Origin of the sequence: Patulibacter defluvii (assembly GCF_034096925.1) — a bacterium.
Taxonomy (GTDB): Bacteria; Actinomycetota; Thermoleophilia; order Solirubrobacterales; family Solirubrobacteraceae; genus Patulibacter; species Patulibacter defluvii.
On record NZ_JAWZSQ010000003.1, the window covers coordinates 227,869 to 284,804 of the forward strand.

Below are 56,936 nucleotides of genomic sequence, written 5' to 3' on the forward strand. Positions count from 1 at the left end.
TCCTCCACGTGCGGGCGCAGTTCCTGCTGTCGTTCGCGCTCGACCCGCGGGTCGAGATGTCGTGGCGGTTCGATCGCGCCGTCGCCGGTGCCGGAGCGCTCGGCGACCTCGGTTCGCACCACGTCGACGTGGCCCGCTTCGTGCTCGGGGAGGAGGTCGCGGCCGTGACCGGGCGCGTGTCCACCTCGATCGACGAGCGTCCCGGCGGACGGGTGACCAACGACGACGCCTTCGCCGCGATCGTCGAGCTGGAGGGCGGCGCGACCGCGGTCCTCGAGGGCTCGCGGGTGGCCGGCAACCACGGGCTCACCAGCCGCGTCGAGATCGACGGCACCCGTGGCTCGCTCCGCTTCGACTTCGAGCGGCTCAACGAGCTGACGGTCTCGCTGCGCGGCCAGCCGGGGGCGCGGACGTACCTCGTCAGCCAGGCCGAGCATCCGTACAGCGACTTCTGGCTGCCGGTCGGGATCCAGGGCCAGCACCCGATCGGCTGGGCCGACTGCTTCGCGCACCAGGCGCACGCGATGGTGACCGCGATCGCGGCCGGGACGGCGCTCCCGGACGGCGTTCCCACGTTCCGCGACGGCTACCGCGTGGCCCAGGTGGTCGAGACGATCGAGCGGGCCGCGGCCGAGCGGACCTGGCTGCCGGTCGCGTACGAGGACGCGACGCCGGCCGCGGTCGCCCCGGTGCCGGCCGGGGCCTGACGCCCGGGCCCCGGCCGGCTGGCTGGCTCAACGGCCGGGGCCGTCGGCCTCGGCCGGTCGCGGAACGGCGCGCCAGCCGCGGGTCGCGGCGGCGTCGAGGATCGCGTCGGTCGCCTCGGCGACGTGCAGGGCGTCGCCGAACGTCGGGTAGCGGGCGTGCTCCCCGGCGACGAGCATCAGCAGCTGTCGCGCCTGGACCGCGAAGAGGTCGTCGAGGGCGTAGCCGAGCCCGTCGAGCGGGGCGATCGGGAACGGTGACGTGCGGGGTCCCATCGGGATCTGGTGGACGCCACCGGCGACGCGGTGGACGGCGACGACGTCCCGCGTCCGCCACCCGATCGTCAGGCCGCCGTGCTCGCAGTCGGCCTCGATCACCAGGTCCATCGCCCGGCCACGTGCCTCGCGGTCGACCTCGAGCACGCCGGTGGAGCCGCTGGCGAACTCCAGCAGCACCGCGGCCCGCCCGTCGATCTCGGGGTCGGCCGCCGTGGGCCGGGTGGTGGCGGCGACCGCGTCGACCGGCCCGGCGAGCACCACCAGCGCGTCGAGGACGTGCGAGCCGAGGCCGCGCAGGCTGCTCTCCAGCAACGTCTCCGAGTCCAGCAGGTAGCGCGCGCGGACGTTCCGCAGCGGGCCCAGCTCGCCGGCGGCGATCGTCCGCCGTGCGTGCTCCAACGCGGGCCAGCAACGCAGCACGAAGCCGACGAACTGGACGCCGTCGTGGCGATCGGCCGCCGCGGCCATCGCCCGCGCGTCGGCGGCCGACCCGGCGAGCGGCTTCTCGCAGAAGACGTGCTTGCCGTGGGCGAAGGCGTCCTCGGCGACCTCGCGGTGCGCGGCGTCCGGGGTGCAGATCGCCACCACGTCGATCTCCGGATCGCGCGTCACGGCTCGCCAGTCGGTCGTCGTCGAGCGCCACCCGAAGCGCGCGGCCAGCTCCGCGGCCGTCGCCCGATTGCGGCTGGCGAGCCGCTGCAGGACCGGCTGCGGCGAAGGGCCGGGCAGGTACCCGACCGCCCGCAGCGCGCGGCTGTGGAGCCCGGCGATGAAGCCGGACCCGACCATCCCGATCCGCACCTCGCTGCCGTCCGGCGCCGTCCCGCTCATGCGAGGACCGATCCGCCGTCGACGGTCAGCACCTCGCCGGTGACGTAGGCGGCGGCGTCCGAGAGCAGCCAGGCGAAGGCCTCGGCCACGTCGTTCGGCGTCGCCATCCGCGCCAGCGGTCGGCCCTCGGCGCGGTGGCGCTCGAACCGCTGGGCCGCCGTCTCGTCCTCGAGCCGCGGCCGTCCCCGCTCCTCGATCACGCGCTGCTGCGCCTCGGTGCCCACCGGACCGGGGGCGACGGCGTTGACGGTGATCCCCGCCGCGCCCAGCTCGAGGGCCAGCGAGCGCACGATCGAGATCACCGCGGCCTTGCTCGCGCAGTAGGCGGGCAGCTGCGGCTCGGCGCGCAGCCCGGCGACGGAGGCCGTCGCCAGCAACCGGCCGCCGCCGGTGCGGACCAGCTCGCGGGCTGCCGCCTGCAGGGTCACGAGCACGCCGACGACGTTGACCTCGAGCGTCTGCCGCCAGCCGGCCGGCGCGGCGTCGACGAGCGGCGAGAAGCCCTCGGCCAGGACTCCCGCGTTGGCGATCGCGCCGACGAGCGGGCCGAGGGCGCGAGCGTCGGCGACGACAGCGGCCATCTGCTCCTCGCTCGTGACGTCGGCGGCGACGTAGCGGATACGCGCCTGGCCACCGGCGGCGAACGTGGCGTCCGGCACGCGGTCGGTCGCCAGCACGGACCAGCCACGCTGGGCCGATGTCTCGACGATCGCCCGGCCGATCCCGCCGGCGGCGCCGGTGACCAGGACGACGCCGCGATCGGCGGTCACGAGCGGCCCGCGAACGCGGTCGGACGGGGTCGGCGGCGGGGCGGGCAGGGCGAACGAGGCATCGTCCGCACCCTAGAGCGCAAAGATAGACCGGTCAACCAATAGTCCGGTCCTCGACCGTCCGGCCGCGCGTGGCTCAGCCCCCCACCCGATAGCGGATGTGCGTGGCGTGGGGCGAGTGGAGGGTCTCGACGGGGGTCAGGCGCAGCTCCCCGAGGTCGTCGAACAGCCGCTCGCCGGCGCCGAGCAGGACCGGGGCGATGTCGAGCACCAGCTCGTCGACGACGCCGGCGGCGAGGGCCTGGCGGACGGTCGAGGCGCCGCCGGCGATGTCGACGCTGCGGCCGTCGGCGGCGGCGATGGCCTGGGCGAAGGCGGCGTCGAAGCCCTCGGTGACGAAGTGGAAGGTCGTGCCGCCCTCCATCTCGATCGGCTCGTGGGCGTGGTGGGTGAGGACGAAGACCGGGGCGTGGTACGGCGGCTCGTCGCCCCACCAGCCGCGCCAGTCCTCGTCCCACTCGCCGCGGATCGGGCCGAACATGTTGCGGCCCATCACGTAGGCGCCGCGGGGCCGCATCAGCCAGTCGCGAGCCGTGACGTCGGCGGGGTCGGTGATCTCGCCGAGATGCCAGCGGTGGACCTCCAGGCCGCGGACGCCGAGCGGGTGCTCGCGGTCCTGGTCGGGGCCGGCGGCGAAGCCGTCCAGCGAGATCGACATGTGGCAGGTGGTCTCGGTCATGGCAGCCAAGACTCCCGGGTCGGTCGGAACTCATCGGTCCGCCCACTCCTGGCCGGAGGCCGCGCCGCCCGGCCGCAGCAGGTCGCGGATCCGGAACGCCAGCGTCAGGCGGAAGAGCGTCTCGGGATCGTTGGGGCTGACCCCGAGCAGGGTCTCGATCTTGCGCAGCCGGTACTTGAGCGTGCTGACCGCGACGAAGCAGCGGTCCGCCGTCCGGGTCTGGTGGCCTCCGCAGGCCGCGAGCGCCCGCGCGGTCGCCACCAGCGGCGTGCGGTGCTGGGCGTCGTGGGCGACCAGCGGCGCCAGGATCGCCTCGGCGGAGGCCAGCGCGTGGCGCGGATCGCGGGCGTCGAGCAGGAACCGCAGCGGTCCGAGCCGCTCGTAGTCGACCAGCCGCTCGCCGCCGCCGACGGCCGCGAAGGCGGCGCACGCCCGGGCCGCGCGGGCGCTCGCGGCGACGTCGCGGGTGACCGGGCCGACGCCGCAGACGACCTCGGCCCCCGCCTGGCTGGTCGCGGCGTCCCGCAGCGTGGCGGCGGTCGCGGCCGGATCGGCGGTCAGGGTCGGCGGCAGCGCGATCAGCACCGTCCGTCCGTCCCGCAACGTCAGCGCCGGGCCGCCCTGGCCGGGAGCCTGGCGGGCGAGCAGGCTGCGCGCCGCCCGCAGCACCTGCGCCGGCGCCTCGTCGTCGCCGTCGACGTCGAGCGCCACCACGCAGTGGGCCGCGTCCAGGTCGACCCGCAGCCGCGCCGCGCGCCGGGCCAGCTCGGGCGGCGGCGACGGGCCGGCGTCGAGCAGCGCCTCGAGCAGCGCGCCGCGGGCCCGCCACTCGCCGTCGTCGGCCGCCTCGCGCTTCAGCAGCTCCAGCGTCAGCAGCGGCAGCGCCTGCTCGACCACCGCCTCCTGGTCCGGATCGAGCCGCTCGCCGCCGCCGATCGTCAGCGTCCCCAGCCGTCCGCAGGGGGCGCTGATCGCCCGCCGCAGCGCCGGCCCGTCGCCGTCGTCGTCGTCGCCGTCGGCGGGCTCCTCCGCGGGCCACGAGGCGATCGTCGTCGGTCGCCCGAGCCACGCCGACAGCAGCGCCGCCAGACCGTCGAGCCCACCGTCGCGGACGCTCACCTGGACGAGCTGCCGGTGGTGGTCGAGCGAGCGCGCGTAGCGCCGGTTCTCGCTCGTGATCCGGCGGAACGAGCGCCGCTGCTCGATCGCGGCCGAGGCCTGCTCGGCGAGCGCGCCGAGCACCTGCGCCTGCTCGGCGTCGAACTGCGCGGGGCGGCGGCTGGCGGCGTAGAGGGTCCCGATCACCTGCGCCTCGTGCATCATCGGCGCGCAGACCAGCGCCGCCACGCCCTCGGCCAGGACCCGCTCGCGGACGTCGGACGTCGTCCGGTGCAGGTGCCGGCGGTAGTCCGCCACCACCAGCGGTGTCCGGCGGTCGATCGCCTGGCCGCCGACGCCGTCCCCGATCGGGAGTCGCGCGTGCAGGAACGCCAGGTCGCGGAACCCGCGCAGGACCGCCGGCCGCAGGAAGCGACCGCTCTCGTCGGTCAGGACCAGCCAGGCCAGGTCGGCCGCGAGCAGCGTCTGCGCCTGCTCCACGACCAGCTCCAGGGCCGCCTGGACGTCGGCCGAGGGCGCGTGGAGGTCGTGGCCGAGCCCCAGCAGCGCGGCGTACGGATCGGCCCGTTCGGAAGCGGCGAAGAGCGTCATGGCGATTCTCTACCGGCCCTCGTCGGTCGCGCGCCATGCGGGAGCCGTGACCTCGATTGACGGGATCCGTGCGCCGAGTTCGCCGGTCTTGGCCGAAGACGCGGCGGTGGGGCCGACCTAGCTTGGTCCTCGCCCCATGCGCGTCATCGACTACTTCGACCAGGCCGCCGCCCGGACCCCGGACCGGGCGCTGCTGCTCGGCGCCGACGACCGCGAGCTGACGTTCGCCGCCGCCCAGCGCCGCTCGCACGAGCTGGCCCGCGCGCTGCACGCCGACGGGCTCGCGGTCGGCGACACGGTCGGCGTGCTCGCCCCCAACGACCCCGACGCGTTCGTGGCGATGCTCGGTCTCTGGCGCGCCGGCGCCGCCTGGGCCCCGCTCAACCACCTCAACGCCCTCGGCGCCAACGGCGACTACATGAACGACGTCGCCTGCCGGCGGCTGTACGTCCACCCGCGCTTCGCCGACGCCGTCGCCCCGCTGCGGGCCGCCGTCCCCGGCCTCACCTCGGTCGTCAGCCTCGGCGATCCGTTCCCCGGCGCCATCGGCCTCCGCGAGCACCTCGCCACCGGCGACGGGACGACGCTGCCGGACTGGGCCGATCCCTTCGGCAGCCCGGACCGCCACTGCTGCTACTGGCCGACCGGCGGCACCACCGGCCGCTCGAAGGCCGTGATCTGGACGAACCAGGTCTGGGCGACGCTCAACGAGCTGACCACTCGCCACTGGCCGACCGTCCCCGACCCGGTCAACCTGATGGTGGCGCCGATGACCCACGCCGCCGGCGTGATGGCCGTGATCCTCGGCTCGGTCGGCGCGACGGTCGTCGTCCGCCCCGGCTTCGACGCCGACGACGTGCTCGACCGGATCGAGCGCCACCGGGTGACCCACCTCTTCCTGCCGCCGACGGCCTACTACGCGCTGCTCGACGCCCAGCGCGCGCGACCGCGGGACGTCTCCAGCCTGGCGCTGCTGCTGGTCGCCGCCGCGCCCGTCTCGCCCGACCGGATGGGCGAGGGGGTCGAGGTCTTCGGCCCCTGCGTCGCCCAGTGCTGGGGCCAGGGCGAGTCGCCGTTCCTGCTCACCTACCTCGCCCCCGAGGAGGTCGCCGCCGCGGTCGCCGCCGGCCGTCGCGACCGCCTGGCCAGCTGCGGCCGCGCGACCTTCTCCTGCCAGGTCGCGGTCGCCGACGACGACGGCCGGCTGCTCGACCCCGGCGAGACCGGCGAGCTGGTCGTCCGCGGGCGCCTCGTGGCGCCCGGCTACCTCGGCCGGCCGCAGGCGACCGCCGAGGTCCAGGCCCACGGCTGGCACCACACCGGCGACGTCGGACGGATCGACGAGGACGGCTACGTGTCGATCGTGGACCGCAAGAAGGAGATGATCATCTCCGGCGGCTTCAACGTCTTCCCGGCCGAGGTCGAGACGGCCCTGCTGACGGCGCCGGCGGTGGCCGACTGCGCCGTGATCGGCGTCCCGGACGACCGTTGGGGCGAGGCCGTGACGGCCTTCGTCGTCCTGCGCGACGGCGCCGACGAGGACGCCGAGGGGCTGATCGCCCACGCCCGCGCCGCGCTCGGTCCGGTGAAGGCGCCGAAGCGGATCGCGTTCGTGACCGACCTGCCCCGGACCCCGGTGGGCAAGACCGACAAGCGCGCGCTGCGGCGCGCGCACTGGAGTGGCCGCGAGCGCGCGGTCAACTGAGAGGAGACGCCGTGGCACCCACGGGAGCGATCACGCTCGACATCGACACCGGCGGCACGTTCACCGACGGCGTCGTCAGCACCGACGGCCGAGCGTGGCCGGTGAAGGTCCTGACGACGCCGCACGACCTGACGATCGCGCTCCGCGACGTGGTCGCGGACGCGGCCACGCAGATCGGGATCGGCGAGGCCGAGCTGCTGCAGCGGCTGGCGTCGATCCGCTACTCGACGACGCTCGGGACGAACGCGATCATCGAGCGCAGCGGCCCGCGGATCGGCCTGCTGGTCAGCGAAGCCGGCCACCGCGACGTCCGCGACGAGCTCGACGGCACCCTGGTCGCCGAGCTGCTGGAGCCGGTCGACTGGCGGGTGCGGACGCTGGCCCTGACCGGCGATCCGGAGCGGGACGCCGAGCCGGTGCTGCAGGCGGTCGAGGCGCTGCTCGGCTACGGCGCCGAGCGGCTGGTGGTCGCGCTCGACGACCCGCAGGCGGAGGACGCCGTGCGGCGGATCGTCTTCCGCGAGTACCCGCGCCACATCCTCGGCGCGCTGCCGGTGCTCTTCTCCAGCGAGCTGGTCGACGATCCGGCGCGCGGTCGCCGGATCGCGACGGCGATCGTCAACGCCTACCTGCACCCGCAGCTGGAGCGGTTCCTCTACGAGGCCGAGTCGAGCCTCCGCGGCCGCGGCCTGCGGCGGCCGCTGTTCGTCTTCTGCAACGACGGCACGACCAACCGCGTCGCGAAGGTGACGGCGCTGAAGACCTACAACTCGGGCCCGGCCGGCGGCGTCGAGGCGGCGGCCGCGCTGGCTCGCCACTACGGCTTCGCGCGGGTCGCGACGATCGACATCGGCGGCACCAGCACCGACGTCGCCTTCGTCCGCGACGGGGCGATCGAGCGGCGCGAGCGGGGCCGGGTCGACGGCGTCGAGACGTCGCTGCCGATGCGGGCGATCGACGCGCTCGGCGGGGGCGGCGGCACGATCGCCGAGGTCGGCCCCCACGGCGCGCTGGCGCTGGGACCGCGCAGCGCCGGCGCCGCCCCGGGACCGGCCTGCTTCGGCTTCGGCGGCACCGAGGCGACCGTCACCGACGCCAACGTCGTGCTCGGGGTCTACGACGCCGAGCAGCGCTTCGCGGGGCGCGTCGCCCTCGATCCGGAGCGGGCGCGGAACGCGATCGCGCCGGTCGCCGAGGCGCTCGGGCTGTCGGTGGTCGGGGCCGCCGCGCGGATCCGGCAGGCGCTGGAGGAGCGGATCGGCGAGCACCTGCGGCGCGGGATCGCCGAGCGCGGCGGCGGCGACTGGGTGCTGCTGGCGTTCGGCGGCGGCGGTGCGGTCCACGCCGCGCGAGCGGCCGAGCACGCGGGCGTCGACCGGGTCCTGGTGCCCGGGCTGGCCAGCGTCTGCAGCGCGCTCGGGGTCGGGTTCGCCGACGTCGAGCACCGCTACGAGCGGGTGCTGCCGTCCGCCGACGAGGCGTCCGCGGCGGCGCTCGAGGAGCAGCTGCTGGAACGGGCCCGGATCGACATGCGCGGCGAGGGCTTCGCGCTCGACGAGATCGCGCTCACGAGCGAGCGGGGCAGCGACGACGACGGCCGCCGGACGCTGTCGGTCGTCGCCCGCGCCGCGCTGCCGCACCCGCCGCTGGAGGCGGTCGAACGGCCGACCGACCTGCCCGAGCCGGTCGCCGTCCGCGACGTCTGGTGGGACGCCGAGGCCGCGCGCGCGACGCCGGTCCACGACGCCGAGGCCATCGCGGCCCGCCAGGTCGCGATCACGGGCCCGGCGATCGTCGCCGGCGACATCGTCACGGTCTGCGTCCCGCCCGGTTGGCGGTTCGAGCACGACCCGTTCGCGCAGTCGTTCCTGACCCGGGAGGCATGAGATGAGCACGATCGAACCGATCACCGAGTACCTGGAGGTCGACCTCGACCGCGAGACCTGGCGCTGCACGCGCTGCGGCCGCGAGCACGGCTCGGCGCGCGAGAGCTACAAGCACGGGCTGCTGGTCCACGAGCGGGACCCGCGCGAGATCCACCGCCCGCTGATCGACCCCGAGGCCTACGAGTACACCTTCGCGCCGGACCCGCAGTGGTGCCGGATCCTGGAGTACTGCTGCCCCGGCTGCGCGGCGATGGTCGAGGTCGAGTACCTCCCGCCCGGGCACCCGATCACCCATGACATCGAGCTCGACCTCGACTGGTTCAAGCGCCGAGCCGCCGCGCGGGCGGCGGCGAACGGTACGGAGGAGACGGCATGAGGCGGATCAGCGTCGACATCGGCGGGACCTTCACCGACTGCTTCCTGACCTGGGACGAGCAGCGGATCGAGGCCAAGGCCCTCACCACCCACCACAACCTCTCCGAGGGCTTCCTGGCCGCGCTCGAGAACGCGGCGGCCGAGCTCGGCAGCGACGTCGACGAGGTGCTCGGCGGGGTCGAGTCGGTGCGCTACGCGACGACGCTCGGCACCAACGCACTGATCGAGCGCTCCGGCCCGCGCCTGGGCCTGATCACGACCGCCGGCTACGAGGACACGATCATCCTCGGCCGCGGCCTCCAGTACGGCGACGGCCTGACCGACCTCGAGCAGTCCGACCTGCCCGGGGCCGACCGGCCGACGCCGCTGATCGACCCGGAGCAGATCGTCGGCATCCGCGAGCGGGTCGACCAGGCCGGCGATGTGGTCGTCCCGGCCGACCGCGAGGACGTCCGGCGGGCGATCCAGCAGCTGGTCGAGCAGGGCGTCCGCGGCTTCGTCGTGGTCCTGATGCACGCGGTCGCCAACCCGGTCCACGAGGACCTGGTCGAGGAGGTGCTGCTCGAGGAGTACCCCGGGTCCTACCTCGGCGCGTTCCCGATCGTCTGCTCGCACGACGTGTCGCTGAAGAAGGGCGAGTACGCCCGCTCGATGTCGGCGATCATCGACGCCTACCTGCACCACGAGATGCAGCACGGCCTGCGGTCGCTCGAACGGGCGCTCCGCGAGCGCGGCTACCGGCGCCCGATGCAGATCGTCCACAACTCGGGCGGGATGGCACAGCTCAACCGCACCCACGCGCTGCAGACCCTCCACGCCGGTCCGGTCGCGGGGCTCAACGCGGCCGAGCAGGTCGCCGACGAGCTGGAGATCCCCGACCTGATCACCGTCGACATGGGCGGGACGTCGTTCGACATCGGGATGGTGACCGGCGGCGGGATCCGCTTCTACGAGTTCGACCCGATCGTCGACCGCTGGCGGGTCCAGATCCCGATGGTGTCGATGGTCGCGCTCGGCGCCGGCGGCGGATCGATCGCGCGCTACGACTCCACCCACCACGCGATCCAGGTCGGGCCGGAGAGCGCCGGATCGGACCCCGGCCCGGTCTGCTTCGACATGGGCGGCCGCGAGCCGACGGTGACCGACGCCGACGTGGTGCTCGGCTACATCGACCCCGACTACTACTACGGCGGCAAGCTGCAGCTGAACCGCCGGCGGGCCGAGCGGGCGATCGCTCGCCGGCTCGGCGAGCCGCTGGGGATCTCCGCCCACGAGGCCGCCGCCGCGGTCCGGCGGATCGTCGACAACAACATGGCGCAGGGGATCTTCAAGGAGGTCGCGCTGAAGGGCTACGACCCGCGCCGGTTCACGATCCTCGCCTACGGCGGCAACGGCCCGACCCACGCCTGCGGCTTCGCGCAGGACCTCGGCGTGGTCCGTGTCCTCGTGCCCCGCAACTCGGCGATCTTCTCGGCCGTCGGCGCGGGCAACATGGACCAGCTGCACATCCACGAGCGCTCGGTCTACCTGTCGCTCTACGACGCCACCTCGCGCTCGCTGATGACCGACGTCGACGTGCTCAACCGGCACATCGACGAGCTGCGCGAGCGCGGCCGTCACGACATCGTCCGCCAGGGCTTCGCCGCCGAGGACGTCGCCTTCCGGGTCGAGTTCGACATGCGCTACGGCGACCAGCTGCAGCTGACGTCGATGGTGCTGCCGTTCGAGCGGTTCGCGTCGGCGCGCCAGGTGCTCGACATCATCAAGCGCTACCACGACTCCTACGGCGATCGCTTCGGGCAGGGCACCCAGACGCCCGAGACCGGGATCAAGGTCAACCAGATCCGGGTCGTCGCCTACGTCCCGCTGGAGAAGGTGCGGTTCGCGGCCGCGCCCGCCGCGGGCAGCGTCGCGGCCGTCGCCGCCGGCGGGCCCGGGAGCCCCGGCGACGGGCCGACATCCGCGGGCGGCACCGCGCTCGCGGCGCTGGCCACCCGCACGAGCGCCGAGCCCAAGGCCCACCGCGAGGCCTGGTTCGACGGGGCCCCGGTCGAGACGCCGGTCCACGACCTCGACGCGCTCCCGGCCGACGCGTCGATCAGCGGGCCGGCGCTCGTCGAGGCACCGCACTCCACGTTCGTGGTCGCCCCCGGCTGGGAGCTCCGGACCACCGACCCCTACTTCATCGAGATGCGCCGCATCGACCAGGAGGACCGCTCGTGACCACCCCGCCCATCGCCCCCGCCGCCGTCGAGGACCAGGCCGCCCTCGACGCCGAGGTCCAGGCGTTCCTCCACGACAACGTGCTTTTCCGGGGTCCCGACCCGGAGATCATGCGCGACCACCGCCCGGCCCCGCGAACCGCGCTCGAGGAGCAGGCGATCGCGGCCGGCACCGACGAGCTGACCCGGACGATCATCCGCAACCGGCTCCAGACCTCGGCCAACGAGGCGAAGGAGATGCTGATGCACATCGCGTCGGCGCCGTCGGCGAAGTGGGGCGACCTGATCTCCGGCATCTTCACCGCCAGCGGGGACCTCGCGATCGCCTCCTCCAGCGGGGTCCTGATCTTCTCGGTCCTCGCCGGTCCGCCGATCAAGTACATCCTCAAGAACTGGCGCGACGAGGAGACGGTCGGCATCCGCGACGGCGACGTCTTCATGCACAACGACGCGCGCTTCGGCAACGTCCACAACACCGACCAGAGCTGCCTGATGCCGGTGTTCCACGAGGGCGAGCTGATCGCCTGGGTCGGCACGATCATCCACGAGGGCGAGAACGGTGCGACCGAGCCGGGCGGGATGCCGTCGGCGGCCGAGAGCCCCTACGACGAGGGCCTGAAGATCAGCCCGCTGAAGATCGGCGAGAACTTCCGGCTCCGCGAGGACCTGGTCACGTACTTCCAGAACTCGGTCCGCGACCCGAAGCTGCAGCTGGAGGACATGCGCTCGCGGCTGGCGGGCACGATGCGCCTGCGCGAGCGGCTGCTGGAGGCGATCGAGGAGTACGGCCGCGACGCGGTGGTCGCCGTCGTGCGCGGCACGCTGGAGTACACCGGCGCCGAGGTCCGGCGGCGGCTGAAGGCGCTGCCCGACGGCAAGCGGCGGGTCGTCCGCTTCTGCGACAACACCCTCCGCGAGCCGATCCTGCTGAAGATCAACTGCACGATCGAGATCCGCGGCGACGAGATGATCATCGACCTCCGCGGCTCCGGACCGGAGCTGCTGAATCGCTCGATCAACACGGTCCTGGCGTCGCTGAAGGGGATGATCGCCCAGGTCTTCCTGACCTTCGTCTGGCCGGACCTGCCGCGCAACCAGGCGGCGTTCGAACCGGTGACGGTGCTGACCGATCCGGGCTCGGCCTTCGACTGCTCGGCCGAGGTCCCGAACGCGGTCTCGATGATGACCTTCTTCCCCAGCTTCTCGGCGGTCGAGCACTGCCTGCAGAAGTTCCTCCACAACGACGCCCACTCCGGCGGCGAGGCGAAGGCGACCGAGGTCCACGCCTCGTGGTGGCCGATGATCAACGGCTTCCTCTTCGGCGGCTACACCCAGCACGGCCTCTTCGTCGGCAACGTGATGACCGACATCAACGGGATGGGCGGCGGAGCGCGCCACGACCGCGACGGCGAGCACGCGCTGGCGCCGATCTTCTGCTCGATGTCCGACCTCGGCGAGAACGAGATGGTCGAGGACGAGCTGCCGGTGCTGTGCATGGCCAACCGCCGGATCATGCGCGACAACCAGGGCTTCGGCCGCCACCGCGGCGGCCACGGCCACCAGCAGGTGATGACCTTCCGCAACTCGCCGATGTGGGGCTGGATGGCGATCGCGATCGGCTCGAAGTTCCCGCTCGCGCTGGGCCTCTTCGGCGGCTACGGATCGCCCTGCCAGCCGCTGATGAAGGTCCGCGGCGTCAACACCCTGACGGCGATGGCGGACGACCCCGAACTGCGGGTCGACGACGCGGTCGAGCTGATGAACGAGCGGCCGTTCGCCGGCGCCGACTACTCGACGTCGCACACCGGGCTCCAGTTCGAGCTGGCCGGCGAGGGCGACGTCTACGCGATGTGCCAGGGCGGCGGTGGCGGCTACGGCGACGTGCTCGAGCGCGATCCCGAGGCGGTCGTGACCGACCTGCGGCGGGGCCTGATCTCGGCCTGGACCGCCCAGGGCATCTACCGCGTCGCCGTCGACGAGCACGGCGACCACGACCCGGCCGAGACCGAGCGGCTGCGGGCCGAGGAGCGGGCCGCGCGCCTGCGGCGCGGTGTGCCGTTCGCGGAGTTCGAGCGCCGCTGGACGAGCGACCTGCCGCCGGCCGGGCTGCCGTACTACGGGTCGTGGGCCGACCGCGAGGTGATCCACGCCGGCAGCACCGAGGTCACGATGCCGGCCGATCAGCTGCAGTCGGTGATGATGCCGTGAGCGCGACCTCGATCGGCGATCGCGCGACGACGGTGCCCGTGACCGGCGGCGCGCGGTTCGCGCCGCGGGCGGCCGGCTTCGGGGCCCGGGTGCTCGGGATCGCCCCCGAGGAGGCGCGGACCACGCCGGCGGCCGCGATCCAGTGCTGCCGCCAGGAGCGCGACCTGCTGCGGCCCGACCTGACCGTGGTCGCCGCCGACGGCACGCTGCTGGCCGAGGCGCTCGGCTGCTCGATCGCCCGCACCGGGCAGGGCGGCTGGCGGGTCGGCGCGTCCGCCGATCCCGAAGCCGCGATCGACCGCGCCGAGGATCCCGACGTCCTGCGGACGCCGGCGATCGGCGCCGCGCTGGCCGCGATCGAGGCGCTGGCCCCGGAGGGCGAGGTGGCGCTGCTGCTGCGCTCGCCGCTCTGCGTCGCCTCGGTCGTGCTCGGCCGCCCGCTGCGGCTGGAGACCGGTGCCGACGACGAGCTGATCGACGCCTGCTGCCTGGTCGCCACCGACCTGGCCAAGCAGGCGCTCGACCGCGACGCGGCGGTGGTGCTGGAGGAGGGCGCCGCACCGCCGCCCGAGGCGCTCGACCTGTACGCGCCGCTGCTGAAGATGCTCGCCCACCGCGGCCGCCCGGCGTCGGTCCTGGTCCACGGCAGCCGGGCGGGGGCGTTCGCCGATCCGCCGCCCGGCGTCGGCGCGGTCGTGACCCGCGCGGCGCTGTCCGACTGGGGCCAGGAGTGGCAGCCGGATCCGGCCCAGGCGCTGTTCGCGCCGCGGATCTCGCCGGCCGCGTCGCCCGAGCGGGTGCAGCTGCTGCGGGCCGGCCTCGACCGCGAGGACGGGCGATGAGCGCCGCCACCTGGGTCCGCTGCGACGACTGCGGGGCGGGCTTCTACCCGGCCCAGCGGCACTGCACCGCATGCGGCGCGTGGGAGCGGATGCGCGTGGTCCCGCTGCCGCGACGGGGCCGGCTGTTCACCTGGACGACGATCCACGTCGCGGCGGCCGACCCGCCGCTACCGCCGCCGTTCGCGCTCGCCCTCGTCGACCTCGACGACGGGCCGCGGGTGATGGCGCCGATCGTGCTCGACGGCGATCCCGATCGCGATCTGCGCAGCGGCATGGCGCTGCGGCTGGTCGAGCACGCCGGCGCCGTCGACGACGCGCGGCCGGGCTTCCACCTGGAGGTCGACTGAGATGGCCGTCACCCGGCCGGTCGCCGTGCGCGGCGTCGGCACCACCACCTTCGGCCGCCAGCCGGCGGAGAGCGACCGCTCGCTCGGCGAGGCCGCGATCCACGCCGCGCTGCGTGACGCCGCGCTCGAGGCCGACGCGATCGACGCCGCCTGGGTCGGCAACGTCACCGGCGGACGGCTCGGCGGGCAGCTGAGCGCGCTCGGGCAGCTGGCGCTGCGGCCGTTCGGGATCGGCGCGATCCCCGTCACCCGGGTCGAGGCGGCGTGCGCGAGCGGCTCGTCCGCCGTTCGCGAGGCCTACCTGGCGGTGGAGAGCGGGCAGGCCGACGTGGCGCTCGCGCTCGGCGTCGAGCAGCTCTCCCGGGCCCCGACGAGCGAGGCGATGGCGGCGTTCGCGGGGGCGAGCGACATGCTCGTGGAGGCGCCGTTCGGGGTCACCTTTCCCGGCGTCTTCGCGATGGTCGCCCGCCGTCACATGGAGCGGTTCGGGACGACGCCCGAGCAGCTGGCGGCCGTGGCCGTGAAGAACCGCGCCAACGGGGCTCACAACCCGATCGCCCAGTTCGGCGTGCCGGTGACCGTCGACGACGTGCTCGCGGCGCGGCGGATCGCGACGCCGCTCGGCCTGCTCGACTGCTGCCCGATGTCGGACGGGGCGGCGGCGGTGCTGCTGGTCGCCGAGCACCTGGCGCGGCCCGGCGACCCGCGGGTGATCGCCTCGGCCCAGAGCTCGGGGATCCACGAGCCGTTCGGCGAGATGACGGGCTTCAGCGCGACCGAGGCGGCGGCGCGGCAGGTCTACGCCCAGGCGGGGATCGAGCCGGCCGACGTCGATCTGGCCGAGGTCCACGACTGCTTCAGCATCGCCGAGATCGTCCACAGCGAGGATCTCGGCTTCTGCGCCAAGGGCGAGGGCGGGCCGTTCGCGGCCGAGGGCGCCAGCGCCCGCGACGGCGAGGTGGCGATCAATCCCTCGGGCGGGCTCGGCTCGCGCGGGCACCCGCTCGGCGCGACCGGCTGCGCCCAGGTCGCCGAGGCGACGCTGCAGCTGCGCGGGACGGCCGGCGCGCGCCAGGTCGCCGGCGCGCGGATCGCCCTGACCCACACCCTCGGCGCGTTCGTGCACGGCGTCGCGGCGACCTGCGTCAGCCACGTGCTGGCGGCGAGCTGACCGCCGCGGGCGCGGCGGCCAGCAGCCGCCGCAGCCGCAGGGCGACGGCCAGCTCGGTCCGCCGCGGCCCGATCGGGTGGCCGAGCGCCTCCTCGGCCTGCTTGAGCCGGTTGCGGATGGTGTGCTCGTGGACCTCCTGGAGCGCGGCGGCGCCGACGTGGCTGCCGCTCGAGACCCATGCGGCGACGGTCTCGCGCAGCCGGGTGGCCCGCTCGTCGGTGCCGGCGAGCGGGCCGAGCACGCCGTCGACGAACGCGGCCGCGCGGATCGGGTCGTCGACCAGCAGCGCCTCGAGCTGGACGTCGACGAACCAGGCCGGCCCGGGACGTCCGTCGCCGAGCGCCTCCGCCACCCGCATCGCCCGGCGGGCCTCCTGGTGGGTGCGGCGGACGCCCGCGAGCCCGGTCGCCGGCTCGCTGACCCCGCCGACCAGCCCGGCGGCGTCGAGCTGGCGCCGGAACGCGCGCAGCTGGGCGACGGGCGCAGGCGACCGGCGGCCGAGCCAGATCGTCCAGGTCTGGAGGCTGTCGGCGTGGAGCAGCGTCTCGCGCGCGCCGAGCGCCGCGGCCAGGCGGGCGACCAGCGGCTCGACCACGGCCCGGTCGTCGCAGCGGACGACCACCGCCCGGTGCTCCTGGCTGAGGTCGTACTGGAGCAGCGACCGCAGCTCGGCCGGCTCGCCGCCGCTGCCGGCGAGCAGCCGTCGCAGGGCCTGGGTGCGACGGTGGTCGCGGGCCCGCTCGACCTGCAGCCGCTGCGCGTCGTAGCGCTGCAGCACCATCCCGAGCACGGTGTCGATGTAGCCGAAGAGCGCACGGCTCGGCTCGACCAGCAGTTCCTCCAGGTCGACGTCGCCCGCGGCCGCACGCCGACGGGCGGACTGGAACCACTGCTCCCAGATCTCCCACTGACCGATCCGGTAACCGCGCTCGACGGCGCTGGTCGGTTCGCCGACGCTGGCCATCACGTCCATCAGCGCGATCGCGCCGAGCGGTTCCGCGCTGGCGATCCGCAGCCGGCCAGCGATCACGTCGAGGACCGCGACGACGTTGTCGGTGACGCTCTGCCGCAGCGCGTCGAGGAAGGCCTCGTCGTCGGTCCGGGCGGGGAAGACCTGGGCGACGATCCGGTCGAAGACCACGCGCGCCATCTCGTGCCCGTCGATCTCGTCGGCCAGGGCCCGGGCCGCCGGGGGCACGGCGCGCTCGCCGTCGCCGGTCGGCGGCGGCTGTGCGGTGGAGCTCACCGGCCGATCGTAACCCGCCCCGCGCGACGGTCGGTCGGGGTCGCCCGAACGGGGCGAACGGCGGTCGCGAACTTCGTCGGTCGTGGCCGAGAACCGGCCCGGCGACCGCCTCTACGGTCGTCTCAGGGTCGCGGGAGCGGCCGCCACCGAACGACGCGGGGAGTCACGTTGAGCACGCAGCTGGAGGGCAAGCGGGCCCTGATCACGGGCGCCGGGAGCGGCATCGGACGCGCGATCGCCGGCGCCTACGCCGAGGCGGGCTGCCGCGTCGTCGTCGGCGACGTCAGCGGGGTCGAGCAGGTCGCTGCGGAGCTGGGCGGCGACGCGCTGGGCGTGGCCTGCGACGTTCGCTCGACCGCCGATGTCGCGGGGCTGGTCGACGCGGCCGTCGGCCACCTGGGCGGGCTCGACCTGCTCGTCAACAACGCCGGCGTCGAGACCCTGGCGCCGCTGCACGAGGTGACCGAGGAGCAGTTCGACCAGATCATCGGCGTCAACCTGCGCGGCACCTGGCTGGTCTACAAGCACGCGGTGCCGGCCCTGATCGACGGCGGCGGGGCGGTCCTCAACGTCGCCTCGCTCGCCGGCCTCGCGGGGTTCCCGCTGCTGGGGGCCTACTGTGCCTCGAAGGGCGGCTGCGTGCGGATGACCGAGGTGATGGCCCTCGAGCTTCGCGATCACGGCGTGCGGGCGAACGCGATCTGTCCCGGCTTCGTCGACACGCCGATGGTCGACCGGGCCGCGCAGGCCTTCGAGGCGGCCACCGGTCAGCCGTTCGACGTGGTCGTCGCCCGCCAGGGCCGGCTCGGCACCCCGGAGGAGGTCGCCGCGCTGGCGGTCTTCCTCGGCTCCGACCAGGCGGCCTTCATCAGCGGCAGCGCGTTCGCGATCGACGGCGGCCTCAACGTGCAGCGGCTCTGAGGGCTCGCCGACCCGCCCGGGGTATCGGGCGGGCCGCAACGGGTAGTGGTCGCTTCCCGACCCCTGCCCCAGGAGCGGTCCATGACGTACGGAACGGCCCTTTTCCTGATCGCCGTCGGCGCGATCCTCCGCTTCGCCGTGAGCGTCCACACCGACGGCTTCAACATCCACACCGCCGGCACGATCCTGATGGTGATCGGGATCGTCGGCCTGCTCCTCAGCCTGCTCTGGAGCCTGATCGCCGTCCGCCGCCGGGGCGACGTCGTCGAGCGGATCGACGACCGCCGCTACTGACCGGCCCCGGATATCGGGGCCCGCCCCGATGCTGGTCGCCCACCGACGTGGGAGATTCGCCGTCGCGGGGACGGCGAACCCATCGCCCTTCATCGGGGCTTCATCGGCCCGAGGCGAGCATCGGCTCCGTCGCTCCCCGACGTTCCCCGGAGGCCTCCCTCGTGCCCATCACCTCACCCCGCTCGCCCCTCGCCGCGCTGGCGCTGGCGCTGATCCTCGCGTCATCGGCGCTGGCGGTGGCCGCCGCCCCGCGCGCGGACGCCGCCGCCGTCTTCTTCCCGGGCCCGGTCGCGCCACCGACCCAGGTGGCGCGCGAGATGACCCTGCCCCAGGCGGCCCAGGCGGGCGTCGTGCAGCTGTCGGCCAAGGGCGGCTACAACGGCGACGCGGTCAAGGTCGAGGTCAAGGCGAACAAGCGGGTCAAGAAGGTCCCCGTGGTGCTGACGATCCGCGTCGAGTGGCACGTGCCCGAGCCCCCGCCCGGCAGCGATCCCCAGATCCGCGAGCTCACCCACCAGCTGATCCGCGAGAAGATGGCCGCGACCGAGGCCGACTTCAACGGCAAGGGCTACAAGACCCGCTCCGGCGACCCGTTCCGGCTCAAGATCGACTACCGCTTCCGGCTCGCGAGCGAGCCGCCGGCCGTCGGCTACCACCAGGCCGAGCTGCTGAACCCGCGCAACATCACGCCGCCGCTGGCGAATCCGGACGACTTTCGCGCGAGCGCCGGCCGCGGGGTGCCGAACGGCTACGGCGACGTCAAGGACGTCACCTTCGGCAGCAACGACTTCCAGCCGTCCGGGATCACCCACGAGTTCCTGCACCTGTCGGGGATCGCCGACCAGTACGAGGACACCTACCGGGTCGGCGGCAAGACCTACGCGCTGCCCGTGCAGGATCCGTCGGAGGCGCAGCTGACGGCGTTCCGCAAGACCTTCACCCCGCCGCTGAAGGCGGGGGGCAAGCTCGGGACGCGCAACCTCAAGACGGCCGGCAAGTGCGACGTGATGGGCGTGGACGTCGACGCCCCCTGTCACCGGATGCGCCAGGCCGACATCGACTGGCTCGCCGATCAGGCCGGGGTCCAGGTGACCGCGCTCCCCGGCGACGTGCTGCTGAACAAGAACGAGGGCGGCCAGGACATGGGGGTCGGCTTCACGTCGATCGTGTTCGCCACGCCCGGCTCGACGACGACCGCCAACGGCCTCACCGTCTACTGCCTCGACCACGACAAGACCTTCCCGCTGGGCATCGACGGCGAGGGGTTCGACGTCGCGCCGGCATCGGACGCGGTGCCCGGGTTCGGCGACGTCGCCAAGCTGCTGGCGCTCTCCGGCGAGCTGACGACCGGGCTCGACAGCGTCCCCGACGGCATGCAGACGGCGATCTGGAACGTGACCGACGGCAAGTCGCTCGCGACCGGGGCCTACGAGGACGAGGCGCGGGCGCTGATGGCCCGGGCCGGCGTCGCCGAGGACGCCAACCCGGGCGGGGTGCCCGACCTGGTCGACCCGAACGGGGCCGAGCCGACGACGGCCGCCGTCGGGGCCGACGGCGTGCTGCTGCCGACCACGGAGTCCGACCCGATCAAGGCGGCGCCGTCGCCGATCCGGGTCAGCCGGGCGGTGCTCTACCCGAACCGGGTCCGCGCGGGCCGCCGGGCGCGAACCCGGCTGCTGGTGGAGGCCGCCGGCGGGGTGCGCTCGATGCGGCTGACGCTCCAGCGCAAGCGCGGCCGCCGCTGGAAGGCGGTCCGGGCGCTCGGGACCAAGCGCTTCGACGCCACCGCGGGCCGTCAGCTCGTCCCGCTGTCGCTCGGCCGGGTCGCGCGCGGTCGCTACCGGGTGGCGATCCGGCTGTCGACGGCGACGGGCGCCGCGGCGAGCGCGACGGTGGCCCTCGGCGTCCGCTGATCCGGGCCGTCTCGTAGGCTCCGGCCGGACGCCGCGAGGGAGCACGCCGATGACGATCACCATCACCGCCTTCGAACGCTCGCCCGACGGCGGGATGGGGCTGGCGCGGGACACGCGCGTCCGCTGGGCGCTCAAGGAGGCGGGCCAGCCCTACGCGGTGCGCCCGCTGTCGTTCCGGGCCAAGAAGGAGCCGGCGCACCTGGCGCTCCATCCCTTCGGCCTGATCCCGACCTACGAGGAGGGCGACCTGGTCCTCTTCGAGACCGGGGCGATCGTGCTCCACATCGCTGAGCGTCACCCCGGGCTGCTCCTGGCCGACGCACCCGGGCGGGGGCGGGCGATCAGCTGGATGTTCGCCGCGCTCAGCACCGTCGAGCCGCCGATCCTCGACCTCTCGATGGCCAAGGTCGCCGAGTCCGACCGGCCGTGGAGCGAGGACCGCCTGCCGCTGGTCCGGGACCGCGTCCGCGATCGCCTGGGCCCGCTCTCCGCCCACCTCGGCGACGCCGACTGGCTCGACGGATCGTTCAGCGCCGGCGACCTGATGATGGTGTCGGTGCTGCTGCGGACGCGGCCCTCGGGCCTGCTGGACGAGTTCCCCAACCTGGCCGCCTACGTCGCCCGCGGCGAGGCGCGGCCGGCCTACCAGCGGGCGTTCGCCGCCCAGCTGGCGCAGAACACGGGTGGGGTGGGGGCGTAGGGGCGGCGATCCGGGTCGCGCGTCGCCGCGAAGGCCCGTGGTTTCACCGATGCGCCACCCTCGGCGTTCGCGGGACGCTGGGGAGCGATGCTCCGACGCGCCGGCCTGTCCTCGCTGCTCGCCGCCCTGGTGGCGCTGGCGGTCGTCGCCCCGGCCCAGGCGCGGCCCCGAGGGCCCTTCTACTGGGACGTCTCGCTGAGGGGCAGCCAGTCCGCGACCTGGAGCTTCGCGATCGAGGACCCTCCGGCCTGTCCCGGCTTCGCGGGTCGCAGCGGGCAGGGCCGGGGCAAGGTCACGATGAGCTTCGCCAGTCCCGCGAAGCGGCCGTTCCGGCTCGCCTTCGATCCGCCCGGGTCGCATCACACCGTCTTCCACGGAGCGGTTCCGCTGTCCTACGCCAGCCAGGGCGCCATCTCCTCGGCGAACGGGACGGCCTGCGGCGCGGGAGCGGAGGAGCCCGCGCCGATCCCGCGGATCAACGACAGCAGCGGCTGCGGAGCGCAGACCGGCCGGCTCGAGGTCACGGCCTGGCTGGACCGCAGGAAGCTGCGCCTCGACGGGTTGGCGACCGGCCTGCGGTTCGTGGCCTGCCCGACGCCGTGGGACAGCCTGCAGTGGGGCGTCTACGCCCAGGGGGTGTGGTCGCAGGAGAGCACCTGCAAGCCGGACGAGTACGCGCTGGACAGCCTCGTCGTGCCCGCGACCTCGGTGTCGCTGGCCCGGTTCACGGCCAGGAAGCCGTTCGTCCTCGACGTCAACCAGGCGTACCACTGCGAGTTCCCGCCGCGGTTCGTCGGCGACAAGGGCGCCCTCGAGATCAACACGGTGATCCGCTACCGCCTGACTCTCCAGCCCCGCGCGCGTCCGCGGGCCAGGAACTCGGGCGCCTGAGGGCTCGCCCCGCCCTCACGAGGCGAGCGCCGCGACCGTCGGCGGCGAGCCCGAGCCGGTCGGCCGGCGGTAGGCGTCGCGGGGGCGCGCGCTCAGGACGACCGTGTTGGAGCCCTCGCGGTAGCGGAACGGCTCGACCGAGACGGTGAAGCCGCTGCGCTCGCCGACGAGCTGGAAGACCGGGCCGTTGAGCCAGTTGACGATCGAGCCCTCGAGCTTGCCCGGGCCGCGGTAGGCCGCGTACTGGCTGATCTCGCGGACGAAGATGTCCTGGGCGACCAGCACGCCCTCGTGGTGCATCAGCGCGAGGGTCTGGACGAAGCTCTCGACCGCGACCGTCGAGGCGTGGACCCGGGTCCACTCGGGCAGCTCGTCGAGCAGCTCGTCGAGGTGCAGGTCGGCGCTCGGGGTGACGCGGATCGCGCTCGGCGCCGGGATCTCCTCGTAGATCTCCTCCAGGTGCATCGCGTCCCAGACGTCGGACCACAGCCGCACGCCGCGCTCGACGTCGCCGAGCGCCTCGGGGCCCCCGCGCAGCACCCGCTGGACCGTCGGCACCAGCTGGTCGTGGTCGAGGCCGTGGCGCTCGGCCAGCTCGGCCACCTCGCGGGGCGTGATGCTGGCGCGGACCAGCGGCTCGTAGGCGCGATCGCCGACCCGCATCAGCTCGTCGGTCGGCAGGTTGTCGTAGAGGTTGCAGGTGTGGGCGAAGAGGACCTTGTCGCGGAGGTGCGCGAGGCCGTGGACCGGGCTGCGGAAGTCCAGTTCGAGGCTGTCGACGAGCCCGCCGTACTCGGCGACGCGCTGGCGGGCCAGCGCCAGCACGTGGGGCGAGTAGTCCGCCATCAGGTAGCGGATCCGACCCAGGTAGTCGCGTCCCCGCTCGCGGCAGGCGGCGGCGAACGCGTCCAGCCAGACCTTCGCCTGCTGCCCGTCGCCGACGCCCAGCTCGAGCACGTGGATCACGTCGGGCAGCTCCGACCACTCGTCGAGCCGGTCGAGCGTCTCCATGAACCGCGCGACCTGGTCGCGCCAGAACCCGGGGTGGGTGCCGTCGGAGACCCCGCCCGGCAAGGCCGAGGCGTAGTCCTTCTGGAAGGTCGCGTCCCAGGCCGCCAGGTGCCGCCAGTAGCTGCGGTTGAACGACCAGACCACCGACTTGCTCGGCCGCACCCAGTCCTCCAGGTGGATGCACTCGTGGACGTCGGGGACGATCCCGAGCGCCTTCGACAGCCGGTCGACGATCTCCCGCACCAGCTCGTCGTAGGGCATGTCCTTGGCCCGCCGGACGTCGATCGCGATCTCGGCCAGCGGCCCGTCGCCGTGGCCCGCTCCGGGCGTGCGCCCGAACGGCCGCACCATCACCGGCGCGCGGAAGTTGCGGCGGTACTGGACCCAGTCGAGCACGGCGGCCAGCCGCGAGTGGTCCAGGTCGACCGCCTCGGCCGCCTCGGCCAGGGCCGGCAGCACGCTGCGCAGGTCGCTCGGGCGGGCGCGCCCGATGCAGCTGAGCTGGATCATCACGTCAGAGCACCACCGTGCTGTTGCCGTGGCGCAGGACGCGGTCGGCGCAGTGCCACTCGATCGCCCGCGCGAAGACGGTCCGCTCGACCTCGGCCCCCAGCCGCACCAGCTGCTCGACGCTGTGCTCGTGGCTGACGCGGACGACGTCCTGCTCGATGATCGGCCCGGCGTCGAGATCCTCGGTGACGTAGTGGGCGGTCGCCCCGATCAGCTTCACGCCCCGCTCCTTCGCCCGCTCGTAGGGGCCCGCCCCGGCGAAGGCCGGCAGGAACGAGTGGTGGATGTTGATCACCGGCACGCCGACGCGATCGAGGAACGCGCCCGAGAGCACCTGCATGTAGCGGGCGAGGACGACCAGGTCGCACTGGCCCTCCAGCCGGTCGAGCAGCTCGGCCTCGGCCTCGGCCTTCGTCTCGGCGGTGACCGGAATGTGGTGGTACGGCAGGCCGAAGCTCTCGACCTCGCCGCGGAGGTCGTCCCAGTTCGAGGCGACGAGCACGATCTCGGCCTCGATCAGCTGCCGCCGCCAGCGCCACAGCACGTCGGTCAGGCAGTGGTCGTAGCGCGAGACGAGGATCGCCACCCGCTTGCGCTGGGCGGTGTCCCACAGCCGCCAGGTCATGCCGAACGGCTCGGCGATGGCCAGGCCGAAGCGGTCGGCGAACCCCTCGTGGTGCGCGTCGTCGAGGGTGAACTCCATCCGCAGGAAGAAGGTCCCGCCCTCGGGATCGGTCGAGTACTGGGCCGAGTGCACGATGTTGGCGCCCTCCCGGAAGAGGAAGCGCGAGACCGCCGACACGATGCCCGGCTGGTCGGCGCAGGTCATCAGCAGCCGCAGCGAGCGGTGGCCCGGCGAGCTGGTAGGGGCGGGGAAGGTCGGCGCGGCGAGCGTGGTGGTCATGGCGTGAAGGGCTCGGGTTGGCGGAACTGGGTCATCCGGTGCAGGTCGTCGACCCGGGCCTGGACCTCGTCGAGGGTCAGTCGCGAGACGCGCTCGGTCCCGAACTCCTCGACGTTGAAGGAGGCCGTCGCGGTGCCGTAGGCGATCGCGGTCGACAGCAGCTCGTGGTCGATCGGGCGCCCGGCGTTGGCGGCCAGGTGCCCGACGAGCCCGCCGGCGAAGGTGTCGCCGGCGCCGGTCGGGTCGACGACCACCTCCAGCGGGTAGCTGGGGAGCGAGAACGTGCCCTCGCCGGTGACGAGGATCGCGCCGTATTCGCCCTGTTTGGCGACGACCGCGGTCGGGCCCCAGTCGAGCAGCTCGCGGGCGCCGCCGACGGTCGTCGGGTGACCGGTCAGCTGGCGGACCTCGGCGTCGTTGAGGACGACGCAATCGACCCGCTCGATCACGCGCAGCAGGTCGGGCCGGGCGACGTCGATCCACAGGTCCATCGAGTCGACCGCGACCCACCGCGGTCGGTCGCACTGGCCGAGCACCGACAGCTGCAGCGACGGCTGGATGTTGGCCAGGAACAGCACGTCGCAGGCCCGGGCGGCCGGGCCGAGCCGGGGTGCGAACCGCTCGAAGACGTTGAGCTGGGTGTCGAGCGTCTCGCGGCGGTTGAGGTCCCAGCCGTATTCGCCGGCCCAGGCGAACGTCTTGCCGTCGGGGATCACGTCGACGTCGTCGAGGTGGCTGCCGCGGGTGCCCAGGATCGCCCGGTCCTCGGCACGGAAGTCGCCGCCGACCGACCCGACGACGTGGACCTCGTCGAACAGCGAGGCGGCGAGGGCGAAGTGGGTGGCGGCACCGCCCAGCATCCGCTCGCGACGCCCGAACGGGGTCGTGACGGTGTCGTAGGCGATCGAGCCGACGACGGTGATGCTCATGCCGCGACCGCCTCGGGCAGTCCGGCGGCCTCGCGCAGCGCGTCGACCTTGTCGAGCTTCTCCCAGGTGAAGTCCGCGTCCTCGCGACCGAAGTGGCCGTAGGCCGCCGTCTTCTGGAAGATCGGCCGGAACAGGTTCAGATGCCGCCGATACGCCAACGGCCGCAGATCGAACACCGACCGCACCGCCTGCTCGATCTTGGCGTGCTCCAGCTTCTCCGTGCCGAACGTCTCGACCAGGATCGAGATCGGCTGCGCCACCCCGATCGCGTAGGAGACCTGGATCTCCGCGCGATCCGCCAGACCGGCGGCGACGACGTTCTTGGCCACCCACCTGGTCGCATAGGCCGCGGAGCGATCGACCTTCGAGGAATCCTTGCCCGAGAACGCACCACCACCATGACGCGCCGCACCACCGTAGGTATCGACGATGATCTTGCGACCCGTCAACCCCGTATCACCGACGGGGCCGCCGATCACGAACCGGCCCGTCGGGTTGACGAGGAACTCGCCCAGCAGCGCGTTCTCGTCGTACAGCTCGGCCGGGAGGGTCGGCTTGACGACCTTCTCCCACAGATCCGCCTTGATCTGGCCCTGGTCCAGCACGTCCTCGGAGTGCTGGGTCGAGATCAACAGCTTGTCGATCGAGACCGGCCGACCGTCGCGGTAGCGCACCGACACCTGCGTCTTGGAATCCGGACGCAGGTAGTCCAGCTCGCCGGCCTTGCGCACGGCGGCGAGCCGCTCGGCCAGACGGTGCGCGTTCTGGATCGCGACCGGCATGTACTCCGGCGTCTCGTTGGTCGCGTAGCCGAAGATGATCCCCTGATCGCCGGCGCCCTCGAGATCGAACTCGTCCGCGCTGCCGCCCTTGTGCTCGCTGGCGTCATCGACACCCTGCGCGATATCCGCCGACTGCGGATCGATCGCGTTCAGCACCGCACACGAATCGAACGAGAACCCCAGATCACCATGGGTGTACCCGATCTTCTTGATCGTGTCCCGCGCGACCTGCTGCACATCGATATAGGCATCGGTCCGGATCTCACCCGAGACCACCACCAACCCCGTGTTGACCAACACCTCACAGGCCACACGAGCCTTCTCAGGGTTGGAATCGTTGGCGAGCACCGCGTCCAGAACCCCATCCGAGATCTGGTCAGCGACCTTGTCGGGATGGCCCTCGGAGACAGACTCCGAAGTGAACAGATACTCGTTGTCGGCGTACTGGGTCATGGAATCCAGAGCTCTCGGTGACGGTGGAGTCCACGCTCGCGCCCCGCGGCGGCGGCCGCCACGCCCGTTGAGCGGGGATCCCCTGCCCGAACGGACAGCAGCGACGAGGACCGAGGTCCGATCGGGTAGGGACCTCTCCCTGTTCGGGCGGTGGCAGGGCGGCGGACCGCGACTACGGTCGGACGATGGCCGTCGACGGTGCGTTCGCACGACCCCTCGAGGTCGCGGGTGCGGTCCGCGCGACCCGCGGCGGCCGCGAGGTGATCGTGCACTTCGGCTCGCCGTCGGCCGAGCTGGCGGTCTGCCTGACCCGCTCCGGGGTGGTGCCGCGCGGCGACCTGACCTCGATCGCGCTGACCGCCGACCGGCGGCGGCTGGATCCGCTGGTGGCGCGGATCGTCGGCACGCCGCTGGCCGCCGGCGGCCTGGCCCGGATCGGCGGGACGACCTGGTGGTGCCGGTCGCCGTCGGGCGGGTCGCTGCGGGCGGTGCTGCCGGCCGCCCGCGCCGCGTCGACCCGCGAGGCGCTGAGCGGCGAGGTCGCGCACCGCGTCGGCGGGACGGTCGAGGCCCCGCGGTCGGTGCTGCAGCTCGTCGGGCCGACGGCGCCGGCCGTGCTCGCCGACCTGGGGGCCTTCGGAGTTCGGCGTGACCCGGCCCGCACGCCGCCGCACCTGGACGTGACGCTGGGCGGCCGGCCCGCGTTCGTGGTCGCCGAGACGGTGACGAGCTTCCTGGTGGTCGTCGACGAGGTCGACCTGGCCGCCGTCTGGCACGCGATCGTCGACGGCGGTCGCGACCACGGCCTCTGCCCGGTCGGGCTGGAGGCCGCCGGCCTCCACGCGGCGCGCGAGCGCCAGCGGGCGCGCACCGCGCGGGCGCCGGGCCTCGGCGGCGGCCGCGGCCCCACCGTTCGGTGAGGGAAGACTCCCTGTCCGGGCGTCGTCGCGGCCAGCGATCGCCACGACTGTTGTCGTCGATGCTCGGAAACGCCCTCCCCGCCGACGACCGGGTCCGCTACGAGGTGATGCCGTTCCCGCGCGCCGAGCGCGAGGCGGCGCAGACGGCGGGACCGCTGACCCTGACCGTCACCTGCTCGCCCCGCCACGGGATCGACGCGACGCTCGACGTCGCCGAGCGGCTGCGGGCCCTCGGCCACCGCGTCGTCCCGCACCTGGCCGCGCGGATGGTCCGCGACCGGCGGCACCTGGACGCGATCCTCGCCCGGCTGGCCGACCTCGACGCCGACGAGGTCTTCCTGGTCGGGGGCGACGCGGCCGCGGCGGCCGGGCCGTTCGCCAGCGGCGAGCGGCTGCTGCCGCTGCTGCGCGAGCACCCGCGCGGGCCGCGGACGATCGGCGTCCCGGCCTACCCCGAGGGGCACCCCGCGATCCCCGAGGAGGTGCTGCGGTCCTCGCTGGCCGCGAAGGCGCCGTGGGCCGACTACGCGGTCACCCAGATCTGCTTCGACCCGGGCGCGCTGCTGGGCTGGCTGGCGCGGACCCGCGACGCCGGGATCGAGCTGCCGCTGTACGTCGGCGTGCCGGGTGCGGTCGATCGCCGGCGGCTGGTCGGGATCGCGCTCCGGGTCGGGGTCGGCGCGTCGGTCCGGACCCTGCGGCGGCAGCAGGGGATGCGGCGGCTGATGCGGCGTCCGGCCTCGCCCGCGGCGCCGCTGCTGGCGGCGATCGACCCGCTGGTCGGCGGCGACGACGGGGTCCGCGGGTACCACGTCTTCACCTTCAACGACCTCGTCGGCTCGGTCCGCGAGCTGCCCGCCGCCCGCGCCGTCGCGGTGGCGCCGCCTCGCCGACGGGATAGGCCTTCCCTCTCGACGGGGGGGTGACGCCGGGGGCCGCGAGGCGTAGCGTGGCGGCGTGCCTCCGCGCTCCACGCCCCGGCCCCAGCCCACCGGCGAGGACCGCCGGGGAACGCGCGACAATCCCGGCACCATGAGCTCACCCGGCGCGTCGCCACCCACGCCGACGGGGGCCTACGGACGCGTGACCGACGCGCTCGCCGGCGGACGCTGCGTCGTGCTCGACGGCGGCGTCACCACCGAGCTGCCGGGCGGCGGCGATCCGGACGACCGGTCGTGGGGCGTGCGCTCGGTGGTCGAGGATCCGGCGGCCGTGCGGCGGGTGCACGAGCGCTACGTCGAGGCCGGGGCCGACGTGATCACCACCGCCACCTGGGGGCTGCTGCCGGCGACGTCGACGCCGCGCGCGCTCGGCAACGGTCCGGTCCACTGGCTCGACGTGGCGCGGTCGGCGGTGCGGCTGGCGCGCGACGCCGCGTCCGAGACCGGCAGCGCGGTCGCGTTCTCGATCGGCGGCGACGTCGAGGGCGACGAGCGGGCCGAGGAGATCGACCTGCTGGCGCGGGCGTTCCTGGACGAGCCGCCCGACCTGGTGCTGGTCGAGACGCTGACCCTGGTGCGCCCGTCGCTGCTGGCCGCGGTCGAGCGGCTGCTTGCCCTCGGGCTGCCGGTCTGGCTCTCGTTCCGCCGCTGCCGCCACGGGCTCTGCGGCGCCCACGGCGAGCACTGGGGCGGGCCGGAGGGCGACGCCTTCGGGCGGGCGGCGCGCCAGTTCGAGCGGCTGGGGATCGAGGCGCTGCTGATCAACTGCGTGCCCCCCGACCACGTCGACGGGATGGTCAGCTACCTGCGCGACTTCGTCGACCTGCCGCTCGGCGTCTACCCCAACCTCGGCTACCCGACGGGCCGCGGCTGGCACTCGTCGACCGGCGTCTCGGGCGAGCAGTACGCCGAGCTGGCGCTGCGCTGGCGCGAGGAGGGGGCCCAGATCATCGGCGGCTGCTGCGGGGTCGGGCCCGAGCACGTCGCGGCCGCCGCCCGGCGGCTGACCGGGGTTCCGGCCGGTCGCAGCCGCCGCACCGCCGGCCCGGGCGACGCCGTCGCGACGCCGCCGGTCGACGACCCGTGGCGCGACGGCCGCGGTCGTCCGCTCTACCCGCTCGACTTCCCGGACCTGGTCCGGCACCCGGGCGTGTACTCGCCGCAGGGCGGCAGCCTGCTCGCCTGGCGGCACCTCTTCGAGCAGCGGATCGGCGTCGGCCAGCGGTGCCTCGACGTCGGCACCGGCACGGGGCTGCTGGCCGTCCAGCTGGCCCGCAACGGCGCCGCCCACGTGCACGCGATCGACCGCGATCCGGCCGCGGTCCGCAACGCCGAGGAGAACGCCCACCGCAACGGCGTCGGCGAGCTGGTCAGCGTCTCGGTCTCCGACCTCTACCGCTGGCGCCCCGAGGAGCGCTACGAGGTGGTCGTGGCCAGCCTCTACCAGCTGCCGGTCGACCCGTTCCGCGCCCCGCCCGGCCACCGGCCGGCCGACTACTGGGGCCGCAACGTGCTCGACGAGCTGCTCGACCGGCTGCCCGACGCGCTCGCCTCCGAGGGCGTCGCCTACGTGGTCCAGGTGTCGTTCCTCTCGCGCGAGGCGACGGTCGCGCGGCTGGCCGAGCGCGGCCTGCGGGCGCGGGTGGCCGGCTACGAGCTGTACCCCTTCCCCGAGGCGTTCGCCTCCAGCGCCGACCAGATCCGGCGGGTCGAGGACCGCTCCGACGCCTACCACGTGCGGGTCGGCGAGCAGGACCTGGCCGTCGCCTACCTGCTCGAGATCCGGTGGGCCGACGACGCCCACGACGGACCTCCGTGGGATCCGGGGCCGTGACCGTCCCGCCCCCGAGCGAGGCCGGCGGCCGGGTGCTGGCCGCCGTCGTGCAGTGGGCCGAGGTCGGTCCCGCGAGCGAACTGCTGCAGCGCGCGCCGGCCGACATCGCGGCCGCGCTGCCGGCCGATCGGGTGCTGCTGAGCAGCGTCCGCGACGGCGCCCTGCACGCGATCGGGGCCTGGACCGCGAGCGGCGACGGCGAGCAGCTGGTCGCGCGCCTGGCCGCCGAGCCGGCCGGCCTGGAGTACCCGTCGGCGGAGGGCGACGCGCTCCGCCGTCGCGCCCCGCAGCTGCAGCTGCGCCGCCCGCGCGACGTCGACGCTCGCCACGCGTGGTCGGCGCTGCTCGGCTGGGAGCGGTACGTGATCGCGCCGGTGATCGTCCAGGGCAGCCTGGCCGGGCTGCTGCACGCCGACCGCGCGCCGGGCGCGGCGCCGGTCGACGAGGGCACCCGCGACGACCTCGGCGCGGCGGCGGTCGCGCTGGCGCTGGTCTTCGAGCGGGCGATCCTGCGCCAGCGGCTGCGCCAGCAGCAGCGCGAGATGCAGCGCGTGGCCCGCTGGGTCGGCGACCGCAGCGCGTCGCTCAGCGAGGGCGTCCGGTCGCTCGACGACGGCGTCGAGGCCCGGACCGAGCAGGGGGAGATGGCGCCCCAGGCCGGCGCCCCCGCGAGCAGCGCCCTCCGTGACCTGCTGACCCGCCGCGAGCTCGAGGTGCTGGAGCTGATGGCGCGCGGGGCCAGCAACGGCGAGATCGCCCGCGAGCTGGTGGTGTCGGAGGGCACGATCAAGTTCCACGTCAAGAACGTGCTGCGCAAGATGCACGCCAGCAACCGCGCCCAGGCGACGTCGCGCTACCTGCGGCTGATCATGCGCGAGCGGCCCGCGGGCTCCTGAGGCGGGGGGTGGGGAAGGGCCCCTCCCTTCGGGAGGGGGATCCCCTCCCCGGTGCAGGCGCGGCCCGCGGGGGGCCGCCGTAGCGTGCGCTTCCGATGACGACGAGATCGGTGGGCCGCCTGGACGACGCCCTCACCGCCGCCGGCGCCCGCTTCTCCGGGACGGTCGCGGTCGACTTCGGATCGGTCGGCGGCGAGGTCGCCGCGGCCACCCGCGGGGTCGGGATCGCGGTCGCCGACGGGGTCCGCACCACCGAGTGGCGGGGGGCGGAGACGGCGCTGCGGGAGGCGCTCGACGACGCCGGCGTGGCGCCGCCGTCGCCCGGCCGCGGCGTGCGCCACGACGGTCGCTGGTGGTGCCCGGTCAGCCGCGAGCGGCTGCTGGTCGTCGACCTGGCGGCCGGCCGACCGGCGCCGGCCGCGCCCACGCAGGTCAGCAGCATCGACCTCAGCGACGACTACGCCACGCTGCTCGTGCTCGGACCGCGGGCCGCGCCGCTGCTCGCGCGATCCGGCCACCTCGACGAGCCGCTCGCCGTCGGCGCGCTGTCCGTGCGGACGGGGGAACCGCGCGCGACCGTGCTGCGGGTCGCCGAGGCGCGCTACGTCGTGCAGGTCGCGACCGCCCGGGCCGGTGACCTCTGGTCGCGGCTGGTGGCGTGCGGACAGGCCGACGGGGTCGCCGCGGTCGGCCGCGACGCCCAGCGGCTGCTGGTCGTCGCCGACGCCCGGGGAGGGCGCTGATGTCGTTCCTGCTCACCTGCCCGCACTGCGGCAGCCGGCCGGTCGCCGAGTTCGCCTACCGCGGCGAGCGCACGCCCGACATCACCGAGGACATGGACCACACCAGCCTCCACCGCGCGATCCACCTGCGGCGGAACGTCGCCGGTCCGCAGCGCGAGTGGTGGATGCACCGCGCCGGCTGCCAGGCGTGGTTCGTCGCCGATCGCGACACCACCACCAACGCGGTCGCGGCGACGGCGCTGGCGCACGAGGCGGACCGATGAACGCCGGGCGGCTGCGGCCGCGGCCGGGCGAGCGGATCGACCGCGGTCGCCCGCTGACCTTCCGCTTCGACGGTCGCGAGATCCCCGCCTTCGAGGGCGACACGATCACCTCGGCGCTGGCCGCCCAGGGCCGGCTGACGATCTCGCGCAGCTTCAAGTACCACCGCCGGCGGGGCGACATCACCGCCGCCGGCAACGACGGCGGCGGGCTGGTCACCGTCGAGGGGCGCCCCAGCGTGCGGGCGGCGCTGGAGCCGGTCCGCCAGGGCCTCGACGTCCGCTCCCAGAACGCCTGGCCGTCGCTCGAGCGCGACGCGATGCGGATCGTCGACCTGATCGGCGGCCCGTTCACGCCGCCCGGCTTCTACTACAAGACCTTCCGCCGCCCGCGCCGCCTGTGGCCGCTGTACGAGCGGATCCTGCGGCGGGCGTCCGGCCTCGGCCGCGTCCCCGACCCGCGCGACGAGCGCGTCTGGCGCACCGAGCACCGCTACGTCCGCTGCGACGTGCTGGTGATCGGCGGCGGCGAGGCGGGGCTCCACGCCGCGATCCGGGCGGCGAGCGGCGGCGCCGAGGTGCTGCTGGTCGACGACGACGTCGAGCCGGGCGGTCACCTGCTCGTCGACGGTCGCCGCGACGAGGCGCGGCGGCTGGCCGACGAGGCGCGCGAGGCGGGGGTCGAGCTGCTCGCCGGCGCCGCCGCGCTCGGCTTCTTCGACGGGCTGGTGCCGGTGGCGCAGGGCGCGACCCTGCAGATGGTCCGCGCCGAGCAGTACGTGACCGCGACCGGCGGGATCGAGCAGCCGCTGGTCTTCCCCGGCAACGACCTGCCGGGCATCATGACCGCCTCCGGCGCCCGCCGGCTGGTCGAGCTGCAGGCGGTCGCGCTCGGCTCCCGCGCGGTGGTCGCGACGATCGGCGACCCCGGGCTCGAGGCGGCGCTGACCCTCCACGACGCCGGCGTCCGGGTGGCCGCGATCTCCGACCTGCGGACCGCCGGCGATCCCGACCTGGTCGCGCGGGTCGCCGACGCCGGCATCACCTACCTGCCCGGGACGACGGTCGTCCGGGCCCGCGGTCGGCGGACGGTGCGCGAAGTCGTCGTCTCCGCGATCGGGCCCGACGGACGCGCCTCCGGCGGCACCCGCCACGTGCTCGACTGCGACCTGCTGGCGATGGCGGGGTCGATCATGCCCGCCTCGTCGCTGCTGCTGCAGAGCGGCGCGACCGGCGTCTTCGACGTCACCAGCGGCCGCTTCCTGCCCGGCGACCTGCCGGCCGGGGTCCACGCCGCCGGCGTCGTCGCCGGCCACGACGGCGCGTCGCGGCTGTCGGGCGCCGCCGCCGGCGACGCGGCGCTGGCCGCGCTCGGCCTGGCCGTCGACGAGCAGCGGCGCGACGAGCAGTCGCGGCGCCTGGCCGCCCACGAGCCGCGGCCCGTTGCGGTGCCGCCGGCGGTCGCCCACGACGGCCGCCGTCGCGGTCGCGCGTTCGTCGACCTGGACGAGGACGTGACCGCGAAGGACGTCGCCTACGCCGCGGCCGAGGGCTTCGACGGGATCCAGCTGTCGAAGCGCTACACGACCGCCACGATGGGGCCGTCCCAGGGCCGCGTGTCGCACCTCGGGTCGATCCGCGCGCTGGCGGCGGCGACCGGCCGCGACGTGGCCGAGATCGGCATGACGACCGCGCGCCCGCCGTGGACGCCGGTCGAGCTGGGCGTGCTGGCCGGTCGGCCCCACGCCCCGGCGCGCCGCTCGACCATCGACGGGCGCCACCGCGCCGCCGGCGGGATCGAGACCTGGGTCGGCGACTGGCGGCGGCCGGAGTCCTACGGCGACATCGCGGCCGAGGTCCTGGCCGTCCGCGAGCGGATCGGGGCGATCGACGTCTCGACGCTCGGCAAGCTGCTGGTGCGCGGCCCCGACGCCGACGCGCTGCTGGACGCCCACTACACCCGGCGGATGTCCGACGCCCCGATCGGCCGGCTGCGCTACGGGCTGATGACCGACGACCGCGGCCGGATCGTCGACGACGGCACGGTCTGCCGGACCGGCGACGGCGAGTACTACGTCACCACCACCTCGGGCGGGGTGGCGGGGGTCCTGCGGCGGCTGACCTGGTGGCGCGAGGATCTCGGGCTCGACGTCCGGATCACCGACCTGACCGCGTCGCTGGGCGCGATCACCGTCGCCGGTCCGGCCTCCCGCGAGCTGCTCGGCGAGCTGGCCGAGATCGACCTCGACCGCGAGGCGTTCCCGCACCTGACGGCCCGCCGCGGGTCGGTCGCCGGCGTGCCCTGCCTGGCGATGCGGGTCGGCTTCGTCGGCGAGCTGGCCTACGAGCTGCACCTGCCCTCCGAGCACGCGGTGCGGGTCTGGGACGCGGTCGTCGCGGCCGGCGCCCGTCCGGTCGGGATCGAGGCCCAGCGGACCCTGCGGCTGGAGAAGCTGCACCCGATCGTCGGCCAGGACACCGACGCCGAGAGCACGCCGGCCTCGGCCGGGCTCGGCTGGGCGGTCAAGCTCGACGACGACCGGCCGTTCGTCGGATCGGCGGCGCTCCGCCACCTGGCCGACCAGCCGCTCCGCGAGCGGCTGGTCGGGTTCCGCTGCCCCGGCGACGGCCCGCGCGAGGGCGCTGCGGTGGTCGCCGGCGGCCGGGCCGTCGGCCGCGTCACCAGCGCTCGCTCCTCGCCCCAGCTCGGCGAGTGCGTCGGCTTGGCCTGGGTGGCGCCGGACGCGATCGAGGACGGCACGCCGTTCGAGATCCGCGACGGCGGCCGGACCCTGACGGCCTTCGTCGCCCGCAAGGCCCCGTACGACCCCGACGGCGCGCGCGCTGCGGCCTGACCGCTCGGAGACAGCGTGATCCTCGACGTCCTCCACCACGATCCCGGGCTGCCGGCGCGCAGCCCCGTCGCCGACGCGCTGGAGCCGCTCGGCGCGGTGACCGTCGACGGCCGCTGCCGGCACCTGGGCGATCCGGAGGCGGAGCGGCGGGCGGCGGCGACTACCGTCGTGCTGGCCGACCGGCTCGACCTCGGCGTGCTCGACGTGCGGGTCGCCGATGGCGCAGGCCCGCGCGGGCCGTCGATCGCGGTGCCGCTCGACGGCGGCGGGTGGTCGTGCCGCCTGACCGACGACCGCGAGCTGGCGATCGTCGCCCGCGAGCGGCAGACGGCGGAGCGGACCGCGCGCGAGCAGGACGGCGCCGACGTCGTCGACCTCAGCTCGGGCCACGTGGTGCTGACCGTCGCCGGGCCGGGCGCGCGCGAGGCGCTGGCGCGGGCGACCTCGCTCGACCTGCGCCCGACCCAGGCGCCGGTCGGCGCCTACCGCCCCGGATCGGTCGCCCACGTCCCGGCGATGGTCGTGCGCGAGGCCGACGACCGCTACCTGGTGGTGGCCGGTTCGGCCCACGCGCTGCACCTCTGGGAGGTGCTCGCCGACGCGGTCGAGGGGCTCGGCGGGCGTCCGGCCGGCCTCGACGCGCTGTCCGCCGTCCCCGACCGACAGGAGGCCGCCCGTGCGTGACCTGTTCCGCAAGCGGCGGATGTGGCGCAGCGGGCTGCCGCTGCGCGACAGCTACGACGTGGTGATCGTCGGCGGCGGGGCCCACGGCCTCGCGACCGCGTACTACCTGACCCAGCAGGGGATCGGCAACGTCGCGGTGCTCGAACGGGGCTACCTCGGCGGCGGGGCGGCCGGCCGCAACACGACGATCCTCCGCTCCAACTACGCCACGCCGGAGGGCGCGCGGTTCTACGACGCGTCGCTCGCGCTCTACCGCGGCCTGACCGCCGAGCTCGACTACAACCTGCTGCTGAGCGAGCGCGGCCACCTGACGCTGGCCCACAGCGACCGCCAGCTGGCGGTGATGGCGGGCCGGGCCGAGATCAACCGGCTGGAAGGGATCGACTCGAGCGTGATCGGCCGCGACGAGGTCGCCGAGCTGGTGCCGTCGATGTCGCTCGACGAGCGGGCCCGCCACCCGGTGCTGGGGGCGCTGTACCACCCGCCGGGCGGCGTGATCCGCCACGACGCGGTGGTCTGGGGCCTGGCCCGCGGCGCCGATCGCGGCGGGGTCGAGCTGCACCAGGACACCGAGGTGCTGGGGTTCTCGCGCTCGGGCGACCGGATCGACGCGGTCGAGACCTCGCGCGGGACGGTCCGGGCCGGCACGGTCGTCGTCTGCACGGCCGGCTGGAGCAGCCAGACCTGCGCGATGGCCGGGGTCGAGCTGCCGATCACGACCCACATCCTGCAGGCGTGCGTGACCGAGCCGCTGAAGGCGTTCCTCGACGTCGTCGTGGTCAGCTCGCAGATGCACGTCTACGTCAGCCAGTCCGACCGCGGCGAGCTGGTGATGGGCTCCGAGATCGAGCCGTGGACGACCTACCGGATGCAGGGGACGGCGAACTTCCTGACCGAGTTGTCGCGCAACATGCTGGAGCTGTTCCCGCAGCTGGAGCGGGTGCGGATGCTGCGGTCGTGGGCGGGGCTCTGCGACCTGAGCCCGGACTACAGCCCGATCCTGGGCCGGACCGAGCTGGCCAACCTGCACGTCAGCGCGGGCTGGGGGACCTACGGCTTCAAGGCCGCCCCGATCGTCGGCCACACCCTCGCCGAGCTGGTGGCGACCGGCCGCACGCCGGACCTGATCGCGCCCTTCGACCTGGAGCGCTTCTCCGAGGACCGGCTCGTCTCAGAGCTGGCGGCGGCGGCGGTCAGCCATTGACCGGCGCGTCGTCCTCCGGAGCCGGCGTCGAGCCGGTCGACCCCGTGGGGTCCTGGGCGTCCGGCGGCGCCACGCCGGCGAGCCGGTCGGACAGCTCCTGGGCGCTGGCGCGGACGGCGACGATCGCCTCGTCGAGGTGCTCGGCGAAGCGGAACCGCAGGCCCGAGATGTTGATCGCGGCGACGATCCGCCCGTGCGCGTCGCGGACCGGCGCGGCGACGGCCAGCAGGCCCTCCTCGAACTCCTCGTCGAGCACCACCGCCCCGCGCTCGCGGGCCGCGGCGATCCGCTCGATCACCTCGTCGATGGTGGTCGCGGTGGCCGGGCCGTACGCGGTCAGGGGGACGTCCTTGAACAGCTCGCGGATCGCGTCCGGCTCGTGGTCGAGCAGCAGCGCGCGCCCGGCCGACGTGCAGTACGACGGCGTCATCCGGCCGACCCATCCGACCGCCTCGACGGTGCGGCTGGGGGACTCCGACATGATCGTCAGCACCTCGTGACCCTGGAGCACCGACAGGTGGCCGCGCTCCTGGAGCCGGGCGACGAGCCGGTGCAGCGCCGGGCCGCCCTCCTCGAGGAAGCGGGCCTGGCCGGCCATCTGGGCCATCGCGTAGATCCGCCACCCGAGCCGGTAGGAGAGCGCGTCGCGGTTGCGCTCGACCAGGCCGTACTCGGCCAGCGCCTTCAGCGCCCGGGAGACCTGGCTCTTCTCGCGCCCGAGCGACTCGGCGATCTGCGTGACGCCGAGCCCGCCGCGCTCGTTCGCCTTCGGCGTGGCGAGCTCCAGCAGGATCTCGATCCCCCGTCTGATGCTCGTCTCTCGCGCTGTAGCCATGGTCCCCTTGCTGGTCGGCGGCACCGCTTCCACCATGATGCCCGTCCTGGGCAGGATGGCATATTGCCAATCTGAGTTGTGGATGTACGATGGCGCGCATGGAGCACCATATCGGACACGACCGCGTGCATCACGATTGGGACAACCGGTTGGAACCAGTGCTCCGGGTCTCGTCGGGCGACGTCGTCGCCTACGACCTGCTGATGGCCGGGCACGGCCAGATCGCCGAGGGCGACCGCTACGAGGACACCAGCCTCGACTTCTCGACCTTCTACCACCTGGCCGGACCGGTCTGGGTCGACGGCGCCGAGCCCGGCGACACGCTGCGGGTCGACATCCTCGACCTGACCCCGGGTCCCTGGGGGTGGGCGAGCATCCTGCCCGGGATGGGGCTGCTGCCCGACGACTTCCCCGATCCGGTCGTCTGGACCTTCGACCTCCGCGACCGCGACCGGATCGCCGTCGCGCCCGGCGTCAGCGTGCCGGTCGCGCCCTTCCTCGGCACGATCGGGACCCACCCAGACGACCCCGTCACCGGCGCGGCGTTCCCCCCGCACAAGGGCGGCGGCAACGTCGACACCCGCCACCTGCGGGCCGGCGTCACGCTCTACCTGCCGGTCTGGTGCCCGGGCGCGCTGTTCTCCTGCGGCGACCCGCACGCGGCCCAGGGCGACGGCGAGGTCTGCGTGACCGCGGTCGAGTGCGACATGCGCGCGCGCCTGCGGCTGTCGGTCGAGAAGCGGACGATCAGCGCCCCGAGCTTCGTGACCCCGGGCGGCCTCACGCCCGAGTCCGACGGTGCCGGCCACCGCGGCACGATGGGGATCCACGCCGACCTGATGGAGGGCGCGCGGCTGGCCGTCCGCGCGGCGATCGACTGGATCGCCGAGGAGCACGGCGTGACCCGCGAGCAGGCGTACCTGCTCTGCAGCCTCGCCGGCGACCTGAAGATCCACGAGATCGTCGACGCGGGCGTCTGGAACGTCGGCATGACGGTGCCGCTGTCGTCGTTCGACGCGGTCCGCGGCTGACGCTCAGCGCTCGGCCGCCGCGACGACGTCGATCTCGCCGGTGACCGCCGTCGGGTCGACCGCCGCGCCGGGGGCCAGCAGCCGCCGCCCGCCGATCAGCATCGCGCAGCCGATCGCGCCGACGAGGCCGCCGGCGAGCACCGCGGTGCGCCAGTCCGCGTAGTCGACGACGGCCCCGGAGACGGCCGCGCCGGCGGCGGTCCCGGCCACGTACGAGGTCACCATCCAGGTGTAGGCCTCGGTCCGCTGGGCGGGCGTCGTCAGCCGCTCGACCAGCCGGTTGCCGGTGACCATCATCGGCGAGTAGGCCGCGCCGGAGAGCAGCAGCAGCAGCGCCATCGTCAGCGGCGTGCCGGCGGCGGCCACCAGCACCGTCGTCAGCAGCACGCCGAGCGCGGCCACCCGGTGGGTCCGGTCCAGCGGGCCCTGGCGGCGGGAGGCGCCGAACGCCAGCCCGGCGAGCGCCGTCGAGACCGACCAGAGCCCGATCAGCAGCCCTGCCGTCGCGGGCGAGCCGCGGTCGTCGGCGAAGGCGGCGACGCCGACCTCGACGGTGCCGGTGACGAAGTTGATCGCGATCGACGAGACCACCAGCAGCCGGAAGCCCGGCCACCGCAGCGGGCCGAAGAGGGTCCGCCGGCCGTTCGCGCCGGCGGGGCTCGGGTTCGCCGATCCGGCCGGCAGCGCGCGGACGAAGAGCGCCGATCCGGCGGCGACGACCGCGCCCGACAGCGGCAGCGCGAACGCCGGCTCGGCGAGGTAGACCAGCGCGGCGGTGAAGAGCGGGCCGCTGACGAACGAGACCGACGAGCTGACGCTGTCGAGCGCGTAGACGGCGTTGAGCCGCGCCCGCGGGACCAGCACCGGCCAGCGCGACCGCAGCGCCGACCCGGTCGGCGGGTAGGAGCCGCCGGCGACGAAGGCCAGCGGGGTCAGCACCAGCGCCGAGTCCGACGAGGTCCCGGCCAGCGCCAGCACCGCCAGCAACCCGGCGTGGAGCGCGCCGATCCCGATCAGCAGCCGCAGCCCCCGGCGGTCGCAGAGGCGGCCGATCAGGGGGGCCCCGATCGCGTTGCCGAGCGCGAACGCCCCGGTGGTCGCGCCGGCGAGCGCGAACGAGCCGCTGGAGTCGGCGACCAGCAGCACGATCGCCAGGCTGTTCATCGCCGGCGAGAGCCGCACCGCCATCGCGCAGGCGAGCAGCCAGCCGACGTGCGGCAGCCGGATGATCTCGAGGTAGGTGCGCATCGACGCGTCCGGCGGGCGCCGTGCGCTCGCCGATCAGGCGATCCGGTACGCGCTCCAGCAGCGTTCGGTGAAGACGATCCCGTGGCCGGGGCGGTCGGGCACCAGCAGCTGGCCGTCGCGGACCTCCAGCTCGTGCTCGAGCAGGCCCTCGAAGATCGGGAACCGCTCGACCCAGGCGGCGGTCGGCAGCGCCGCGGCCACGTGGATGTGCAGCTCGGGCACGTGGTGCGGCGCCAGCGCGATGCCGTTGATCGCCGCCAGCTCGCCGACCCGCAGCATCTCGGTGATGCCGCCGACCATGCAGGCGTCGGGCTGGACGACGTCGACCGCCCCGCCGTTGACGAACGGCAGGAACTCGGCGGCGCCGAAGAGGTGCTCGCCGTGGGCCAGCGGGATCCGCGAGGCCGCGCGCAGCCGCTGGAGCCCGCTCAGCTGGTCGCGCTGGAGCGGCTCCTCCAGCCACGAGATGTCGAACTCGCGGACCCGCTCGGTCAGCCACAGCGCGGTCGCCAGGTCGAGTCGCTCGTTGGCGTCGAGCATGATCCGCATCCGCGGGCCGACCGCCTCGCGGACGGCAGCGATCCGCTCGACGTCGGCCACCGGGTCGACGCCGATCCGGACCTTGACCGCGCGGACGTCCTCGGCGACGAAGGTCATCGTCAGCTCGATCAGCTCGTCGATCGTGTGGAAGGGCGACGCCTTGCCGCTGCCGTAGGCGGGGACGGCGTCCCGCAGCTGACCGATCTCGCGCGCGAGCGGACGGTCGTGGAGCCGCGCCTGGAGGTCCCAGAGGGCGATGTCGACCGCCGCGATCGCCATCGTCGCCACGCCCCGCCCGAGCTGGTGGACCGCGTCCCACAGCCGCGGCCAGACCGCGCGCGGCGGCTCGACCTCGGAGCCGCGGATCAGCGGCAGCAGCAGGCCGTCGATCAGGGCCTTGATCGCCTGACCGCCGCCGCCGTCGTCCGTGAACGTGAATCCGCTGGCGCGGGTCCCGTCGTCGGTGGTCAGGTCGACGCCGACGACCTCGACGTGGTCGTCGTCGGCGTCGCGGCTGGCCGGGTTGCACGGGAAGCTGATGATCCAGCTCTCGCAGTCGGTGATGCGCATGGAAGGGGTGCTGGGTCGGGGCAGGAAGCCGGGCCGGACTTCTTTGCCAATTCGTGTTGACTTATAACCAACTCCTCGAAACGGCGCTAGCATCGACGGCGTGTCGCGCGCGAACGGTCGTCCGGTCCACGCCCCCGCCACCGGCGACGAGCTGGCGGTGGTGCCCGAGGCCGACGCCGCCCAGGTCGACGCGGCCGTCGCCCGCGCGCACGCCGCGCTCGACGGCGGCTGGCGCCGTTCGACGCCGGCCGAGCGGGCGACGGCGCTGCTGGCGCTGGCCGACCGGTTGGAGGCGCACGCGCCCGAGCTGGGACCGCTCGAGGCCGCCCAGACCGGCAAGCCGCTGGCCGTCGCCACCGAGGAGGTGGCGTCGACCGCGGCGATCCTGCGCTTCTTCGCCGGGGCCGCCCGCACCGTCGCCGCGCCGGCCGCCGCCGAGTACGTCCCCGGACGGACCTCGTTCGTGCGCCGCGAGCCGCTCGGCGTCGTCGCCGCGATCCTGCCCTGGAACTACCCGCTGCTGATGGCGGCCTACAAGATCGGTCCGGTGATCGGGGCCGGCAACGCGCTCGTGCTCAAGCCCTCCGAGCTGACGCCGCTGACCGCCCTGCGGCTGGCCGAGCTGGCCGAGGGCCTGCTGCCCGACGGCGTGCTGCAGGTGCTCGCCGGCGACGGGCCGGTCGCCGGCGCCCGGCTCGCGGCCCATCCCGACGTGCAGCTGATCGCGCTGACCGGCTCCGTCGCCACCGGCCAGGCGATCGCCGCCGCCGCGGCGCCGTCGCTCAAGCGGGTCCACCTGGAGCTGGGCGGCAAGGCGCCGGTCGTGGTCCTGGCCGACGCCGATCCGGCCGCGGTCGCCCGCGGGGTCCGGCTGTCGGCCTACTGGAACGCCGGTCAGGACTGCATGGCCGCGACCCGGGTGATCGTCGAGTCGGAGGCCTACGACGCGACCGTCGAGGCGCTCGCCGCCGAGGTCGAGGCGCTGTCGGTCGGGCCGCCCGAGGCCGAGCCCGACATGGGGCCGCTGATCTCGCTCGCGCACCGCGGCCGCGTGGTCGAGCGGGTCGCGGCGGCGGTCGCGGACGGGGCGCGGCTGATCGTCGGCGACGGGCGCCCGCGCGACCCCGGCGCGTTCCTCGACCCGGTGCTGCTGGGTGACGTCGGGCAGCGCGACCCGATCGTCCAGCAGGAGCTGTTCGGTCCGGTGGTCACCGTCCAGCGGGTCGCCGACGAGCGGGAGGCGCTGCGCTGCGCCAACGACGTCCCCTACGGGCTGGCCGCCTCGGTCTGGACCGCCGACGTCGGCCGGGCGATGCGCTTCGCCCGCGATCTCGGCTTCGGCGCCGTCTGGGTCAACGAGCACGCCGCGACCACGCCCGAGATGCCGCACAGCGGGCGCGGGGCCTCCGGCTACGGGACCGACCTGTCGGCCGACGCGCTTCACGAGATGACCGCCGTCAAGCACGTCATGGTCGCGCATGGCGACGGCGGCTGACGGCGCTCAGCCGGCCGGGCTCGGGGCGAGCACGTCGACGAGCGCGTCGAGGTCGAGCTGACCGAGCCGCAGGTCGGGCGCGGGCGCCGGGCCGGGGCGGCGGATCGGGTCGACGAACCGGCGGACCTTGTCGGCGACGATCTCCGCCCAGGCCGGGTCGTCGGGCTCGCCGCGGGCCTCGAACGGCTCGACCGCGACGGTCCGGCCGTCGCGCAGCTCCAGCGTCACGGCGGTCAGCCGGCGGGCCGGGAACTCCGCCGTCAGCGCCTCGTCGACGACCACCTCGGTGGCCGCCGCCAGCCGCAGCGCCTCGGGGTCGTCGAACGGCCCGAGCACGGCGTCGACGCTGAAGTCGCCGTGGGCGAGGGCGTGGGCGACCGGCCAGACGATGTTGTACTGCGCCTGCTCGGTGTCGGTCGGGATCGCGTGCGACAGCCCGTCGGCGGCGGCGAAGGTCCGGATCCGGACGCCGGCGACCTGCGACGAGGGCACGCCGGCCCGCTCGCGCGCGGCGAGCGCGGCGCGGATCGCGCCCTGGGTCCAGCGGCAGCAGGGGTAGGCCTTCAGGTACGCCTCGCGCAGCCGCCAGCGCTGGCCGAGGTCGTCCCAGGCGGGATGGTCGGCGACGTGCAGGCTGGGGGCGGCGGTGAAGCCGCGGGCGGCCAGCAGCGCGGCCTCGACGCCGAGCCGGGCGCCGACGTCGCAGGCGTCCTTGGTCATCGCCGGGTGCGCACAGGAGTGCATGATCGGGGCGATCGGCGCGTGGTACTCGGCCAGCCCGAGCGCGTGGCCGGTCTGGTCGGCCGACGCGCCCAGCAGCCGGGCGGCGCCGGCCGCGACGCCGATCGCGCCCCAGGCGCCCGACGCGTGGTAGGTCGGCTCGCGCTCGTGCATCACGATCCCGGCCCGGACGGCGACCTCGTAGGCGACCACGACCGCCTCGCGCAGCTGCTGGAGCGTGGCGTCGCGGGCCTGGGCGACGGCGACGAGCGCGGGGACGACCATCGCCCCCGGGTGGCCCTTGGTCAGCCGGTGGCCGTCGTCGAGGTCGAGGACGTTGGCCAGCACCCCGTTGGCCCAGGCGGCGCCGACGACGCTCAGGCGCCGGCCGTCCCACCACGAGACCGCGTCGCCGCCGGCGTAGGTCGCGGCGGCGTGCTCGGCGGCGATCCGCCCCGCGGGGGCCAGGCGGCCGGCGACGGAGACGGCGATCGCGTCGGCGATCAGCAGGCCGACGTGGTCGCGGGTCGCGGCCGGCAGGTCGTCCCAGCGGAGCGCGTGGGCCAGGCGCGGGACGTCGGGCGTGATCGGCGGCGCGCTCATGCCGGCGTCCTCGGGCTCGACGTGGGCGTGCCGGCCCGGTTGAATGCCAACATGGGTTGCCAATTTACCATCATTGTTCCCACAGGCGGCTCCGATTGCCGTATAACCACCACGAGTTGGCAATAAGGCCGACGCTCATGACCACGGTGCTCCCGGAGACACGCTGATGACGACCCCATCCAATGGCCCCGGCCTGCTCGCTCGACTTGCCGAAGGCCCGGTGATCTGCGCCGAGGGCTACCTGTTCGAGCTCGAGCGGCGGGGCTACCTCCAGGCCGGGGCGTACGTCCCCGAGGTCGTGCTCGAACGCCCCGACCTGGTCGAGCAGCTGCACCGCGAGTTCGTCGACGCCGGCTCCGACGTGGTCGAGGCCTTCACCTACTACGGGCACCGCGAGAAGCTGCGGATCATCGGCAAGGAGCACCTGCTCGAGCAGATGAACCGCGACGCGCTGGCGATCGCCACCCGCGTCGCCCGCGAGACCGGCACGCTGCTGGCCGGGAACATCTGCAACACGAACATCTTCGAGCCGACCGACGAGGCGCGGGCGAAGGTCCGGGCGATGTTCGAGGAGCAGGTCGGCTGGGCCGTCGAGGCCGGGGCCGACTTCATCATCGGCGAGACGATCTCGTGGGGCGAGGAGGCGCTGATCGCGCTCGACGTGATCAAGGCGTCGGGCCTGCCGTCGGTCGTCACGCTGTCGATCCACCGCGCCCCCGAGGTCCGCGAGGGCTGGAGCCCGGCCGAGACCTGCAAGCGGCTCGCGGACGCCGGCGCCGATGTCGTCGGCCTCAACTGCATCCGCGGCCCGCAGACGATGCTGCCGCTGCTGCGCGAGATCCGCGACGCCGTCGACGTCCACGTCGCCGCGCTCCCCGTGCCCTACCGCACGACCAACGCGGAGCCGAGCTTCCAGTCGCTGCGCGATCCGCACTGCGACTGCATCCCGGGCGGGATCCCGTTCCCGACCGCGCTCGACCCCTTCACCTGCAACCGCTACGAGATCGCCGAGTTCACCGCGGCCGCGCGCGAGATCGGCGTCGACTACCTCGGCGTCTGCTGCGGCGCCGGACCGCACCACATCCGCAGCATGGCGGAGGCCCTCGGCCGCACCCCGCCGTCCAGCCGCTTCAGCCCCGACATGTCCAAGCACTGGTCGCTGGGCACCGACACGGCGCTGAAGTCGCACAACCAGGCCTACGCGTCCGAGCTGTGAGCGCCGCCGCCATCCGATGACGACGACCACCAGCACCACCGGCGCCGACGTCGTCGCCGACGTCCTGCGGCAGCTCGGCGTCCGGCACGCGTTCGGCCTGCCGGGCATCCACATGCTGTCGCTGTGGCAGGCGCTGCGCGACAGCGACCTGGCGGCGGTGCCGCTGCGGACCGAGCTCGACGCCGCCTACGCGGCCGACGGTGCGGCCCGGATCGCCGGCGAGCCCGTGGCGCTGCTGCTCTCCAGCGGGCCGGGGGCGCTCAACGCGCTCGCCGGCCTGATGGAGGCCGCGGCCACCCACTCGCCGGTGATCGCGATCGTCGGGCAGGTCGACCGCCCGTTCATCGGCGCCGAGCGCGGCGTGCTGCACGAGCTGCGGGAGCAGATCGCGTCGTTCCGGCCGATCGTCAAGCAGGCCTGGAGCGTCGGCGAGCCCGAGGACCTGGGGCCGATGGTCCACGCCGCCTGGCAGGCGGCCCGCACCGCGCCCGGCGGCCCGGTCTTCGTCGAGGTTCCGGCCGACGTGCTCGCCGGGGCCGCCGCGCCGTGGACGGCACCGGCGCCGCGCCCGCCCGAGCAGCTGGTGCCGCCGGCCGCGCAGCTGGAGGCCGCCGCGGCCGCCCTGGCCGCGGCCGAGCGGCCGCTGCTGTGGGCCGGGACCGGCGTCGTCCGCGGCCAGGCGACCGCCGCGCTGCGGGAGCTGGCCGAGCGGCTCGACGCCCCGGTCGTGGCGACCCCGTCGGCCCGCGACGTGCTGCCGCACGACCATCCGCTCGCGACCGGCGGTGCCGCGCACGAGGCGGCGACGCTGGCGCTGCTGGCCGACGCCGACGTCGTGGTCGCGGCCGGCACCCGGCTCGGCGCCGACGCCACCGGCGACTTCGGCCTCGAGCTGTCGGGGACGCTGATCCAGATCGACGTCGACGGCGCCCGGATCGGGCGCGCCTTCGCCGGCGCGCTGCCGGTCGTCGGCGACGTCGCGGTCGCGCTGCCGCAGCTGGCGGCGCGGCTTCCCGCGCGGCCGGCCGGGGCGGGAGCGGCGCGGGCCCGCGGCGTCCGCGACGCGGTCGCGGCGCGGGTCGCCGCCGAGGAGTCCGGTCCCGAGCCGGCGCTCGTGGCGGCGCTGCGCGCGGCGCTGCCGGACGACGCCGTCGACGCCTGGGACTCGACGATCCTCGGCTACTGGGGGGCGGGCTACTTCCCGGCCCGGACGCCGGGGCGGTTCCTCTACCCGTCGGGCTCGGGGACGATCGGCTTCGCGTTCCCCGCCGCGCTCGGCGCCGCCGCCGTGCGACCGGACCTGCCGGTGCTGGCGGTCAGCGGCGACGGCGGCTTCCAGTACGGCATCGCCGAGCTGGCCGCCGCCCGCCAGCACGGCCTGGCGGTCAAGCTGGTGCTGGTCGACGACGGCGGCTACGGGATCCTGCGCGAGTACCAGCAGGCCCGCTTCGGCGTGCTGACCGCGACCGACATGGACGAGCCGGACTTCGTCGCCGTCGCCCAGGCGTTCCGGGTCCCGGCCCGCCGGGCCAGCGTCGCGACCTTCGCCGACGACGCCCGCTGGCTGATGGCCCAGGAAGGTCCGGCCGTGATCGTGCTCGAAGAGACGCTGAGCTGCTACGTCTTCGACGAGGGGGGAGACCAGTGACCATCGGGCAGATCGTGCACAGCCGGCGACAGGTCGGTTCGAAGCGGGGCGTCGTCGCCGCTGGCCACGAGGCCGAGGCGGCCGCCGGCGTGCGGATCCTCGAGCAGGGCGGCAACGCCGTCGACGCGGCGGTGGCCGCGGCGTTCGTGGCCTTCGTGGTCGAGCCCAACAACTGCAGCGTCGGCGGCTACGGCCACCTGGCGTCGTACCTGCCCGAGCACGGCGGCTTCGTCACCGTCGACCACGGCCCGCGGGTCCCGCTGGCCGGCACGCCCGACATGTTCCGGACGATCGAGGACCCGGACGCGGGCCCCTACGACTGGCCCGACGTCGTCGACGACGCCAACGATGTCGGCGGGCTCTCGGTCGCCACCCCCGGGGCGGTGCCGGGGCTGTGGGCGATCCACCAGCGGGCCGGCCGGCTGCCGTGGCGGGACCTGCTGCAGCCGGCGATCGAGGAGGCCCGCGCCGGCGTCCGGATCGACTACGGGCTGCTGATCGAGATCGTCGCCCGGATGGCGCTGATCCGCCGCTACCCGGCCGCGGCCGGGTGGCTGCTGCGCGACGGCGACCCGCCGGCGTTCTACGGCCAGCACGGTCCCGGCGACCGGCTCGACGGCCAGCTGCTCGCGCGGACGCTGGAGCGGATCGCCGACGAGGGTCCCGACGCCCTCCACCGCGGCGAGATCGCCGAGCGGATCGCCGCGGCGGTCCAGGCCGACGGCGGGATTTTGACCGTCGAGGACCTGGCCGCGTACGAGCCGAAGGTGTTCGTCGAGACGCCGGTCGCGTACCGCGGGATGGAAGTCGTCACGGCCAACGACCAGGTCGGGGCCGAGGCGCTCAACATCCTCGCGCGGTTCCCGCTCGGCGACTACGAGCCCGGCGGCTTCGAGCACCACCACCTGCTGGCCGAGGCGGTCGGGCACGCCTTCGTCGACAACCAGACCCACTACGGCGACCCCGACCACACCGAGAGCCCGGTCGCCGGCCTGGCCTCGGCGGCGTTCGCGGCCGAGCGGGCGCGCCGGATCAGCCTCGACCGGGTCGCCCCGCGGCCGATCGCCGCGGCCGACCCATGGCCCTACGACGAGGGCGCCGCCCCGGTCGCGACGCCGTTGCCGTCGGTCGGCGGGACCCGTGGCACCACCCAGATCGTCACCGCCGACGGCGACGGCAACGTCGTCGCCCTGATCACCACGATCGGCGGCGACTACGGCTCGTTGATCGTGGTGCCGGAGACCGGGATCCTGCTCAACAACTCGATGATGAACTGGGATCCGCGGCCGGGCCGGTCGAACTCGATCGCCCCCGGCAAGATGCCGTTCTTCGCCGTCCCCGCGATCGTCGCGGCCCGCGACGGCAAGGCGGTCTTCGCCGCGGCCGGCGCCGGTGGCTACCGGATCCTGGCGTCGGTGATGCACACCACCGTCGGCGTGCTCGACCACGGCCTGCCGGTGCAGGAGGCGGTCGACCTGCCGCGCAGCCACGGCCAGGGCGAGGAGACCTACGTCGACGCGCTGGTCCCGGCCGCGGTGCGGGAGCGGCTGCGGGCCGCCGGCCACGAGCTGGTGATCGAGGAGACGACCCCGGCGTGGGCGTCGTTCGGGCGGGTCGGGGCGGTCACCGTCGATCCCGAGAGCGGCGAGCTGGCGGCCGCCGCCGGTCCCTTCTGGAGCACGGCCAGCGGAGCCGCGAGCGACGCGTGACCTCCCCGGGCCCGCACGCCGTCCGGACGATCGAGCACGTCCGGATCCCGCTCCGCGACGGGATCGCGCTGGCGGCGCGGGTGTGGATGCCCGACGACCCGGCGGCGCTGCCGGTGCCGGCGGTGCTCGAGGCGCAGCCCTACCGCAAGGGCGACGTGATGGCGCTCGACGACTCGCGGCGCCACCCGTACGTCGCGGCCCACGGCTACGCGTGCCTGCGCGTCGACCTGCGCGGCGCGGGCGACTCGGAGGGCCTGCCGCTGGACGAGTACCACCGGCAGGAGCAGGAGGACCTGCTCGACGTGATCGCCTGGATCGCGGACCAGCCGTGGTGCACGGGCGCGGTCGGCATGACCGGGATCTCGTGGAGCGGCTTCAACAGCCTCCAGCTGGCGGCCCGCCGGCCGCCGGCGCTGAAGGCGATCGTCACCGCCTGCTCGACCGACGACCGCTACGACAACGACGTCCACTACCTCGGGGGCTCGCCGCTGGGGTACTACCTGCTGCCGTGGTCGACGGCGATGCTCGCGTTCGCCTGCCGCCCGCCCGATCCGGCGACGGTGGGGGAGGGCTGGCGCCAGCAGTGGCTGGCGCGGATGGAGAGCGCCCCGCACCTGATCGAGACCTGGCTCGGGCACCAGCGGCGCGACGACTACTGGGCCGGCGGGTCGGTCTGCGAGGACTACGGCGCGCTCGACTGCCCGGTGCTGGCCGTCGGCGGCTGGGCGGACGCCTACACCGACGCGATCCTGCGTCTGCTGGAGCACTTGGAGGCGCCGGCCTGGGGGCTGATCGGCCCGTGGGGGCATACCTGGCCGCAGGACGGGGTCCCCGGCCCGGCGGTCGGGTTCCTCCAGGAGTGCGTGCGCTGGTGGGACCGCTGGCTGAAGGGCGAGCGCAACGGGGTCGACGAGCAGTCGCGGCTGCGGGCCTGGATGCCGCGCCCCGGGACCCGCCCCGAGCAGGACCGGCAGGAGGGCCGCTGGCTGGCGCTCGACGGCTGGCCGGCGACCGGCGTCCGCCCGCGCTCGTGGCCGCTGGCCGGCGACGGGCAGCTGCGGGACCCGGACGCGGCCGCCGGTCCGCCGCCGCAGCCGCGGTCGCTCTGCAGCCCGCAGACCGTCGGGGTCGACGCCGGGGCCTGGTGCGGCTACGGCCTGCCGGGCGACGCGGCCGGCGACCAGCGCCGCGACGATGCCCGTTCGCTCTGCTGGGACTCGGCCCCGCTGGAGCGGCCGGTCGAGATGGTCGGGCCGGTCGGCGTCCGGCTGCGGGTCGCGGTCGACCGTCCGGTCGCGTTCCTGGCGGTGCGGCTGGTCGACGTGGCGCCGGACGGGCGCGCGTCGCTGGTCGCGCGCGGGATCCTCAACCTCTGCCACCGCGACGGCCACGACGCGCCGCAGCGGCTGGAGCCCGGGAGCCCGGTCGAGGTGACGGTGCCGCTGAAGGCGGTCGCCCACGCCTTCGGGCCCGGGCACCGGCTGCGGGTCGCGGTCTCCACCAGCTTCTGGCCCTGGATCTGGCCGGTCCCCGAGCCGGTCACGGCGACCGTCCTCGCGGGCGCGCTGGAGCTGCCGACCTGGACCCGCCCGGCGAGCGAGGACCCGCCGGTGACCTTCGCGCCACCGGAGAGCGCGCCGCCGCTGGCCGTCGAGCTGCTGCGCCCGCCGTCGCCGCACGTGCGGGTGGTCGAGGACCAGATCAGCGGCGTGACGTGCTACGAGATGGCGCGCGACTTCGTCGGCGTCAAGCGCTTCGGCAACGGCCTCCGCTACGAGGACGCCGACCCGGTGCGGCTGATCATCGGCCGCGACGACCCGACGAGCGCGGTGGTCGAGGCCGACCGCAGCGTCCGCCTGAGCCGCGGCGACTGGGAGGTGCGGATCGAGGTCCGCTCCCGGATGACCGCCGACGCCGACCACTTCCACGCCACCAGCACGGTCACGGCCTACGAGGCCGGCGACCAGGTGTTCACCACGACCCACGACTGCCGGGTCCCGCGGGACCACTGCTGACCCCCGAGAGAGAACGATGAAGCTCAAGCGGATCGACAACATCGACGTGCTCTGCCTGGACCTCGAGCCGATGGTCGCGTTCTACCGCGACGTCCTCGGCCTGGAGTTCCGGCTGCCCTACGACCGTTCCGAGGGCTGGGCCGGGTTCAGCGCGGGCAACCTCGACATCTACCTGATCGAGAGCTCCGACGGCACCCATCCCGGGCCGCGCAGCGCCGCCAACGAGGGCGCCCCGGCGGGCTTCGACAGCTTCGCCTTCGAGGTCGACGACCTCGACGAGGCGATCGCCCACTTCGACCGGCTCGGCGTCCGCTGGGCGGGCGACGTGGTCGAGTCCGAGTGGTACGCCTACCGCGGGATGCACGACCCGGAGGGGAACCTCGTGTACGTCACCGTGCCGAAGCTCGACCGGTAGCCGCCGTGGCCACCCCGGCCCCGGAGATCGTCGACGTCGACGTCCACGCGGTGGTCCCGTCGATCGACGCCCTGCTGCCCTACATGGCGGCGCACTGGCGCGAGTACGCGACGACGTCGCAGTTCCGCGGGCCGACCGACGGCACCTACCCGGCCAACGCGGCGACCTCGCGCGATCCGTCGCTGGAGCCGGTCGACGGCGCCCCGCCGGGGACGACCCTGCGCTCGCTGCAGCAGCAGCTGCTGGACCCGTGGGGCACGTCGGTGGCGATCGTCAACTGCGTCTACGGGATCGACGGGGTCCGCAACCCGGACGTCGCCGTCGCGCTGGCGAGCGCGGTCAACGACTGGCTCGTCGAGCACTGGCTCGACCGCGACCCGCGGCTGCGGGCGTCGATCGTCGTCCCCAGCCAGTTGGTCGCCGAGTCGGTGGCCGAGATCGAGCGACGGGCCGTCGATCGCCGCTTCGTCCAGCTGCTGCTGCCGGTCCGCACGGCCGTGCCGTGGGGCAACCGCAACCTGCTGCCGATCCTCGAGGCGGCGGCCCGCCACGAGCTGCCGGTCGCCCTCCACTTCGGCGGCAACCCCGGGCTGCCGCCGACCGCCTCGGGCTGGCCGACGTCCTACAGCGAGGACTACGTCGCGATGGCCAGCGCGTTCCAGTCGCAGCTGACCAGCCTCGTGGCCGAGGGCGTCTTCGACCGCCTGCCGGGCCTGCGGGTGGTGCTGCTGGAGTCGGGGTTCGGCTGGCTGCCGGGTTGGATGTGGCGCTTCGACAAGGGCTGGCGCGGTCTGCGGCGCGAGATCCCGTGGACGACGAGGGCCCCGTCGGAGTACGTCCGCGAGCAGGTCCGGATCGGGGTCCAGCCGATCGACGGCCCCGAGGGCACCGAGCGGATGCGGGCCCTGATCGGCCAGATCGGCGGCGCTGGGATGCTGCTCTTCAGCACCGACTACCCCCACCTGCACTTCACGGATCGCGAGCACGCGGTCCCGGCCGGCCTCGACGACGCCGAGCTGGCGGCGGTGATGGCCGCCAACGCCCGCGCGCTCTATCGCCTCTAGGAGTCACCCGTGCCCCAGACCGTCACCCACCCCCCGCTGCGCAAGGACCCGACCCGTCCGCCGGTGATCGACTGCGACATCCACAACTCGCCGGTCTCGGACGTCCACCTGCACGAGTACCTCTCGGCCGAGTGGCGCGCGCGCCGCAGCAGCGGGACCTACCTGGACGCCTCGTTCGAGCAGACCCGCGAGGTGCTCGGCGACCGTGCCTACATCGGCGGCGAGTACCCGCGGCCGACGCCGCGGGCGGCGCGCCTGGACTCGTGGCCGCCCAACGGCCAGCCGCCGGCGTCGGACCTGCCGTTCCTGCAGCAGCAGCTGCTCGACCAGTGGAACGTCGAGTACGGGGTCCTGACCCCGCTGCTGGGCCAGGGCGAGCAGCTCGACCTGGAGATGGGCGCCGCGATGGCGACGGCGGCCAACCGCTGGCAGATCGCCGACTGGCTGGAGCACGAGCCGCGGCTGCGGGCGTCGGTGATCGTGCCGCACGAGGACGGCGACCTGGCCGCCGCGGAGATCCACCGCTTCGGCGACGACCCGCGGTTCGTGCAGGTGCTGATGCTGATCCGCACCGCCGAGCCGATGGGGCGCCGCAAGTACTGGAAGATCTACGAGGCGGCGGTCGAGCACGGCCTGCCGGTCGGGGTCCACTTCGGCGGCTGGGGCCGCGGCCCGATCACCGGCGTCGGCTTCCCCTCGTACTACATCGAGGACACGGTCGGGATGGCGACCGCGTTCCAGGACCAGATCGCCAGCCTGGTCTTCGAGGGCGTCTTCGACCGCCTGCCGGAGCTGCGGATCGTGATGATCGAGGGCGGGTTCGCCTGGCTGCCCGGGCTGCTGTGGCGGATGGACCGGACCTGGCGCCTGCACCGCCGCGACCTGCCGCAGGTGAAGCGGCCGCCGTCGGAGATCGTCCGCGAGCACGTCTGGCTGACGACGCAGCCGATGGACGAGCCGCCGACCCGGGCCGACTTCGACGAGCTGCTGCTCCAGATCGGGATGAACGACCGGCTGATGTTCGCCACCGACTACCCGCACTGGGACTTCGACGCGCCCGACCTGGCGCTGCCGCCGCGGCTCGACCCCGGCCTGCGGCAGGCGATCATGGCCGACAACGCGCGCGCCCTCTACCGGTTCGACGCCGCCCGATGAGCCGCCACGTGGTCGGGACCGTCGCCGACGTGCCGGAGGGCGGCTGCCGGATCGTCGAGGTCGCGGGGCGCTCGATCGGGATCTACCGGATCGGCGACGAGTTCTTCGGGCTCCGCAACCGCTGCCCGCACCAGGGCGGCCCGCTCTGCGCGGGCAAGCGCTTCGGCGCGCTGCGGGCGTCGCAGCCGGGCGACTACGAGTACACGCGCGAGGGCGAGTTCGCCCGCTGTCCGTGGCACGGCTGGGAGTTCGACATCCGCACCGGCCAGTCGTGGTTCGACCCGCAGCGGACGCGGGTCAAGGCCTACGCCGTCGAGGTCGAGTCGGTCTCCGGACCGTCCGCCGGCGACGCGTCGACCGTGGCCCGGGTCCGGCCCGGCACGGTCGGGCCGGACGGCCGCACCGCCGGGCCCTACGTCGCCGAGACCTTCGCGGTGACGGTCGACGACGAGGACCGGCTCGTGGTCGACCTCGGCGGTGGCCGCGGCCGGTGAGCGCCGGCGCGCGTCCCGCGCCCTCAGGCGATCCGGTTCGGCGGCTCGGCGCCGTCGAGGACCGCACGCAGCGCCGACAGCCCCTCCTCGACGTAGGCGGCGTCGGCCGCGTCCGAGGCCCAGCCGGCGTGCGGCGTGAGCAGGAGCTCGGGGCGCTGCCAGCGGCGGTCGTCGGCGCGCGGCGGCTCGCTCTCCCAGACGTCGAACATGGCCCCCGCCAGCCGGCCGTCGTCGAGCGCGGCGGTCATCGCGTCGAGGTCGACCAGCGCGGTTCGGGCGGTGTTGACCAGGACCGTGCGTGGGCGCATGGCGGCGAACGCGGCGGCGTCCAGCAGCGGCCGGTCGCCGGGCGTCGGCGGGGCGTGGAGCGAGATCGCGTCGGCCCGGGCGAGCAGCTCCGCGAGCGGCACGAGCGCGACGCCGGGCGGGACCAGCTCGGCGGGGATCGCGGGATCGACGGCGATCACCTCCATCCCCAGCGCGACGGCCTTGACGGCGACCGAGCGTCCGATCCGGCCGAGCCCGACGAGGCCGAGGCAGGAGTGGTCGAAGCGGCGCAGCATCCCGGTCGCGGCCCAGTCCCAGCCGCCGGCCCGGACGTCGGCCGCCAGGCCGGGGAAGCCGCGCAGCAGCGCGAGCACGCCGGCCAGCGCGTGGTCGGCCACCTCGTCGGTGCAGTAGGTCGGCGTGTGGCAGACGGCGAGCCCGCGCGCGGCGAGGCCGGGGACGTCCAGGTGGTCGGTCCCGATGCTGCAGGTCAGGACCAGCTCGAGCCCCGGCAGCCGCGCGACGTCGGCGGCGCGGACCGGCTGGGCGCCGGTCACGACGGCCCGTACCGAGGGGTCCGCGGACCACGGGCCGGGAGCCGCGTCGACCCGCGTCAGGGCCCGTCCGGAGAGCGCCGCGGCGAACGGCTCGGAGGGGAACGCGTCGTCGACGAACAGCACGGTCGGCAGGTCGGTGCTCCGCATCTCCGCAGTCTACAACGCGCCACATTGCCAATCATCGTTGGATATATGTCCAAAATCGGTGCTCTGAGTGGTTACACTCGGGCGGGTGCACGAGCTTCGTCGCTGCGAGAGCGTTGGAGAAGCCGTCTCCGGGTTCCCAGTGGACCGGTGGCTGCACCTTCGGGCCCGAGCCCGAACCACCATCGGATACACAGGGGAGCGACAGCATGGGCCGAGATCACCATCTCTTCGACGTCGGGCCGCACCCGCGGCGGCAATTCCTCCGCCGAGGCTCGGCGCTGGCGGCGCTCGCGGCGATGCCCGGCGTGCTCGCCGCCTGTGGCTCGGACGACGAGCCAGCGGCCAGCGGGAAGTCGTCGAGCGCTCCCGGGGCCGTCGCCGGGACGATCACGATGGTCAACTACGAGGGCTGGATCGGCAAGACCCAGGTCGCCGACTTCAAGAAGCGGTTCCCCGACGCCGACGTCAAGCAGGTCTACGGGATCAACCTCGACTCGCCGACCACGATCCAGCAGATCAAGCAGGACCCGGGTCAGTGGGACCTGGCGCTGATGGGCACCCTGCCCGGCGGCCAGTTGACCGAGGCCAAGGCGCTCTCGGAGTTCGACCCCGAGCGGGTCCCGAACCTGAAGCACATGCCGGAGCTGGCCAAGACCTCGTTCCCCTGGGGGATCCCGGTCGACTACGGGCGCACCGCCTACGGCTACCGCTCCGACATCGTCAGCGAGAAGCCCGAGTCGTGGGCCGACCTCTGGGAGCTGGCGCCGAAGTACTCGAAGAAGATCGTGATGCTGAACGAGGACACCCACGTCTTCGGCGCGGCCCTCAAGCTGCTCGGGTACAGCGGCACCTCGACCAAGGAGAACGAGCTGAAGGAGGCGCTGGCGCGGCTGAAGGAGATCAAGCCGCACGTGCGCGCGATGCTCGACACCGACTCCGCCAAGCCGCTGATCGACGGCAGCGCGGCCTTCGCGTTGACCTACGACTACGAGGTCGCCAACGCCCAGAAGTCGCAGAAGAACATCGTCTGGGTCGAGCCGAAGGAGGGCACCCGGGCCTACATGGACGGCTGGGCGCCGCTGGTCGGCACCAAGAAGATGGACGCGATCTACGCGTTCATGAACCACATGCTCGAGCCGCGGATCTACGCCGACTTCGTGAACACCACCGGGACGGCCTACTTCATGAAGGCGGCCAACCCGTACATCAAGGACGAGATCAAGAACAACCCGGCCCTCGCCTACAACGAGGAGACCGTCTCGAAGCTCGACATCCCGAAGTGGGGCGACCCCGGCGGGACCAAGCTCCGCGACCGGTACTGGCAGGAGTTCCTGGCCTCCTAGGGCCGGCCGGCGCGCGAGTCCGCGGTGACCACCCTGACCCGACTGCGGCGCCGGGCCGCCGCCGTGACGCGGTTCCGCCCGACGGCGCGAACCGCGCTCGCGGCGCCGGGCGTCCTGCTGCTGCTCGGCCTCTTCGCGGGGCCGCTGATCCTGCTGATCCTCTACGCGTTCGGCACCCCCGACTTCACGAACGTGACCGTGAAGTTCGGCTGGACGCTGGAGAACATCGGGCGGGTCTTCGACGGGCTCTACTTCGACGCGCTGACCCGCTCGCTGCTGGTCGCGCTGGGGGCGACCGTCGGCTGCTTCCTGCTCGGGCTGCCGGTCGCCTACGGCATCAGCCGGATGAGCGGCCGCACCCAGCTGCTGCTGCTGATCGCGGTGATGGTGCCGTTCTGGACCAGCTTCGTCGTCCGCACGTACTCGATCGTGAACCTGCTCGGCGATCGCGGGCCGCTCGCCGACCTGCTCACCAAGCTCGGTCTGGTCGACGGTCAGATCCAGCTGCTGTACACGACGCCGGGAATCCTGATCGGCATGATCTACACCTACCTGCCGCTGATGATCCTGCCGCTGTTCATCGCGTTCACGCGGGCGGACGACACGCTGCGGGCGGCGGCCTCGGACCTCGGCTCGACGCCGTCGCGGTTCTTCTTCCGGGTCGCGCTGCCGCTGGCGCGTCCGGGGATCGTCGCCGGCTGCCTGCTGGTCGCGATCCCGTCGGCCGGCGAGTTCGTGGTCCCGGCGATCCTCGGCGGCGAGAAGTCGCTGATGCTCGGCAACGTGATCTCGAGCCAGTTCGAGACCGTCGGCGACTACCCGTTCGGTTCCGCCCTCTCGGTCACGCTGATGGTGATCCTGACGGTCTTCCTGGTCACCGCCCGGTCGCGGGCGATGCGCGGGACGGGGGTGGCGTGATGCGGCTCCGTCGCCCCCGCTTCACCACCTGCGTGCTGACGGTCGTGCTGCTGTGCCTGTACGCGCCGATCGTGCTGGTGATCGTCAACTCGTTCAACGCCGACGAGGCGCTCGTCCGCTGGGGCGGGTTCACCACCAAGTGGTACTCGGAGGTGTTCGAGAACGACCGGGTCTGGGAGGACGCCTGGACCAGCGTGAAGGTGGCCGTCGTCGCGACGGCGATCGCGCTGGTGGTGGCGCTGTCGACCGTGCTGTGGATGCGGGGC

The 56,936-nt window shown here is 74.4% G+C and carries 50 protein-coding genes (2 of these 50 only partly in view); 36 read left to right on the forward strand and 14 right to left on the reverse strand.

All coding sequences use genetic code 11. The features are described 5' to 3' along the window. Positions 1-707, forward strand: partial view of a Gfo/Idh/MocA family protein gene (locus tag SH587_RS05020; protein WP_320669481.1) — the 3' portion only. It extends 469 nt beyond the left edge of the window; the window shows 707 of its 1,176 coding nt (coding positions 470-1,176); the start codon falls outside the window, past its left edge; its stop codon occupies positions 705-707. Positions 708-734: 27 nt separating this feature from the next. On the opposite strand, the gene SH587_RS05025 is transcribed toward SH587_RS05020, so the two are convergent. The 4 genes from SH587_RS05025 to SH587_RS05040 all read right to left on the reverse strand — a co-directional run bounded on the left by SH587_RS05025 (position 735) and on the right by SH587_RS05040 (position 5,033). Continuing rightward, the gene (locus tag SH587_RS05025; protein WP_320669482.1) at positions 735-1,814 is read right to left on the reverse strand and encodes a Gfo/Idh/MocA family protein; all 1,080 of its coding nucleotides are present in this window, start codon (positions 1,812-1,814) and stop codon (positions 735-737) included. After that, positions 1,811-2,584: an SDR family NAD(P)-dependent oxidoreductase gene (locus SH587_RS05030; protein ID WP_320669483.1), complete on the reverse strand. Its 774-nt coding sequence runs from the start codon at positions 2,582-2,584 to the stop codon at positions 1,811-1,813. Before SH587_RS05030 ends, SH587_RS05025 begins: the two co-directional genes overlap by 4 nt. 136 nt (positions 2,585-2,720) lie before the next feature. After that, entirely contained in the window at positions 2,721-3,323 is a 603-nt protein-coding gene (locus SH587_RS05035) for a dihydrofolate reductase family protein (protein WP_320669484.1), read from the reverse strand. Positions 3,324-3,353: 30 nt separating this feature from the next. Further along, a complete protein-coding gene (locus tag SH587_RS05040) occupies positions 3,354-5,033 on the reverse strand; it encodes a helix-turn-helix domain-containing protein (RefSeq protein WP_320669485.1) in 1,680 nt (559 codons plus the stop codon). A 136-nt stretch (positions 5,034-5,169) separates the two neighbouring features. Here SH587_RS05040 and SH587_RS05045 point away from each other — a divergent pair, with 136 nt between their 5' ends. From SH587_RS05045 to SH587_RS05080, 8 genes are read left to right on the forward strand one after another with little or no spacing between them, the layout of a single operon-like run. Beyond that, positions 5,170-6,738, forward strand: a complete 1,569-nt coding sequence (locus SH587_RS05045; protein ID WP_320669486.1) for an AMP-binding protein — start codon at positions 5,170-5,172, stop codon at positions 6,736-6,738. A gap of 11 nt (positions 6,739-6,749) precedes the next feature. Then, complete coding sequence (locus tag SH587_RS05050) at positions 6,750-8,624, forward strand: hydantoinase/oxoprolinase family protein (RefSeq protein WP_320669487.1); 1,875 nt, start codon at positions 6,750-6,752, stop codon at positions 8,622-8,624. Position 8,625: 1 nt separating this feature from the next. Further along, positions 8,626-9,000: an acetone carboxylase subunit gamma gene (locus tag SH587_RS05055; RefSeq protein WP_320669488.1), complete on the forward strand. Its 375-nt coding sequence runs from the start codon at positions 8,626-8,628 to the stop codon at positions 8,998-9,000. Then, entirely contained in the window at positions 8,997-11,222 is a 2,226-nt protein-coding gene (locus SH587_RS05060) for a hydantoinase/oxoprolinase family protein (protein WP_320669489.1), read from the forward strand. The genes SH587_RS05055 and SH587_RS05060 overlap by 4 nt, the downstream gene beginning before the upstream one ends. Beyond that, positions 11,219-13,429 carry a hydantoinase B/oxoprolinase family protein gene (locus SH587_RS05065; protein ID WP_320669490.1) on the forward strand — a complete coding sequence of 737 codons (2,211 nt, stop codon included), beginning with the start codon at positions 11,219-11,221 and terminating at the stop codon, positions 13,427-13,429. Before SH587_RS05060 ends, SH587_RS05065 begins: the two co-directional genes overlap by 4 nt. Continuing rightward, on the forward strand, positions 13,426-14,271 hold the full coding sequence (locus tag SH587_RS05070; protein WP_320669491.1) for a uroporphyrinogen decarboxylase family protein: 846 nt from the start codon (positions 13,426-13,428) through the stop codon (positions 14,269-14,271). The genes SH587_RS05065 and SH587_RS05070 overlap by 4 nt, the downstream gene beginning before the upstream one ends. Next, positions 14,268-14,618, forward strand: a complete 351-nt coding sequence (locus SH587_RS05075) for a Zn-ribbon domain-containing OB-fold protein (RefSeq protein WP_320669492.1) — start codon at positions 14,268-14,270, stop codon at positions 14,616-14,618. Before SH587_RS05070 ends, SH587_RS05075 begins: the two co-directional genes overlap by 4 nt. A 1-nt stretch (position 14,619) precedes the next feature. Then, positions 14,620-15,789, forward strand: a complete 1,170-nt coding sequence (locus SH587_RS05080) for a thiolase C-terminal domain-containing protein (protein WP_320669493.1) — start codon at positions 14,620-14,622, stop codon at positions 15,787-15,789. On the opposite strand, the gene SH587_RS05085 is transcribed toward SH587_RS05080, so the two are convergent. Continuing rightward, entirely contained in the window at positions 15,764-17,035 is a 1,272-nt protein-coding gene (locus SH587_RS05085; RefSeq protein ID WP_320669494.1) for a PucR family transcriptional regulator, read from the reverse strand. The two genes, SH587_RS05080 and SH587_RS05085, sit on opposite strands and share 26 nt — an antisense overlap. A 168-nt stretch (positions 17,036-17,203) precedes the next feature. Between SH587_RS05085 and SH587_RS05090 the strand changes: the two genes are divergently transcribed. The 5 genes from SH587_RS05090 to SH587_RS05110 all read left to right on the forward strand — a co-directional run bounded on the left by SH587_RS05090 (position 17,204) and on the right by SH587_RS05110 (position 21,754). Continuing rightward, positions 17,204-17,956, forward strand: coding sequence for an SDR family NAD(P)-dependent oxidoreductase (locus SH587_RS05090; protein WP_320669495.1), 753 nt, complete (start codon positions 17,204-17,206; stop codon positions 17,954-17,956). 81 nt (positions 17,957-18,037) lie between these two features. Then, positions 18,038-18,250: a hypothetical protein gene (locus tag SH587_RS05095; RefSeq protein ID WP_320669496.1), complete on the forward strand. Its 213-nt coding sequence runs from the start codon at positions 18,038-18,040 to the stop codon at positions 18,248-18,250. Positions 18,251-18,411: 161 nt separating this feature from the next. Further along, positions 18,412-20,163 carry a thioester domain-containing protein gene (locus SH587_RS05100; protein WP_320669497.1) on the forward strand — a complete coding sequence of 584 codons (1,752 nt, stop codon included), beginning with the start codon at positions 18,412-18,414 and terminating at the stop codon, positions 20,161-20,163. 49 nt (positions 20,164-20,212) lie between these two features. After that, positions 20,213-20,863, forward strand: coding sequence for a glutathione S-transferase family protein (locus SH587_RS05105; RefSeq protein WP_320669498.1), 651 nt, complete (start codon positions 20,213-20,215; stop codon positions 20,861-20,863). 87 nt (positions 20,864-20,950) lie between these two features. After that, entirely contained in the window at positions 20,951-21,754 is an 804-nt protein-coding gene (locus tag SH587_RS05110) for a hypothetical protein (protein ID WP_320669499.1), read from the forward strand. Between the two features lie 15 nt (positions 21,755-21,769). On the opposite strand, the gene SH587_RS05115 is transcribed toward SH587_RS05110, so the two are convergent. The 4 genes from SH587_RS05115 to metK are packed head-to-tail and all read right to left on the reverse strand — an operon-like array spanning position 21,770 to position 26,343. Continuing rightward, positions 21,770-23,275, reverse strand: a complete 1,506-nt coding sequence (locus tag SH587_RS05115; protein ID WP_320669500.1) for a class I SAM-dependent methyltransferase — start codon at positions 23,273-23,275, stop codon at positions 21,770-21,772. Positions 23,276-23,279: 4 nt separating this feature from the next. Then, on the reverse strand, positions 23,280-24,179 hold the full coding sequence (purU, locus tag SH587_RS05120) for a formyltetrahydrofolate deformylase (protein ID WP_320669501.1): 900 nt from the start codon (positions 24,177-24,179) through the stop codon (positions 23,280-23,282). Further along, positions 24,176-25,108: a PfkB family carbohydrate kinase gene (locus tag SH587_RS05125; protein ID WP_320669502.1), complete on the reverse strand. Its 933-nt coding sequence runs from the start codon at positions 25,106-25,108 to the stop codon at positions 24,176-24,178. The genes purU and SH587_RS05125 overlap by 4 nt, the downstream gene beginning before the upstream one ends. Beyond that, complete coding sequence (gene metK, locus SH587_RS05130) at positions 25,105-26,343, reverse strand: methionine adenosyltransferase (RefSeq protein WP_320669503.1); 1,239 nt, start codon at positions 26,341-26,343, stop codon at positions 25,105-25,107. The genes SH587_RS05125 and metK overlap by 4 nt, the downstream gene beginning before the upstream one ends. A 185-nt stretch (positions 26,344-26,528) precedes the next feature. On the opposite strand from metK, the gene SH587_RS05135 reads away from it, so the two are divergent. The 9 genes from SH587_RS05135 to SH587_RS05175 all read left to right on the forward strand — a co-directional run bounded on the left by SH587_RS05135 (position 26,529) and on the right by SH587_RS05175 (position 36,680). Next, a complete protein-coding gene (locus SH587_RS05135) occupies positions 26,529-27,263 on the forward strand; it encodes a hypothetical protein (protein WP_320669504.1) in 735 nt (244 codons plus the stop codon). Positions 27,264-27,322: 59 nt separating this feature from the next. Next, complete coding sequence (locus SH587_RS05140; RefSeq protein WP_320669505.1) at positions 27,323-28,189, forward strand: methylenetetrahydrofolate reductase; 867 nt, start codon at positions 27,323-27,325, stop codon at positions 28,187-28,189. Between the two features lie 106 nt (positions 28,190-28,295). Beyond that, on the forward strand, positions 28,296-30,038 hold the full coding sequence (locus SH587_RS05145; RefSeq protein ID WP_320669506.1) for a homocysteine S-methyltransferase family protein: 1,743 nt from the start codon (positions 28,296-28,298) through the stop codon (positions 30,036-30,038). After that, a complete protein-coding gene (locus tag SH587_RS05150; RefSeq protein ID WP_320669507.1) occupies positions 30,035-30,934 on the forward strand; it encodes a helix-turn-helix transcriptional regulator in 900 nt (299 codons plus the stop codon). The genes SH587_RS05145 and SH587_RS05150 overlap by 4 nt, the downstream gene beginning before the upstream one ends. A 95-nt stretch (positions 30,935-31,029) precedes the next feature. After that, the gene (locus SH587_RS05155) at positions 31,030-31,677 is read left to right on the forward strand and encodes a hypothetical protein (RefSeq protein ID WP_320669508.1); all 648 of its coding nucleotides are present in this window, start codon (positions 31,030-31,032) and stop codon (positions 31,675-31,677) included. Beyond that, positions 31,677-31,940, forward strand: coding sequence for a sarcosine oxidase subunit delta (locus tag SH587_RS05160; RefSeq protein ID WP_320669509.1), 264 nt, complete (start codon positions 31,677-31,679; stop codon positions 31,938-31,940). Before SH587_RS05155 ends, SH587_RS05160 begins: the two co-directional genes overlap by 1 nt. Beyond that, on the forward strand, positions 31,937-34,792 hold the full coding sequence (locus tag SH587_RS05165; protein ID WP_320669510.1) for a 2Fe-2S iron-sulfur cluster-binding protein: 2,856 nt from the start codon (positions 31,937-31,939) through the stop codon (positions 34,790-34,792). The genes SH587_RS05160 and SH587_RS05165 overlap by 4 nt, the downstream gene beginning before the upstream one ends. A 15-nt stretch (positions 34,793-34,807) precedes the next feature. Continuing rightward, positions 34,808-35,476 carry a sarcosine oxidase subunit gamma family protein gene (locus SH587_RS05170; protein ID WP_320669511.1) on the forward strand — a complete coding sequence of 223 codons (669 nt, stop codon included), beginning with the start codon at positions 34,808-34,810 and terminating at the stop codon, positions 35,474-35,476. After that, positions 35,469-36,680 (forward strand): FAD-dependent oxidoreductase, encoded by a 1,212-nt coding sequence (locus SH587_RS05175; protein WP_320669512.1) that lies wholly within the window; start codon positions 35,469-35,471, stop codon positions 36,678-36,680. The genes SH587_RS05170 and SH587_RS05175 overlap by 8 nt, the downstream gene beginning before the upstream one ends. Here SH587_RS05175 and SH587_RS05180 read toward each other — a convergent pair. Then, on the reverse strand, positions 36,670-37,515 hold the full coding sequence (locus tag SH587_RS05180) for an IclR family transcriptional regulator (RefSeq protein WP_320669513.1): 846 nt from the start codon (positions 37,513-37,515) through the stop codon (positions 36,670-36,672). The two genes, SH587_RS05175 and SH587_RS05180, sit on opposite strands and share 11 nt — an antisense overlap. A gap of 98 nt (positions 37,516-37,613) precedes the next feature. On the opposite strand from SH587_RS05180, the gene SH587_RS05185 reads away from it, so the two are divergent. Beyond that, positions 37,614-38,546, forward strand: a complete 933-nt coding sequence (locus SH587_RS05185; RefSeq protein WP_320669514.1) for an acetamidase/formamidase family protein — start codon at positions 37,614-37,616, stop codon at positions 38,544-38,546. 3 nt (positions 38,547-38,549) lie between these two features. Here the strand turns inward: SH587_RS05185 and SH587_RS05190 are convergent, their stop codons facing one another. Both SH587_RS05190 and SH587_RS05195 read right to left on the reverse strand, forming a co-directional pair. Beyond that, positions 38,550-39,794 (reverse strand): MFS transporter, encoded by a 1,245-nt coding sequence (locus SH587_RS05190; RefSeq protein WP_320669515.1) that lies wholly within the window; start codon positions 39,792-39,794, stop codon positions 38,550-38,552. Positions 39,795-39,827: 33 nt separating this feature from the next. Continuing rightward, entirely contained in the window at positions 39,828-40,904 is a 1,077-nt protein-coding gene (locus SH587_RS05195) for a mandelate racemase/muconate lactonizing enzyme family protein (RefSeq protein ID WP_320669516.1), read from the reverse strand. 100 nt (positions 40,905-41,004) lie between these two features. On the opposite strand from SH587_RS05195, the gene SH587_RS05200 reads away from it, so the two are divergent. Beyond that, on the forward strand, positions 41,005-42,399 hold the full coding sequence (locus SH587_RS05200) for an aldehyde dehydrogenase family protein (protein ID WP_320669517.1): 1,395 nt from the start codon (positions 41,005-41,007) through the stop codon (positions 42,397-42,399). Between the two features lie 6 nt (positions 42,400-42,405). Here the strand turns inward: SH587_RS05200 and SH587_RS05205 are convergent, their stop codons facing one another. Further along, positions 42,406-43,722, reverse strand: a complete 1,317-nt coding sequence (locus SH587_RS05205; protein WP_320669518.1) for an MmgE/PrpD family protein — start codon at positions 43,720-43,722, stop codon at positions 42,406-42,408. Between the two features lie 166 nt (positions 43,723-43,888). Between SH587_RS05205 and SH587_RS05210 the strand changes: the two genes are divergently transcribed. The 8 genes from SH587_RS05210 to SH587_RS05245 are packed head-to-tail and all read left to right on the forward strand — an operon-like array spanning position 43,889 to position 53,438. Next, on the forward strand, positions 43,889-44,938 hold the full coding sequence (locus SH587_RS05210) for a homocysteine S-methyltransferase family protein (RefSeq protein ID WP_320669519.1): 1,050 nt from the start codon (positions 43,889-43,891) through the stop codon (positions 44,936-44,938). A gap of 16 nt (positions 44,939-44,954) precedes the next feature. Beyond that, positions 44,955-46,586 (forward strand): thiamine pyrophosphate-binding protein, encoded by a 1,632-nt coding sequence (locus tag SH587_RS05215; RefSeq protein ID WP_320669520.1) that lies wholly within the window; start codon positions 44,955-44,957, stop codon positions 46,584-46,586. Beyond that, the gene (locus SH587_RS05220; RefSeq protein ID WP_320669521.1) at positions 46,583-48,295 is read left to right on the forward strand and encodes a gamma-glutamyltransferase family protein; all 1,713 of its coding nucleotides are present in this window, start codon (positions 46,583-46,585) and stop codon (positions 48,293-48,295) included. The genes SH587_RS05215 and SH587_RS05220 overlap by 4 nt, the downstream gene beginning before the upstream one ends. Then, on the forward strand, positions 48,292-50,310 hold the full coding sequence (locus SH587_RS05225) for a CocE/NonD family hydrolase (protein WP_320669522.1): 2,019 nt from the start codon (positions 48,292-48,294) through the stop codon (positions 50,308-50,310). The genes SH587_RS05220 and SH587_RS05225 overlap by 4 nt, the downstream gene beginning before the upstream one ends. Positions 50,311-50,326: 16 nt before the next feature. Then, positions 50,327-50,725: a VOC family protein gene (locus SH587_RS05230; RefSeq protein ID WP_320669523.1), complete on the forward strand. Its 399-nt coding sequence runs from the start codon at positions 50,327-50,329 to the stop codon at positions 50,723-50,725. 5 nt (positions 50,726-50,730) lie between these two features. Beyond that, complete coding sequence (locus tag SH587_RS05235) at positions 50,731-51,789, forward strand: amidohydrolase family protein (protein ID WP_320669524.1); 1,059 nt, start codon at positions 50,731-50,733, stop codon at positions 51,787-51,789. Between the two features lie 9 nt (positions 51,790-51,798). Beyond that, a complete protein-coding gene (locus SH587_RS05240; RefSeq protein ID WP_320669525.1) occupies positions 51,799-52,944 on the forward strand; it encodes an amidohydrolase family protein in 1,146 nt (381 codons plus the stop codon). Further along, complete coding sequence (locus tag SH587_RS05245; protein WP_320669526.1) at positions 52,941-53,438, forward strand: Rieske (2Fe-2S) protein; 498 nt, start codon at positions 52,941-52,943, stop codon at positions 53,436-53,438. The genes SH587_RS05240 and SH587_RS05245 overlap by 4 nt, the downstream gene beginning before the upstream one ends. 23 nt (positions 53,439-53,461) lie before the next feature. Here the strand turns inward: SH587_RS05245 and SH587_RS05250 are convergent, their stop codons facing one another. Then, positions 53,462-54,409 carry an NAD(P)-dependent oxidoreductase gene (locus tag SH587_RS05250; RefSeq protein WP_320669527.1) on the reverse strand — a complete coding sequence of 316 codons (948 nt, stop codon included), beginning with the start codon at positions 54,407-54,409 and terminating at the stop codon, positions 53,462-53,464. Between the two features lie 206 nt (positions 54,410-54,615). On the opposite strand from SH587_RS05250, the gene SH587_RS05255 reads away from it, so the two are divergent. The 3 genes in view from SH587_RS05255 to SH587_RS05265 are tightly spaced (at most 24 nt apart) and all read left to right on the forward strand, a layout consistent with a single transcriptional unit that may run on beyond the window. After that, positions 54,616-55,752, forward strand: a complete 1,137-nt coding sequence (locus SH587_RS05255; RefSeq protein ID WP_320669528.1) for an ABC transporter substrate-binding protein — start codon at positions 54,616-54,618, stop codon at positions 55,750-55,752. Between the two features lie 24 nt (positions 55,753-55,776). Beyond that, a complete protein-coding gene (locus SH587_RS05260; RefSeq protein ID WP_320669529.1) occupies positions 55,777-56,670 on the forward strand; it encodes an ABC transporter permease in 894 nt (297 codons plus the stop codon). Beyond that, positions 56,670-56,936, forward strand: partial view of an ABC transporter permease gene (locus SH587_RS05265; RefSeq protein ID WP_320669530.1) — the 5' portion only. Its footprint extends 567 nt past the window's final position; 267 of the gene's 834 nt are visible here — the first part of the coding sequence; it begins with the start codon at positions 56,670-56,672; the stop codon falls past the right edge of the window. The genes SH587_RS05260 and SH587_RS05265 overlap by 1 nt, the downstream gene beginning before the upstream one ends.

What these genes read in the sequence shown, in the direction of transcription:
- SH587_RS05025 (WP_320669482.1), bottom strand. Translation starts at nt 1,814, where the DNA reads ATGAGCGGGACGGCGCCGGACGGCAGCGAGGTGCGGATCGGGATGGTC.
- SH587_RS05035 (WP_320669484.1), bottom strand. Translation starts at nt 3,323, where the DNA reads ATGACCGAGACCACCTGCCACATGTCGATCTCGCTGGACGGCTTCGCC.
- SH587_RS05040 (WP_320669485.1), bottom strand. Translation starts at nt 5,033, where the DNA reads ATGACGCTCTTCGCCGCTTCCGAACGGGCCGATCCGTACGCCGCGCTG.
- SH587_RS05045 (WP_320669486.1), top strand. Translation starts at nt 5,170, where the DNA reads ATGCGCGTCATCGACTACTTCGACCAGGCCGCCGCCCGGACCCCGGAC.
- SH587_RS05055 (WP_320669488.1), top strand. Translation starts at nt 8,626, where the DNA reads ATGAGCACGATCGAACCGATCACCGAGTACCTGGAGGTCGACCTCGAC.
- SH587_RS05060 (WP_320669489.1), top strand. Translation starts at nt 8,997, where the DNA reads ATGAGGCGGATCAGCGTCGACATCGGCGGGACCTTCACCGACTGCTTC.
- SH587_RS05075 (WP_320669492.1), top strand. Translation starts at nt 14,268, where the DNA reads ATGAGCGCCGCCACCTGGGTCCGCTGCGACGACTGCGGGGCGGGCTTC.
- SH587_RS05080 (WP_320669493.1), top strand. Translation starts at nt 14,620, where the DNA reads ATGGCCGTCACCCGGCCGGTCGCCGTGCGCGGCGTCGGCACCACCACC.
- SH587_RS05095 (WP_320669496.1), top strand. Translation starts at nt 18,038, where the DNA reads ATGACGTACGGAACGGCCCTTTTCCTGATCGCCGTCGGCGCGATCCTC.
- SH587_RS05105 (WP_320669498.1), top strand. Translation starts at nt 20,213, where the DNA reads ATGACGATCACCATCACCGCCTTCGAACGCTCGCCCGACGGCGGGATG.
- SH587_RS05110 (WP_320669499.1), top strand. Translation starts at nt 20,951, where the DNA reads ATGCTCCGACGCGCCGGCCTGTCCTCGCTGCTCGCCGCCCTGGTGGCG.
- SH587_RS05115 (WP_320669500.1), bottom strand. Translation starts at nt 23,275, where the DNA reads ATGATCCAGCTCAGCTGCATCGGGCGCGCCCGCCCGAGCGACCTGCGC.
- purU (WP_320669501.1), bottom strand. Translation starts at nt 24,179, where the DNA reads ATGACCACCACGCTCGCCGCGCCGACCTTCCCCGCCCCTACCAGCTCG.
- SH587_RS05125 (WP_320669502.1), bottom strand. Translation starts at nt 25,108, where the DNA reads ATGAGCATCACCGTCGTCGGCTCGATCGCCTACGACACCGTCACGACC.
- metK (WP_320669503.1), bottom strand. Translation starts at nt 26,343, where the DNA reads ATGACCCAGTACGCCGACAACGAGTATCTGTTCACTTCGGAGTCTGTC.
- SH587_RS05135 (WP_320669504.1), top strand. Translation starts at nt 26,529, where the DNA reads ATGGCCGTCGACGGTGCGTTCGCACGACCCCTCGAGGTCGCGGGTGCG.
- SH587_RS05140 (WP_320669505.1), top strand. Translation starts at nt 27,323, where the DNA reads ATGCTCGGAAACGCCCTCCCCGCCGACGACCGGGTCCGCTACGAGGTG.
- SH587_RS05145 (WP_320669506.1), top strand. Translation starts at nt 28,296, where the DNA reads ATGAGCTCACCCGGCGCGTCGCCACCCACGCCGACGGGGGCCTACGGA.
- SH587_RS05155 (WP_320669508.1), top strand. Translation starts at nt 31,030, where the DNA reads ATGACGACGAGATCGGTGGGCCGCCTGGACGACGCCCTCACCGCCGCC.
- SH587_RS05160 (WP_320669509.1), top strand. Translation starts at nt 31,677, where the DNA reads ATGTCGTTCCTGCTCACCTGCCCGCACTGCGGCAGCCGGCCGGTCGCC.
- SH587_RS05165 (WP_320669510.1), top strand. Translation starts at nt 31,937, where the DNA reads ATGAACGCCGGGCGGCTGCGGCCGCGGCCGGGCGAGCGGATCGACCGC.
- SH587_RS05180 (WP_320669513.1), bottom strand. Translation starts at nt 37,515, where the DNA reads ATGGCTACAGCGCGAGAGACGAGCATCAGACGGGGGATCGAGATCCTG.
- SH587_RS05185 (WP_320669514.1), top strand. Translation starts at nt 37,614, where the DNA reads ATGGAGCACCATATCGGACACGACCGCGTGCATCACGATTGGGACAAC.
- SH587_RS05190 (WP_320669515.1), bottom strand. Translation starts at nt 39,794, where the DNA reads ATGCGCACCTACCTCGAGATCATCCGGCTGCCGCACGTCGGCTGGCTG.
- SH587_RS05195 (WP_320669516.1), bottom strand. Translation starts at nt 40,904, where the DNA reads ATGCGCATCACCGACTGCGAGAGCTGGATCATCAGCTTCCCGTGCAAC.
- SH587_RS05205 (WP_320669518.1), bottom strand. Translation starts at nt 43,722, where the DNA reads ATGAGCGCGCCGCCGATCACGCCCGACGTCCCGCGCCTGGCCCACGCG.
- SH587_RS05210 (WP_320669519.1), top strand. Translation starts at nt 43,889, where the DNA reads ATGACGACCCCATCCAATGGCCCCGGCCTGCTCGCTCGACTTGCCGAA.
- SH587_RS05215 (WP_320669520.1), top strand. Translation starts at nt 44,955, where the DNA reads ATGACGACGACCACCAGCACCACCGGCGCCGACGTCGTCGCCGACGTC.
- SH587_RS05230 (WP_320669523.1), top strand. Translation starts at nt 50,327, where the DNA reads ATGAAGCTCAAGCGGATCGACAACATCGACGTGCTCTGCCTGGACCTC.
- SH587_RS05245 (WP_320669526.1), top strand. Translation starts at nt 52,941, where the DNA reads ATGAGCCGCCACGTGGTCGGGACCGTCGCCGACGTGCCGGAGGGCGGC.
- SH587_RS05250 (WP_320669527.1), bottom strand. Translation starts at nt 54,409, where the DNA reads ATGCGGAGCACCGACCTGCCGACCGTGCTGTTCGTCGACGACGCGTTC.
- SH587_RS05255 (WP_320669528.1), top strand. Translation starts at nt 54,616, where the DNA reads ATGGGCCGAGATCACCATCTCTTCGACGTCGGGCCGCACCCGCGGCGG.